The organism is Brakhagea baltica (assembly GCF_052161605.1).
Classification (GTDB): domain Bacteria; phylum Planctomycetota; class Planctomycetia; order Pirellulales; family Pirellulaceae; genus JBKCUI01.
Genome location: NZ_CP197409.1, coordinates 4,902,078 through 4,959,748 on the forward strand (window position 1 = coordinate 4,902,078; position 57,671 = coordinate 4,959,748).

Sequence of the window (57,671 nt, forward strand, 5' to 3'; positions counted from 1 at the left end):
CATGCCAGTCGATGTGTTCCCGGACCTGAATCGACCAACAGTGACGATCATGACCGAGGCGCCCGGGCTCGCTCCTGAGGAAGTCGAGGTGCTCGTTACTCGGCCGATTGAGCTCCTGCTGAATGGTGCGACTGGGGTGAAACGAGTCCGTTCGTCATCCGCTATCGGCCTGTCGATTATTTGGGTCGAGTTCGATTGGGGGACCGACATTTTCATCGACCGACAGATCGTCAATGAAAAGTTGCAACTGGCGCAATCGAAACTTCCACCTGGTACAAATCCTACGTTAGCTCCCATCTCCTCTATCATGGGGGAGATTATGTTGCTCGCACTGCGTAGCGATATCAAGCCGAAGAACCAGGCGGAAGCAGACGCGAAAGCGATGGAGTTGCGAACACTGGGAGAATTTACGGTTCGCAATCGTTTGCTGGCGGTCGAAGGGGTCTCGCAAGTATCCGTGATGGGAGGCATCCTCAAACAGTATCAGGTACTGACCTCCCCTTCTCGATTGGCGGCTCGCAATATTACCTTGGCGGAACTGACTGAGGCCACTACAAAAGCCAATGTGCTAGCCGGTGGCGGGGTAATGAATCGCGGAGCCCGAGAGTCCCTTTTGCGAATCCAAGGTCAATCGCTAACGCTCGATGAGGTCGCTGCGACCCCAATCGTTTGGCGAGATTCCGTACCGATTCGGATCCGAGACGTGGCGGATGTAAAGTTGGGAGGACCCGTGAAACGAGGGGACGCCTCTGCGATCGTCAAAGTGGAACCCGATGTGAATTTCGCTGTACGAAACGCAGAGGAATACCATCACATGAACGACGGGTCTCACTATTCAAGAGATGGGACTCGTCGCATGGCTCATGCTAACGCGCAGCCTTATCGCGAGCTGCGAGGTGGTGGAGCTGTCATGCTGACGATCCAGAAACAACCAGATGCGGATACGATTAAGCTAGATAGCAAAATCAACGAAGTACTAAAGTCCCTGCAATACGAGTTGCCCGAAGACGTAAAGATCGAATCCGAGATCTTTCGCCAGAGCCATTTTATCGAAGCTGCCGTCGACAACGTCAGCGAAGCCGTGCGGGATGGTGCCGTGTGGGTCATTATCATACTATTTCTTTTGATGGGGAACTTTCGGACCAGCATCAGTTCGTTGTCCTCGATGCCTCTGTCGATTCTTTTGACGGTCATCGTTTTTTACATGTTCGGCATCACAATCAATACCATGACGCTCGGTGGGATTGCGGTAGCGATTGGCGATTTGGTTGACGATTCCATTGTCGATGTTGAGAACATTTACCGGCGACTGCGCGAGAACAAACAGTTACCGAGTGCAGACCAAAAGCCAGCTCTCGATGTCATCTTTTCCGCATCCAGCGAGATTCGAAACTCGATCGTCTATGCTACATTGATCGTCGTGCTGGTTGTTTTGCCCCTCTTTATGATGTCGGGAATCGAGGGGCGTTTATTTGCACCTCTCGGAGTCGCCTATATCGTGGCGTTACTCTGTTCACTCGTCGTGGCGTTGACTTTTACCCCGGTGCTGGCCAGTTTTCTGCTGCCGCGAGCTCCCTTTTTGGCAAACAAACGAGAACCGCTCATCATGCGGTGGCTCAAATACGGGGACGAGCGATTGCTGCGTTGGACGTTGGAACGGCCGAAAATGGTATTAGCTGGTGTAAGCGTCTTGGTTATACTGAGTTGTTCTACGTTGCCTTGGATGGGCGGCGAGTTCCTGCCCCCGTTTAATGAGGGGACGGCAACGATCAATCTGCGACTTGAGCCGGGAACTTCGCTGGCAGAGAGTCAGCGTGTTGCGAGTCGCGTCGAGGAGATACTGCTCGAGGTGCCCGAGGTCCTCTCGGTGGCACGCAGAACGGGGCGTGCGGAATTGGATGAGCATGCAGAAGGGGTCAATAACACCGAGTTCGAAACACGATTCGCCAGTTACAAAACCGAGAGACAGGGTTGGTACCACAAAGTTTTACGAGCGATTCCGATCGTGCATCTATCGACGTTCGAGTACCAAGGGCGTCCGCAAGAAGAGATTATTGCCGACTTGCGAGATCGCATATCGAGCATCCCAGGAGCGGCAGTCAACATCGGCCAGCCCATCTCGCATCGGTTGGATCACATGATGTCGGGCATACGTGCTCAGATTGCGGTCAAGGTATTCGGTACGGATCTGCGAGAGTTGCGGACCGCGGCTTACGACGTTCAAGAGCGAATGCAACAGATCGAGGGAATCGTCGACTTGCAGATCGAGCCCCAGATTGAAATTTCTCAGTTGCAGATGCGAGTCAAGCGTGAGGAGGCATCTCGGTATGGTTTAGCGCCGGGCGATGTCGCAGAAATTTTGGAAACGGCATTCAAGGGTAGGGTCGTTTCGCAAGTTATCGAGGAAGACAAGTACTTTGATCTGGTGGTTTGGTATGACGAAGAGGCGCGGCGTGATCCGAGCATGGTGGAAGAGACGATTCTCGAGACACCTTCCGGTGCCAAGGTCGCTCTCTCCCAGGTCGCGGAGATATTAGATACCACTGGTCCCAACCAATTGAATCGTGAGCATGTGCAACGACGTGTCGCGGTTTTTTGCAATGTACAAGGTCGCGATCTTGCGAGTGTTGTCAGGGAAATTAAACAATCGCTCAAACCCATAGAAGAATCGTTGCGTCAATTACCTGGAGAGTACTATCTCGATTACAGTGGCCAGTTCGAAGCCCAGCAGGAGGCGACGTGGCGTTTATGGGGCTTTGCTCTATTGAGTATGGTCGGAGTGTATTTACTGCTAATCAAGGCATTGGGATCGCAGCGATATGCATTGCAAGTGATCGCTAATGTTCCTTTGGCTGCGCTCGGGGCGATTGTCGCTTTATTAATTTTGAATCGTCCGGAGGCTGCTGCATTTGCTGGTCAACCATGGTTTCGTTGGCCGTTGGTATGGATACAAGAGACCCATTTATCGTTAGCACATTGGGTCGGCTTTATTACGTTGACCGGTATCGTAAGTCGTAACGGTATTATGATGATCTCCCACTATCATCATTTGATGCACGTAGAGGGAATGCCGTTTGGCAAAGAGATGATCATACGAGGAAGTCTCGAGCGGCTCGCTCCGGTCTTGATGACCGCCATGACCAGCTTTGTCGGGCTCATCCCGCTGTTGTTCGGTTACGGTGAGCCGGGCAAGGAGATACTTTATCCGTTGTCGGTCGTGTTATTTGGAGGAATGATCGCCTCAACCGCCCTGGACCAGATCGTAACTCCCGCGTTGTTTTACTGGATTGGTGTGGTTGATCCAACCATTGACTCTTCCGCAAGTCTATCCGCGTCCGAATAGATATGATTTTCATTCGAACCATCGGCCAAAAGCTTCTCTCCTTTCTCAGGAACTGGGGCACCCATCGGCACTTTTGCGTTGTTGGGAATAGCGATCGAATTACAATCAGGAAACACAAGAGTCCCCACACGAATTGATTTACCCGAATTTCAGGCGAATATGCTTTCCAAGCTATCGAGTCTTTTTCAAGCGTCTCGCCTTAAAGATGATCCATCCAGGGCTAATGTCACTTTTGGGCAAACGAGTTTTTCGAATACGTTCAAAACGACCGGAATGTTTCTCAAACGCCAGATCTGGATCTGGCCGATCGTGGTGTTTGTCGTCCTGGCGACCATGGGTTACTTTTTAAATCGCTCCATTAAGCATTCCATTGAAGCAGGCTTAAGTGCAGAGCTAACCACATTGCTCCAGATTGAACGTTCGATGCTGGAAAAATGGTTTCATGGCCAAGAGGCTAATGCGACAGCGATGGCCAACTCGTCAGAGTTCAGGTCGCATGTTGCCCGACTTGTGGAATTGCAACAAGCCTTAGATACCGGCAAGGGGGCGACCGACGCGGAGAAGTCTCTTCCAGAGGAAATGGATGAACTCGGAAGAAAGATTGGCCAGTTACTACTGCCTGGAATGGCGGCTCATAACTTTGCTGGCTTCATTGTGGTCGACCGCGAACAGCGTATTATCGCTTCACATACACGGGAAATTGTTGGCCAGGCGGTGACGCAATACACGAGTGTCGCCAGCAAGATTTTCAGCGCAGGCAAACCAACAGTTACACCACCCTTTCCAAGTGCAGTTTTACTCCGCGACCAAGAAGGGAGAATGCGAGCTGAGGTACCAACGATGTTTGCGTTGGCCCCTATTCGCAACTCGGACTTCCAGCCGATCGCTGTGCTTGGGATGCGGATTCGGCCAGAGCGAGAGTTCACGGAGATTCTTCAGCTCGGTCAGAGGGGAGAATCCGGCGAGACCTATGCCATCAACAAATACGGATTGCTGGTTTCGAATAGTCGATTCGATGAGCAATTGATGATGGCCGGATTGATTCCTGACCGGGATGGAGAGGCTTCAATTTTGAAGGTCGAAATCCGTGATCCTGGCGGCAATCTCTCCAAAGGATTTCGCCCCAAAGTTCGAAGAGGAAATCTGCCGTTCACATTTCCTTGCAAACAAGCCCTGGCAGGCACCACCGGAGTCAGTTTAGATGGGCACCGCAATTATCGAGGTGAACCAGCTGTGTCAGCTTGGACGTGGCTGCCTGAGTATGAGATCGGCATTATCACTGAGATTGATTCCGCTGAAGCATTTCAGCCGTTGACGATATTGCGATGGGTCTTCTTCTCCCTGTTTGCACTGCTTATCATCACCGCGATCGCCATTTTCATTTTCACGATCATCTTGGCGAAAACGCAAAGGGAGGCTCGGGAGGCCGCGATTGAAGCGAAGGAGCTCGGGCAGTACCGATTGGAAACACTGCTGGGTACTGGCGCAATGGGAGTGGTTTATAAAGGTCACCATTCTATGATGCGTCGACCGACGGCAATCAAGCTCCTGAAATCCGAAAATGTTACCCCCGCTGCGGTCGAGCGATTCGAGCACGAGGTGCAGATAACCTGTCAATTGAACAATCCGCACACGATTGCAATTTACGACTATGGCCGCACTCCCGAAGGAGTCTTTTTCTATGCCATGGAATATTTGGATGGCATCAATTTGCAAACCTTAGTGGATCGATACGGACCTCAACCAGCAGGTCGAGTTATTTCGATTCTGAAGCAGATTTGCAGTTCGTTATACGAAGCCCATTCGCTCGGACTCGTTCACCGCGATATCAAGCCTGCTAACATCATGCTCAATAGACGGGGTGGAGAGTGCGATGTCGTTAAGGTACTCGATTTTGGTTTGGTCCGATCTCTCGAAGAGGATCCGGGAACCGAAGCTAATAAGGGGATGACTGGAACCCCTATGTATATGTCTCCCGAAGCGATTCAAAATCCCAAATCGGTGGATGTACGTAGCGACATATACTCTCTCGGCGCAGTCGGTTACTTTCTGCTGACAGGACAGTCACTGTTTCAGGCGACTTCCTTGGGAGAGTTGTTCCAGCAACATATTGACTCAACCCCTGTACCCCCTTCACGCCGTATCAAGGCTGACATAAATCCGCAGCTTGAAGCGGCTATTATGGCTTGCCTGGAAAAAAGCAGAGCGAATCGTCCCCAGACTGCCAAAGACCTCACGATTAAACTCGAGCGTGTACCTGTCACGGACGACTGGTGTCGTGAAAAAGCGGAAGCTTGGTGGCTCTACCACGAGCGAGAGTTCAGAACTGATAAAGAGCTGTTCTCGCCTCAATTTGCTCAAGGCTCTGGTGACGCAGGCAGTCCCACTTCCTCGCAGACGCTGCCGATTGGCTACAAAACCTCAGCAGGTTTCGATGCAACGATGCATCATCCGGATGAATAGCCGGTCGGTTGTGTACATTCTCGCTCAATGCGATATGTCGGCTTAGAAATACATACCTTGAAAGGCAAAGTATCCCAGAGCAGCAACTGTCATTGGAATCCCGTACGGAAGCAAAAACATTCGCGGTTTGCGCTCTGCTGCTCGTTGAAAGAGAGCCTCTGGGTCGCGGACTTCAACAAACTCACTGATCAGCATGCGGAATTGAGCATAGTGCTTTCTCCAAGCACCCGTGTAGGCAACCATGCACAGAGCCATGATTCCACCGACGATAGCTGTAGCTGCAAAAATATTCCACGTATGTTCGGCATGGACCCAAGCGCCGATCCCTGCGAGCAGTTTCACGTCGCCAGCTCCCATGCCACCGATCATATAGATTCCGTACAGGAGCGCCAGTCCGAAGAAGGTAGCGAGAAAGCTCCATCCTAAACCTGACCAACCTCCAGATGCAAAGCTGTAAAGCCAGCCGGTGACGATCATTGGGAATGTGATCCAATTTGGGACCTTTAACTTCCAGCCGTCGATCACCGCAGCGACGACGAGGATGATAGAGACCGTCCAAATATGCCAGTTTGCAATTAGTCCATTAATCATGGTATTCAACTTCCCAAAAAATCGCTAAAGCGGTTCACACCAAAGATCCGAAAACGAAGCACTTGTCATCTAGGAGACATGAGCCAAACAGTAAACACGGTAAACAGGGTTCCTGCGCAGCAAACCAACATCCACAATGATGAAATAGCTTCAACTGGAAAAAATGCTTGATGCATGATCTACTCCTGCCTCTCATGGAATGCACCAAACCGGTGAATTGCACGGACTTACGTCCAGTGCAACTCCCGGAGTTGGTGTGCATTTAGTACCGAGAAAAATCTCGGACGCGATTCGCCAGCAGAACTGGAGAATCAAAGGCTCGCAATTACGAACCCAGTTGGTTCGAAACGTTCGTGAACGTCGTACTTGCTCGCTTACCGATGTTGGTAACAGCAGTCAAGCAAACAACGATAATGAGCGACAACATAACAGCGTACTCAACAGCTGTTGGTCCGTCTTCGCTCTTCAAGAAACGCTTCAACTTCATGGCGAAATTCTTCATCTAGATACCCTCCGACAGGTAGTCTCGGCCAAACCGAGTAAATAAAATGTAGACCCTCAATCTTCGTCCAGCTTCTACGCCAAGAAACCGGCCAATTTGGGGCGAGTCGACCACGACTAGTGCGGTCAGCGTCTCAACTCGAAAACGCCACACGAAACTTAGGACAGAATCCCGGCTAGTCAAATTCTGAGCTCTGCGGAGAATGAGTTATCTTGAGCGATTTTCCCGTTTGCAAAAAAATCCTCGCTCTAGAATGGCGATTATGATGGTCGAACCGATTGGTGAGGCATGAAAACCCCACTACATTGAGCGTATCCATTGCAATCGCAACAAACCTACCCCCAGAAATTTTCTCAAGAAAAATGCAAACAACCAAAGAACGATATCGCGAAGCCGAACAACTCAAGGACAAAGGTGACCTTGAGGCTGCAAAACAGCTACTCGAGGCCTTGATCCAAGATGTCCCGGATCATGCCCTGTCGCATCTAACTCTCGCCAGAATCCACACACAACTGGGAACTCATGAAAAGGCCTGCGAACACGCCGTCAAGGCATGCGAGCTTGAGCCTAACGAGGGGTTTAACTACACGGTGCTGAGTGTTACCTATCAAAAGGCTTGGGCGGGCACCCAGGATCAACGCTACATCCAGCTTGCAGAGGATGCTCTCGCTCGTGCGAGAATGCTGGAAGGCTAAGAAAACGCTACAATACTGCCAATTGTTCGCGATCACATTTCCCAAGCATGCTGACTGCTGCTTGGGAATGTGCTGTTCGCACGAGAATTCCCTCCTTCTTTACGCTAAACCAAACGTGAGTCTTTCATGTCTTTGCCTCCATGGTCTTTAGGGGTTTTCACCAGCATCGATGCCGGATTGGGTGTCCGTCTCGAAGTCGCCAAGGAACTCCAGGTTCCATCTATTCAGCTTCATACACCTCATGCCGAAGGCAGGAATCCTCAAGCTGCCGAGAGCTTCCAACAAAAACTGAAAGAATACGGAATCGAACTGACTTGCGTCTTTGGTGGCTTCGATGGCGAAAGCTATGCGGATATTCCGACGGTAGAGCGAACGATCGGTCTGGTTCCGGCGGAAACGCGCGCGGCACGTCTGGCTGAAATGCTAGAGATATCGGATTTTACCAAGCTTCTTGGTTGCTCCGTGATCGGCTTGCACGTTGGCGTCGTTCCTCACGATCGCAATTCCAAAGAATATGCCGATGTGCTCGAAGTAACACGACAACTCTGCAACCATGCTGCCCGCAATGAACAAAACGTTCACCTCGAGACAGGACAGGAGACCGCTGAAGCTCTATTGCACTACATCGAAGACACTGGGTGCAACAATTTGTTCATCAACTTCGATCCTGCCAACATGATTCTGTACGGGACCGGAGAACCGATTCCCGCGCTAAAGCACGTCGGCAAATACGTCAGAAGCGTACACTGCAAGGATGCGACCTGGAGTGACAAGCCTGGTGTCACATGGGGGTGCGAAGTTCCACTTGGGGCAGGGCAAGTTGACATGGCTCTGTACTTGAAGACCCTAAAGGAGATCGGTTACCGTGGCCCCCTGACAATTGAACGCGAGATTCCACAAGAGCCAGAGAGACAAAAGGCCGAAATCCTGCACGCAACCACGTTGCTAACCAAGCTTACTCGTGAAATCCTTCCCTCCTAGTTACTTGCAAAGTGTGAAATCGTGAATGCAAAATCCTCTCTTGCGTTATTGCTTTGTCTTGCCATGACCTCAAGCAGTCCGCTGTTCGCCCAACCCAAAAAGGCAAACTATGACGAAGCGCTCGTCAATATGGGTGAATTGCCTCCTCTTCTGTTGAAGACCGACGGAAGGGCAGTCACAGCAAGCGAATGGGAGTCGCACCGCAGTGACTTGGTAAAGGTTCTTTCGGAGCACCAATTCGGATTTCTCCCAACGGACTCGTGTACGATCACATTTGAGAAGGTTGAGTCAGGGTTGATGTATGACGGGAATACATTGCGAGAGCAATACGTGGTTCACCTCGCAACCGAACATGCTTCCCTTGATGTGGAACTGGCCTTGTTCTTGCCGACTAAGCAGACTCGATCTGGAGGTTTCTTAGGGCTCAATTTCCAAGGAAACCATGCGTCGGTCACGGATCCAGCCATGAGAATCCCGACCAGCTGGATGCGAGAGAATCCGAACGCTGGGGTCGTGGACCATCGAGCTACAGAAAAGGGACGAGGAGCCGAGAAAGATAGATGGCCCATTCGGGAAATCAACGAACGAGGATTCTTTGTCGCCACGGCTTACTACGGAGACATCGACCCTGACTTTGATGATGGTTTTCAGAACGGGGTCCATTCGCTGTTCCCCGAGTTTCGATCGACCGATGAGCATACCAATCGCTGGGGCTCTATCGGTGGATGGGCCTGGGGATTGTCACGACTGCTCGATGTCCTAACGCAACATGACGCTGTTGATGCATCACGCGTCGCTGTTATCGGCCACTCGAGACTTGGCAAGACGGCACTATGGGCTGGAGCGACTGACCCACGATTCGCACTCGTCATTTCTAACAATTCGGGTTGTGGAGGTGCAGCGATCGAGCGTCGTTACTTTGGGGAGACGGTCGCAATCATCAACAAGGCATTCCCGCACTGGTTCTGCGGCAATTTCCGGCGGTTCGACGATAACGAATCCGAGATGCCACACGATGCGCATACGCTCGTCGCGTCGATTGCTCCCAGACCTGTTTACATCGCGAGTGCAACCAAAGACGAATGGGCAGACCCGAAAGGGGAATACTTAAGCGGTTATTATGCCTCTGCTGTTTATGAATTGCTCGGTTACAAAGGTCTCGAATCAGAAACCAAACCTGCTCCTGGTATAAGTGTAGGAGATCGAGTTGGCTATCATGTACGCGAGGGTGCACATGACATTTTGCCCGAAGATTGGACTCACTTCATGAACTTCGCCGATCGTCATTGGAAGTAATTGGGCAATGGCATGACCACCACGAATATTGACAGCGCGGCAGAATTGTTGAGCCAAGCAAAAGCCGGCGATTTTGCAGCGTTCCAAACGTTGATTGGGACTTTGCAACCGCGGGTGTTTGGCCTGGCGATGCGAATTGTTAGAAGTACGCATGATGCGGAGGATGTCACACAGCAGACTTTTGTCGCATTGATTGAGCACATCGATTCGTTTCGCGAGGAATCCTCGCTCTCAACCTGGGTGCTCAAGATCGCGACCAACTTTGCCTTGAAAATTCTGCGCAAGCGAAAAACTGTCTCCATGTCGAGCTTCTCCGAGATTACCAAGGAAGACAGCTACGGCGATCTGCCACACCCTGAGTTTATTGCTCCTTGGACGGAAACCGCTCAGCAGATTGCCGAGCGGCATGAGTTTCAGGACGAGCTAGAGCGAGCTCTGGACGGCTTGGACGAAAAATATCGTTCGGTTTTTTTACTGCGGGACGTCGAACAACTTTCAGTTCGCGAAACGTCCGAAGCCCTCGGGCTCACCGAATCGACCGTAAAGGTGCGACTGCTACGAGCTCGGCTCATGCTCCGCGAGGAAATGACCAGGCGTTTTGGGGATCCGAATCAAGCGTTACAACCCGACCACAAACACGAATAACCTTTTGCAAGATTTGTAACTTAATCGAGAGCCGTGCATCTAAGCTATTGTAAGAGGACCAATCCATGACCTGTGAAGAACTACTAAAAGCCTTAAACGACTATGTCGACGGTGCGGAATTAACCGAGATTTGCGAGGAATTTGCAGAGCATTTGGCGGGCTGCAACCCTTGTCAGGTAGTGGTGGACAATATCCGCCAAACGATCGCTTTGTATCACAACGGAAAACCGTATGAGATGCCGAGCGCATTTCATTCTGCCCTTCAAGAAACGCTCAAGGCGAAGTGGCTGGAGAAGTTCGGCGAGAAATCTGTCCACGCGTAGGGCGTCTCCTGGCTTGCTTCGCATTGCTAGTCACTGTACGGCTAACGCCGTTACGCTCCTATCTCTAGTTGTTGCTCACCTTATTGCCCTATTTTTCCAGTCCTCCCTGATCGTTCCATTTTCTCTAGTTGCCATAGGTGGCATAGGCTGACGGCCGCCGGGAAGATGTCCAGCCAATCGGGCCGAATCAAGCTTGAGCCACGGCAGCGTTCGGCCGAAGAAGAGATGGAGGATTTTGAACTCAGATCAATGGATTGATGGCATTACCAAGCTTCATGCACTATTGGTGATGGCAGCAGACGCAAACAGGGATGAAACGGATGTCAAACGGTGCGCAGCGAGGATCGCGTGGTTGGTTCTACGCCATGTTGGTCGCGGGTAGCATGTTTGCCGTGTTCTACTTTGGGAACACCTACAACAACTTTGGGAGGCCCACATACCGGGACCCGAGGACCTCGTTTCTGACGGTCTCAACAAACGTCAATCCCAAGCAAAAGATTGCCGCCCCAGCTTATCCATCAGTTGTTGCATCGGAACCGCTCGAGAATTTGGTAAATGACGCGTCTTGGCTCGACTATAACAGATCGAGTACTCATTCGGTCTCGTTGTTTGCCCCTCCTGCCTCTGCGACACTGTTCGCACCCTCGACGACAGGGCTAGACAGCGTCGAAGAGACGATTTCTTACGGCCGAGCGCCGGAGATGCTAGCGGCAACACAAGCAACCCAGCCGCAGCCTCCTATGGAGTTGGTTTCCAAAATCAAGGAAGTCAAAGAGGTTCAGCCGAAAACCTCGTGGACGGCACGAGGCTCCATTTCCAACATGGCACCTTCTCAGAATTGGCCAGAACCCAAGCAGTTGAAGGAGCAGATCGAATCCGTAAAGATTCTTCTCGATGCAGAGTCTGATCAGAACCTGCTCGCATGGTTGGTCGATTTGTCAACATCGCTAGATGTTTTGGCACAAAGCAGGTTGAACGAGGTAGCCATATCAGAGATCTTGACCCACATTAGAAACATTGGGATGGAATTTGCCGAGTACGCCAGTTTTATTGCCTCGGACCGGCAAGAGATTTCCGCCTCGCTGGCCCGGTTGGCCTATTCTATCGAACGTCGCGTATCGGTCTGGACTGCGATTCATACTTGCATTAGCAAACCTGCAGCCCCCATATCCCTCCGATTCACCGATTCCAGCGAGGTGATATTCTCTCAAGTGATGGACGAGACGTCCTACTCAAACACTAATGAGTTTCCAGGCCGTCCGAATCATTCGTTAGAGTATTCGGTCGACGCGGTGAGAGCGTTGATTGCTCGGACCGGACAGCCGGAGTCTTGGAAGTCATACCTGATGCTCGATGAGATCGCTGCACTCAATGCTCCTCACGTGGATCGGGAATCTAAAGCTAAACTGGCTCGACGATTCCTGAATCACGTATTGGCAACGCATGTGACGAACGAGCAATCAAACTTCTTGCGGTCCGACGAAATCAGGGAGTTGGCCTCATTGGTCCACCCTTGGACAGTAAGCCCCGTCGATTATCGACAGCTCCTTGAGGATATCGAGATGCTCGAATCCAATCCGACGCACCGATGCAGCGTTACGCTTTCGGACGCGATCCAATCCTTGCGTTTTTCGGCAAATACAGAACAGGCTGCCATAAGCCAGGCGATTGCATCGCACTATAAGAACGCAAACGTGCGGGTCGCTATCTCGGAGACCTTTGTTAACCGGATGCTCCCACAATCCAACACAGTAGAGAAGCCTGTTCGCCAAAACATTCTAGGTGCTGATACACGTGGGGCAAGCGTTGTCACCACTCACCTCCAAGCGGACTTTAAGCCGGATGACTACGGCTGGACGATAGCTCTTAACTTAGATGGTGATGTTAGCAGCCAAACCAGATCAAGCCGAAACGGGGCAACGTTTTACAGCCACTCTCTCGCCAATGTGAACGCGGCGCGATCGATTCGCATTCACCCGCAGGGCTTTGAAGTTAACGGAAGGCCCGCCACTGTACAGTCCAGCGATTCGCTCAAAAAGCTGTCGACCGAGTGGGATAACTTGCCCATATTCGGCGATGTTGTTCGAAGCATCGCAAAGAATGAGTTCATGGAAAAGCGACCGGTTGCTCGACGCATTGCTCAAACGACCATCGCTCGAGAAACGGACCGAGAATTCGACACGCAGTTGAATTCCAAGATACGCAATTCACAAACCCAATTCGAATCCCGCTTGCTAAGCCCGCTTCAGGGACTCAGCTTAGAGCCAACAATCGTTTCGATGAATTCCACTGAAGAGCGGCTCATTGTGCGTTATCGAGTGGCTAGTGATTCACAGATGGGAGCTAACACGGCCCGCCCGATCGCTCCAGCGGACAGTTTGATGTCGGTGCAAATACACCAATCCGCATTCAACAACGTAGCAAGCCAAATCGTGACTGGCGGCAAAGATTGGTCAGCGCAAGAGCTCGCGGATCATATCTCCGATCTTCTCAAGCAACCGCGCAAGACCCTAGAGTTAGAGCAAGGTGAGGATGTCCGAGTCAGGTTTCAGCCTAACAACCCGATCACGTTAGATTTTCAAGACGGTAAGTTATGGCTTACGCTCCGCATCGAATCGATTGAGCAACCAGGTCGCCTGCTGATAAAGAACTTTAACATTCACGTGGCTTACCAACCGACGGTTAACGGCTTGTGGGCAGGGCTCCAACGCGATGGAACAGTCAGTGTCGAAGGCCCCAAGATCAGTGCCCGTGATCGCCTGCCATTGAGAACGATCTTTACGAAGGTTCTGGCAAATCAAGATGCGATCCCGGTCGTGGCCGATTGGATTCTCGAGGACGAACGGGCACAGGGGCTCGCGGTATCGCAACTTGTTTTGCGGGATGGATGGATTGGAGTCGCCATCAGCGAAGCGAACTCACCGCATGTTGCTATTCTAGAGAAATCCATGCAACGCTAGTCGATGAATTTCCAACCTCCTTCGGGAGGTGGGAAGCCCATGATGGCGTGATAGTGGCGCTGTTGTTCTTCGAGCCACTTATCCGTCTTGTAGGTCGAACGACCGCGGGCAATATTGTCAGCGTGTCGAAGTCTCGAACGAGCTAAGGCAAAGTCCTCCTTAGCGACCGCAGAGATCGCTAGGTTGTGCCACGCAGCGGCATTGGTCGGATGCTGGTCTGCGGCCGTTTGCCATTCTCTTTCCGCAAGATCCCAACGCCCTTGTCGAGCGTATCCATTACCTTTACGAACTTGAGACGCCCCTAACCAGAACCATGGTAGATCGAGGATTACGTCGTCCGGCTTTAGCTGCGGCGATACTAACTGCCATCCCCGGTATGCAGCTAGAGAGACCAGACTGGATTGCTCCATTTGTAACTGATTGCCGGCGGCTTTGATCGCTTTCTTGACATCTGACTCTGTCGTGTCAATCGTCTTTTCAAGAACTCTTGCTCCCGTGTGCACATCTACAACAGTCCAGTGCACCGTTAGATGCATTTCATCATCCTGCATGCCGAACAGTTTGTCGAAGAAGGATCGCCGCTCTTGTTCGGGTGGAGTGAGTTGGGCGAAAACGACGTTGGCTTGGAGCATAAAATCAGCGTTGGTGTTGCGAGCAGCGCCGACCGCTGCCGTTTCGTTGGGCTGATCGTCGAACGACACCAACTGAATCTGACTAGCGGTCGCCAGTTGGTCCGGCGTGACCGCGAGTAACATCGGGTTGGGTCGAGGAATGGTTGCAACGATCGAAGTCTCAAGCGATTTCGCCGCGCTTCGCAATTCCTCGACGGAAACGAATTGACTCGTCGACATTGCTCTACTGGCAACACCCACAGGAGAGATGGCCACCCGAACAATCCCTGGTTTGGAGATCTCTCCCGCTTTCCAAGTACTAATCGGAGCCGTCATCTGGCAACCCAGTAGGCTCGCAAGGAGCGAAAGCTGGATGGATCTCACCAATCGCTTACGAACAGATTTGTGCGCCGATGTTGTTTTAGTATCGTCCACGTGACAAGCTCCCGTTGTTGGAGGTCATGGGAAGCGAGGGAGAAGATTGCCCTGGCATATTGGTCATCTGGGACGCGGTAGCCTGCGATGCTCCAGCATGATGAATCTGAGTAGATAAAGGCCCTCGGTATTCAATCCAGAGCAAAGCATCCATGCGTTGCCCCACCGCTGGGATGATACGATTAAGTCCAAACAGAGAGGGGGGATTAGCCAATAGTGTGTTATCCTGGGGGGCATTGGGGGCGGCTACAATTCCACACGACAGTAATAGAATTTGGTCGGTGGGCCAATCGATTCGCTCCTGCAAACGCCAGGAAACGATCTGCGGGACCTCGATAAAAGCAGCTTGGGTTTGATTTCCGCCCATGGGTAGATCGATACGCACCTGATTGAGTCGCTCGACTTGATCGATCTCACACTTAATCATAAGCTCTGCTTGACGTCCATCCAAACTCATGAGCGGGCTGAACTGTAACCGAAAGCCTTCCTTAATTTCCTCGGACACAGAAATCATCGGTGGGTAAGGGGCAGCGGTGTTGCGAACATATTCCTTCAGATAATTTCGGGAACGAAGTTGTTCGAGCGCCTGGAGTTGTCCGTTGTACAATGGAATCTCAACGGCTTGCAGTTCCTTTGCATCCGAACGTTCTCTGAGTTGCGATATGAGAATGGCACCATTTTCCTTAGGCATTAGCCACGCTTGCACGCCACTTGAAGCAGCAGGTATGGATCGCATCAACCCCATCGACCGGGCTCGCCACTGAGGGTTCGCCACCTGGATCATGCGCAGCCCAAAGACCTGTGGCTCAGATGCACCATTGACGAATCGTTCGTAAAGCGCAGCGATCTTGTTGTGCATCGAGTTCGTGTGAAAAACTCGTAGGGTTGATTTATCAGCCGTTATGACGCCGGTTACTTCGCCAAACCAGGAATCAGTTCCCGTTTCTCGCAGAATCCAGTCGATTAAGACCTGCTGAGGCCGCTCCATATTCTTGACATTCTCAGTGTAGGCACGAATGTCGTATTCCACCCAGTACTGGCCGGCGTTATTGGGGAGCTTGACGTCTGGGACCAATTTAGGTGCCAATACCGACGGTCCCTTTGGTTGACGATTCTCCGGAGGGGATTGCGTTTGAGTAGGCTCCTGAGCAGACGACGGTGTAGTAGGCGCTGTAGCAGGCGACTGCATAGGCTGCTGTGGACCGAGGGGTGCAGCAGTTTCTTGCGCGAGCGCTATGGTCGCTGGGCTAAGAAGCAACGTCGTTAAAGCCAATAGTTGCTGCAAATAGAGTTTTTGTATACGAATCATTATTCTGCCACATCGGTTGAGCTAACCAAATCCTGGCAGAGGGATATCAAATTGGGCAACTTGGGCCAATGCTGATTTCGCTATAAAGAAACGCTAGCCAATCGCTTGCTTCGCCGCCTCAAGCGTGTTGCGAAGAAGCATTGCAATCGTGAGGGGGCCAATCCCCCCTGGAACCGGCGTGATAGCGCTCGCGACCTCTTTTACTTGGTTGTAATCCACATCCCCCACAATGCTGTCCCCCAATCTGTTGATGCCCACATCAATCACGACAGCACCCGGTTTAATCATTTCCGCCGTGATAAAGTTCGCCTTGCCAATCGCGGCAATAACGATGTCCGCTCGCTTCAGGATAGACGGCAGATCCTTGGACTGGCTGTGAGCGCACGTGACCGTCGCGTTAGCATTGGTGGAACCACACGGCCCAGTTCGCTGCAATAGCATGCTTACTAACGGCTTGCCGACGATGTCGCTGCGGCCGATGACGACGACCTCCTTGCCCGTGGTTTCGATTTGGCATCGGTGTAGTAACTGCATGACCCCATGCGGTGTACATGGCAAAAACCGTGGCCGACCCTGAGACATGAGCCCGACGTTCTCGGGCGAAAACGCATCAACGTCTTTGCTCGGCAAGACCCGGTCCAAAACCAGACGTTCGTCGATCTGCTTCGGCAGCGGCAACTGAACCAAAATACCGTGAACCGACGCATCGCGATTAAGTTCATCTAATACGGCGAGGAGTTGTTCCGTCGTCGTGTCGGACGGCAATCGCAAAAGCTGGCTTTTCATTCCAGCTTTTTCGCATGCGATCTCCTTGTTCCGAACGTACACCTGGCTCGCAGGATCCTCCCCCACCAAAATAGCTGCTAAGCAAGGAATGGTTCCCGATTTTGCAATAAACTCGCCGACCTCGACTTGGATTTCTCGACGAATCTCGAGAGCGATGGTTTTCCCGTCCAGTACTTGTGCGGTCATTTTGTTGATAGGGTTCGTGGGTTAAGGTCTTCGTTTCGGGATATCGGCAAAGCGTCTATTTGTTATATTCTTGTTGTAGTCATTGCGTAGAGGATCCATTGCTCCTTCGCAAAATTAGTTTGAATTCTCCTCTCGTTTTCATTTCAAAGTAGATCATCGATGTCAGATACCGGCGCACCAGAAAAGCTCAGCCCTGTCGAAGGGATCAAGGCTGAGAGTCGTTTTTTGCGTGGAACAATTGGATCGGAATTAAAAACCGACAGCGACCATTTCGGCAAGGATGACTTGCAACTGCTCAAGTTTCACGGAACGTATCAGCAAGACGATCGAGAAGCTCGCAGCAAAACCGCAGAGGGCAAGAGCGAGAAAGCCTACAGCTTTATGGTTCGCAGTCGGATTCCCGCCGGAATCATGACCAGCGATCAGCTCATTGCGCACTTGGATCTGTGCGACACGATCGGTAATACCACTCTCAAGGTGACCACTAGGCAGGGGCTCCAGCTCCACGGAATTCTCAAGTCTGACTTGAGAGAATGCATCCGTCGCATTAACGAGGTGCAACTGAGCACCCTATCGGCGTGTGGTGACGTCAATCGAAACGTTATGGCTTGTCCCGCTCCCTACTCAGATGGCATTCGGCCACAATTGCAGCAGCTGGCCTATGATCTCGCGATGCATCTGGCACCGCGTACCAAGGCCTACTACGAACTATGGATTCAAGATCCCGAGACGGGCTCTGAGTCTCTAGAGGGTGGTAGTGACGAAGAGTACGAACCAATTTACGGCAAGGTCTACTTGCCGAGAAAATTTAAAACAGCCATCGCCTTGGCAGACGACAATTGCACCGACGTTTACACCAATTGCCTCGGCTACATCGGCGTTGTCCGCGATGGAGAATTGATCGGCTACAACGTCGCGGTCGGAGGCGGGCTAGGTGTCACCCCTAGCGCCAAGAAAACTTTCCCCAGGCTTGCGACTCGCATGGCATTCGTCACCAAAGAGCAAGCGGTCGATGTGGCTGAAGCGGTGGTCAAGGTTCAGCGAGACTTTGGTTATCGCGATGATCGCAAACGGGCTCGTCTCAAGTATCTGATTCATGATCGGGGCATCGAATGGTTCCGAGACCGTGTTGAGGAATACTATGGCTCCAAGCTGACCGACTGCACGCCGGATGATGTTCACGAACACAATGATCATATTGGCTGGGATCAGCAAGGAGACGGTCGTTGGTTCTACGGTTTCAATGTCGAGAATGGTCGACTCTATGACAACGAAAATCGTGCTTGGAAAAAAGCCCTGCGTGATATCTGCTCCGAAATCAATCCCGAGATTCGACTCACAGCCCATCAGAGCATCCTATTCTGCAACATTGAAGACAAGGATCGCGAAAAGCTATCCATGCTGATCAAACGCAGAGGATTGCCACTGTCGGAGGAGATTTCCAACGTGCGGCGTTGGTCGATGGCGTGTGTCGCCTTGCCAACGTGCGGATTGTCTATCACCGAATCAGAGCGTGTGCTACCGGCGGTTATGGATGAGTTCGAAAAAGTGCTTGCCGATCTGGAACTGGACAAGGAGTTGTTCACCGTACGCATGACCGGCTGCCCGAACGGTTGTGCCAGACCCTATAACGCGGATATCGGATTCGTCGGCAAAGCTAAGGGCAAGTACACAATTTACGTGGGTGGCACTCGCCTGGGCACGCGACTCGGGTTTATCTTCAAGGACCTGATCCCGCTGGAGGAGCTAATCAGCACCTTGAAGCCGCTCTTTGTCAGTTTCAAACAGGACCGTGAAGCCGACGAGTCGTTCGGTGATTATTGCACGCGTCTAGGTCTGGAACAGCTACTCGCGTTGTCAGTGGAAACCTAACGATCTGCCGATCGAGGGGTATGATGGGTGATCGTTTTTTTAGCGAGAAACGTGAGGCTCCGCAGGACAAGCCTGCGGCATCTTTCCACCGTCTATAAGCAAAGCCCCAACCACCCAACCAAGTGCTTAGACCTTAATCAAAGAGGGCACGAGCAAAAGACTCGGGGTTGAATTCAGAAAGATCCTCGAGTTTCTCGCCAAGCCCTACGAACTTGACCGGCAGCGCGAATTGCTCCGAGATCGGAACCACGACACCTCCCTTGGCGCTGCCATCAAGCTTGGCCAACACGATTCCCGTGCAACCTGCAGCTTGAGAAAAACCCTTGGCCTGGCTAATCGCGTTCTGTCCTGCGGTAGCATCCAGAACGAGCAAAACCTCGTGCGGCCCATCGGCGACTTGCTTCGCAACGACTCGCTTAATCTTTTCGAGCTCCTGCATCAAATTCGATTGCGTCTGCAATCTCCCTGCGGTGTCGAGAATGCAGACATCGTACGACTCTTCTACCGCTTTTTTTGTGGCACGAAAAACCACCGTCCCAGGATCGGAGCCTTGTTCGCCCAAGACAATATCGCAACCGATTCGCTCCGACCAAATCCGCAATTGCTCAACCGCTGCCGCGCGAAACGTGTCGCCAGCCCCCAGGAGCACCCGCTTGTTATTTTGGACCAAGCGATGTGCCAGCTTAGCGATCGAAGTCGTCTTGCCGGAGCCATTGACTCCGACAACCAAAATGATGGTGGGCCCCGAAGAGGCGAATTGGAGCTGTCCGCTCGCGTTGCTGAGCGACTTGGCAATGTTGTCTCGAATGATCGTCAAACATTCTTCGAGCTTAATCCGTCTGCCTCGAAACTCGCCATGAATCGATTCGCGGATCTTGGTCGCCATGGAGTTACCCATATCGGTTCGGATCAAAATGGCGTAGAGGTTCTTTAAGAAGTCGTCATCTACCAGTTCCCCCTCACTTTTCCAAAGGTCGCGAATGTCTGTTCGCAGCAGTTCATTCGTCTTGGAGAGTACGCGGCTCCACCAACTGGACTCCTTTTTCGCCGGGGAATCAGATTGTGCAGCCAAAGGAACTTGTGTATCAAGTTCAACGGAGTTCCCTAATTTGGTTGTCGCTTCCCCCGTTTGAAGCTGATCGGGGGGGGGAGTTATCGGCTCGGCTGTGGTTTGCTTTTCAGTGGTGGTTTGCTTACGTTTCCAGAAAACCATCGGGGATTTCTACTTTCATACTGGGCCATTTCGGGCCATGCAGGGCGACCAAAAACTGTTGTGGGCCTATTGTCGCGTTACTTGTCTGGCTGTGTACTGCAAAATTCGCTTGACTTGGGGGAGTAGGGTTGAATAGTTTAGATAGAGGGTAAAGGGTTCCGCATATCAGAATTGAGGAGCTTCTTCATGAATGCGAAAAACGATTCATCCGATTCCAACAATCGGCTACTAGAACGGTTCTTTACCGGGCTCTCCGAGTACGCTTTCTACTCGCAGTTGGGGGTTACGGATACGGAACTGGTTAATTACGTGAGCAATTTACTGATTCGCTTCACGAAAACCGATGCTCTGCACCGAATCCGGCAGCTGAATGGGCGGCGTGCGACCGAGGTGGTGACGCTCATGGCGGAGTCTCAGCATCGAATCGGCTTGGCGAAGCGCGAGATTCATCGGCATATCGGTGACTTTACGCTCTTCTGGACCGGCTTGTACCCCGAGTCGCTGCGGGGGCTCCAAGCGATCGAAAAGTCCGACCAATTCGTGAGCTACTGCTACGAAGGGAAGAAGGCTTATGAAATTGCCAGCGAGATCGAGGCCGACGAGCCAGAGAAAGTTCCCAACTCGTTACTGCATCGCCTGAGTGAGCAGTTCGAGATGTGTGCTTACGGACTGCGGGAAATCAGACGGCAATGGGAAGAAGGTGCTGGCCCCCAAGGTGCCATTATCTCCTAGCACGCATGCGTCCAACATGCGAGTGCGTCTTAAATGTGGTGGGATTCTGAAGCTTCTCGATGATCGCCACCGTGAACGGGACCTCACCTCCCCAGCCACGCTTTCGCGGTCTGACCCTCTCCAAACGGCGTTTGGGGAGGGTGAAGTCGGTAGCCATCACCAAGAATTATCGCAATTCTGGCGAATCCCACTACGGTAGAACTGTTACTGCCGGTCGCCTCATACCTACTGGCCGGGGATCCAGAGTTTGCTTTCCCCTTTTTCCTCAGGAGCAGCGGCTGGTTGACCGGGTGTCCAAATTCCTGAAGCAGGTGCGCTGCTTGGCGATACGGCTGCGCCGGCTTGGCCGGGCATAGCCCCTCCGCGAGCTCGCATCTGTTGTTCTCGCATCATGGCCATCTGGACGAACTGCAACAGCGCCGGGTCCTCTGGGTTGTCTCGGAGCGATTGCTCAAGATACATGCGAGCCTCAGTTCCTCGCCCCATGCTCGAAAGAATTTCGACCCGTTCCAAAACCGCATTGCCCATAGGCACTCCGACCTTCTTCGAAGCCTCCGCGATCTTGAGCAGCAGCTTCTCAGCCACGTTCGGATCGTTAGTCAATTGAGCTTTGAGGTTTAAAACGGTGTACTCGGCGGAATCCTTGACCTCATCTGGCCATTGCATCTGCTCGCTTCGTTCGACTAGAGCTTCTGACAAGCTGGCCACACCATGCGAAAGGGCGGACTGCATCAACTGGACCAACGGTACCGGCTGGATGGTGCTGAGGTCGGTCCAGAAATAGGCTGCTCCACCGACCGTGTCGAACACATCTGTTGACGAATCAAGGCTGGGTTGCTTGAGGTTTAGTTGTTGATGTAGCTCTTTGTATTTGGAGTCGGACAAGCCACTGGTTCCAGTTCCTTGCCAGTGCAGAAGCAAGCCAGCCAACGCGACGCTCTTTGAGCCGTCAGTCGACGCTTCTCTCGGAGCGACTCCCCCCAAGCAATCCAATGGATAGTCTAGGAAACTATCGACAACATGCTGCCTAGTCAGATTGCGGAACTCAACCGATCGCTCGGCTGGAATCTCTTTCTTGACCAAAACGGAGCCGCTCACCTGGGAAGCATAAGTCGTTGGGAGGGATTCCAATAGCTCTCGCTTGAGTCCGGTAACGCCGATCATTCCCTTGACTTTTTCAAGCAAATCGCGACGCGGGCCACGGGGGGGCTCGAGCGCGATCAAGCGAGCAGGCTTGTCGGTTTGGCGTCCGTAAAAAGCCAGCCAAGATCCCGTTCGGCTAGCATCCACATCGGCAAATTGCTCTTGGAACAACGGTTCGACGCAGACGTAGCAAGCCTTTGGCGGAACCTCTTCATTGAGGATCGCCGTCAACAAGCCTTTGAATTGCTCGACGGGAACCGGAACCAAATTTTCGCAGGTCGAGAGCTTCTCATCAAAGCCGGTATCTTCAATCTCGTACTGGCATAGCTCTTCGAGAACGGCAGCTCCGTTCGATCGCGGGCCTAGCTCATAAGCCATCGCTTGGTAGTAAATGCGTTGCGGCTCAGCCAAATCGGCTACGTTCGCAAGCTTCTTGCAGGTCCCGGCTGCGGTGTCGGTATCGGCCAGCATCAATTGGCAGTACAGCAACCGCTGTAGAATCGGAGCTTGTGGACCGAATTCGCGTTGGATTGATTCCAATTTTGTCTTGGCCGCCACGATGCGATAGCCACCGAGCAACGCGTCGGCTTCGGCGAGTCGCTCGGCGTACTGCGTCCCATCCCCTTCGCTTGGCGAAGGGAGGGATTCGCGGCTAAGGATGTTCGCATTCGTCTGCGAGGCAAGTTGCGAATGGGCTTGGAATCCGAATTTGGCGATCTCATCATCCATGTCCATCAGCATTTCCGCATGAAGCAGAGCCGACAGAATTTGGCCACGCTGGGCCATGGTCTCGAGCAGATTCAACGCGACTGTAGGCGTCAGAGCCGGCAGCGTTTCCGTGGAGTCTCCGATGGCCTGCAACAGCAACGAAGCCCCTTCCTCGGTGTTTCCTCGAATGACGGCTAGCAAGGATCGATACAGCTTGGCGAGGGGGTTATCTGGCTGCAAGCGGATGAACTTGGCCGAAGTTTCCTCTAGAGGCTCGATTTCCCGGAGTTGCAGTAGCAACTGGCACTTCATAGCCAAAAGCCAGGGAGCTGATGGAGACGTTTGCAGGTTCTGATTGATTCGGTCGAGTGCAGCAACGTTCTGCTCGCCAGCAATCATGCGATGGATTTTTTCCATCTCAGCAAAATTTTTGGTGGGGCATTCGCAGAATTTAATCTTGGATCCGTTGCCGCAAGGGCAGTAGCTATATTGGTCTAGGCTACTCATTCGCGATTCGCTCGTCTGTTTGGCACTGTGAAACGGTCGAACTCGGGGCTCGACTTTTGGAATTTCTGGAGGGGTTACCCCTGTTTTGATAACCGTCAGTGTATCATTTTTTCGATGGGTGCCCATGAGCGATTCGAGGTTCCTCACCGACAAACTTGGGAACCTAGCCTTCTACTCCCCGGACCTAGGACAACATCTGTGACCGATATACCGTCCCAAAACGAACGGACTATTTGCTTGAGAAGCTTGGAAGAATGCGAGGATTTCGCCAGAAAGCTAGCATCTCACCTAAAAACACCGTGCTGCCTAGCCTTGGAGGGAACCTTAGGGGCTGGAAAAACGCAGCTCACACGGTTTTTGGCATTGGCTCTGGGGGCGGATAGTTCCAGCATTTCCAGCCCCACGTTTGTGTTGCTACAAACTTACGCCACGACTCCGGCGATGGTCCATGTCGATGCCTATCGCATTGCCGACGAGGATGAGTTCCTGGAAATCGGTATCGAGGAGTATCTCGAGAGTGATTGCGTTACCGTTATCGAGTGGGCCGATCGATTTCCCGATATCCTGCCTCGAGATCACCTTAGCATCCGGTTGGAGTTGAGTGCCAACGACGCTTCTAGAGTTGCCATGCTACGAGCAACAGGCGATCGATCGAACCAGCTTCTAGAAGACATTTTGCCTACACTGAACAGATAGACGCTTCGCGTTGTCCCCTCACTCCCGTAGCAGTGCCAACAACTCGGAAACAGACCCTGGCCTGGATTGAACTGCTTTCTTGAGTGCAAGCCTAGCGACGCTTGCCAGCTTATGCTGAAGTTTGTGCTGATCTGCTGTGCAATGGGTGTCAGGAATGACAACATCCGAATCCGCCAGCGTTTCCCAAATACCTGCTCCATCGTGTGGGGCGCGGCCAGTCAGGAGATAAAACGCCAAACCTCCGATCGCATAAATGTCGGTCGCAATGCCAACCTCACCATAGGCCGGCGAGATTTGCTCAGGGGCGGCGAATCCAAGCGTCCCTCCCAACGCGGCAATCGAATCCGTTTCGGCAGCCTCCTGGTTGCGTTGAGTCGCATGCCTTGCGAACCCGAAATCGATCAACACGACTCTCCCCGCCGTATCCACCAAGATGTTATTCGGAGTCAGATCGCCGTGAATAACCCCGGCGATATGTGTCGCCGATATCGCTTCGCAAATTTGCACAAGCCAACCTACGCATAACGAAGCATCATTCGGCCTGAGCTTAGCCAAGGGCTGACCATCAACATAGTCACTGACGAGATACGGACCACCGTGCGGCGATTGCCCCCATCCGTGATACTTGATCACTGAAGGGTGGTTGACCTTGGACGCTTGATCGATCTCTCGTAAAAACGAGTCTCCACTCTCCCGACTCGACCACAAGTGCCTGTGCATAAACTTGACCGCAACGACCTGCCCATCTGCTTGCATGCGAGCCAGATAGACCTTTCCTAGGGCACCACTACCAATCAGCTTTCCCAAAACGAATTGTCGGTAACTTATGTTGGGGAGACTGATACTCCCGCGAGCATCGCTGGACGGAATGTGCGGAATGTATAAGTGTTCGCTCGAAAAGGCACGGCCTGCAAGAATTTCTTTTATGGCAGCGATACGCCTGCGAATGGTTCGTTCGTCGACTCCCAGTAGATCGGCGATCTCTCGTTGTGTTCTATTTTCCAGTAGCTGTTCGAGCAACTGCGATTGTTCTGCGTTGAGCAACTCTTGGACTCCTTCCAGAATCTCATCTGCAGCAGCCGTTGTAGGTTCTGATAGCAAATCGGGCATTACCTGCTCGAGCGATAGCCGCGTCTGTCTACCACCTCGCTTTAAGGCCGATTCGCGTTCCAAATTCCTGGCTAGTTTTCTTCTGGTAAAGGTCGCCAGAAGATTCCATGCGGATGCTGTGCTTTCTAACTTGATGGACGGTTTAGCTCCTGCTCCTGTAACACGGAAGAAGCTCCCCATGGCTGACTGAACGACATCTTCGGGATCGATGGAGTCGCGAAACTTTTTACTGAGTCTAGCTGCAACCAACGCAACGAGACGGACCTGGTAACGTGCTAGGAGGACTCGTGCTGCTTCGTGCGAGCCGCGATGCCAGAGCTCGACCAGTTCCTGGCTGGATCGATTGGCCAGAATCGAATCCGAATTATTTTTCGATTTGCTGTCCGGTTTCACGCTCAGATTCGCATCTCCTTGTACGCCCAGCTCGTTTTCCCGATTTTAGCATAAGGAGCTCCATGATGACGATGGTCGTTACAGAACCATGCCAAGGTTGCAAAGATAGAGGTTGCTTGCCCGTTTGTCCCTGCGATTGTTTTTACGAGGATGCTGACATGGTTTACATCCACCCCGAAGAATGCATAGATTGCGAAGCCTGCATTTACGAATGTCCGGTGCAAGCCATTTTCTATCATGAGAACGTGCCGTCTCCTTGGCTTCACTTTATCGAGCTAAATGCCAAGCGGTCCCAAGAATGCCCCCCGGCAAAACCGAAATAGTCCGCTCGATAGAAAACACGTAGTTTTATATCGGTCAACTGACGCTACCGCAAGCTTGAGGCAGAACCATTTGCAACGCATTTTTTTAACGATAAGCTCACATATCTTCGCTACTTTCTGAGGTACTTTCGAGTAAAACGTGATGAACAAACGTCCGTGGGTATCACGTTAAGATTTAGATTGAAGTAGGATTCTCAAGCATGAAATCTCCGGTTGTACAACGAATCATCCACGTCTTTCGCGAAAGAGGCTCCGAGAGCTATGGATCAGAAGCGGTTACGCAGTTGGAGCATGCGATCCAAGCGGCATTGCTTGCAGAACAAAATGATGCACCGTCAAAATTGATCGTGGCGGCGCTGCTGCATGACATCGGGCACATCCTCGGAGATATGCCGCTGCCTGCTTCAGAAGAAGAAAACTATGACGATCAACACGAGAGGCGTGCGTACGGTTGGCTCAAGGAACACTTCGGTGCAGCAGTTGCCGATCCCGTGCGATTGCATGTTGACGCCAAAAGGTACTTGTGCACCGTCGACCCTAGCTACGCGGACAGTTTATCTCCCACCTCGCTCAAAAGCTTTCACGATCAAGGCGGCATAATGAGCCCCGAAGAACGAAAGCAGTTTGAGAGCGAAGCATTCTTCGAAGATGCCGTACGATTGAGGAGATGGGATGACGAGGCGAAGCGTGCTGATATGCAGATGCCCGAGATTGAATCCTTTGAATACCTACTAGAATCCTCGCTCCAAGTGACTTAATCAGCATGCTGCGACTCATTCGCCAAGGACTAGCGGACAGCCCTTTGTTTCTCAATGTCTGGGCATTGGCCGCCGCGTTTTCGACTTACTTTTTCATGTATATGTTTCGCAAGCCATTCACAGCAGCTTCGTTTGCTGTGGATGCGGAAACGGCTTGGGACGGCAAGTCGGTGATCGTGGCCTCGCAGATCATAGGCTACTTTTGCTCAAAATTGATTGGCATTCGGGTCATCTCCCAAATGCCCGCTTCGCGCCGCGCGAGCGCACTCTTCTCGCTCATACTGGTTTCGCATCTTGCGCTGCTTCTCTTTGCAGTATTACCAGCCCCCTGGCATATCGTGGCGATTTTTTTTAACGGTTTGCCGCTGGGGATGGTGTTTGGGCTTGTCTTGGGATTTCTCGAGGGGAGGCGGTTGACTGAAGCGCTCGTCGCCGGACTTTGCGGTAGCTTTATCATTGCAGGAGGCTACTCGAAAACGATCGGGCAATGGACGTTAAACGTTCTGACAGAATCGCTCTCGTTTTCATTGGCGAGTGCAGAACGTTGGATGCCCTTTATGGCCGCGAGCTTCTTTCTCGTTCCGATTGGTGTATCGGTTTGGATGCTAGCCCAAATCCCTCCCCCCACGGAATTAGATGAGCAGTTGCGAAGCGAACGGCGTCCCATGAACAGCTCAGATAGATGGCGAATGCTCCAACGTTACGGTGTTGGCATGATGGGGGTCGCAGTGTTTTATCTCGTGACCACGATCCTTCGCAGTCTTCGAGACGACTTTGCACCACAGATCCTAAGCGGTATGGGGGCAACGATTAAGGCCTCGGACTACGCGTGGATCGATACTCAAGTCGCTGTTTTCGTGCTGGCTATCTCTGGTGGTACCGCATTCCTCCGAAGCAATCGGTTGGCGCTTCAAGCATCCCTCGCTATCTCCTTGCTCGGGTTTACATTGCTCGCAGTCGCGTTGGTTGCCAGCGATTGGTTATCGCCCGTTCAGTTCATGGTGGTGATTGGAGCGGGATTGTACCTACCATACTTGGCAGTCCACACAACGGTCTTTGAGAGATTGATTGCACTGACCCGGGATCGAGGAAACATCGGCTACTTGATGTACGTCGTCGATTCCATTGGCTATATGGGCTACGTCGTGATTCTTTTTCTTCCGAAGGATGTGCTGCTGGGGGACCTCAGCGCCGACGCCCAGTTTTACTCAAGTTTTCGAGGCTACTGCTGGTATGGGCTGATGTTCGGATGCTTAGCGACTCTGGTGGCACTCGTCCATTTTTCCGTGTTGCGTTCGGATCGACTCGAGCAGGCTAATTAAGTCGTGTGCGTCCCGAAAAAGTCGGCGTTCAGCGAATTTTACGAATGTGTTTGATAAAGTCCCGCTCGAGTTTCTCCAGATCTTCTCCGAAGCAAGCTTGAAACAGAGCCAGCCTTTCTTTGGAGCTCGATGGAGAACCGACGGGTAGTTGGCGAATGATCCCCAAGTACTTCACCATTCCTTTTGGGTTCGAATTGACCAAAAAGTGGAACAGCCCCCATGCTTCGGCATAGCCCATGGTAGTCGTCTCGGCACTGCGGAGTCGACCGTCGTCGGTGAGCAAAACAGCGAGGGAGTCCGGAGTACGACTCGGAAGAATTTGGATCAGGTTGCTGTAATTAAAGGTGTTGAGCTTTCCAATGCCATTGGGAGTTTCGAAAAAAGTAGCGATCCCTTCGCTAAGCCAAAGAGGATTGTCGCCGAGCCTAGTTTGCAAGCCACAGTTGAAGGCCATTTGATGGGACGCCTCATGAATAACCGTGGAGACCGTCCGCTCCGCCTCTGGGCGAGCCAAGATCGTGTTAAGCAAGGCTTCGCGATTGACCTTCACGCCCGGAGGCAAAACACCTTCGATACCAGTTAGGTCATAAGAAGCGAGTCGATTTTTTGTTTGATGGTAGTACCCAAACGTTCCCTCAGAGCCTTCAAAATCTTGCTTAGCATAGGCAACATAATCCTGCTTCGTCGCGAAGATTAGAGCGACTAGGGGAAAACGAGGCTTTTGAAGCTTTAGCCCTTTCGATTGCCAAAATTTCAGGAATCCTGCCAATCGCGTTTCGTAGAGCTTTGCGTTCCACCGCGCGTAGGTTTCCGTGGTGTTGTAACAAACGACATAATGCTCGGTCACGAAAAAACTACTGCCGGACGGCATCTCAGCGAGAATTTTCTCTCCCAGTTCTTTGGCCGGGGTGATAGCGAGCGGCCCGGTTTGCACCTCAATCGACTGCAATTGATCTGGACTCACAACCACCAGAGTCCCGTCACCGTCCAGAATCAGATGTCCCAAGTCGGGTCGTTCTGCGACAAGCTCCCCGGTTGTCTGGCGTACGCCAGTAGAGGTTTGGTAGGTGATACGGACCACTTGGGGCGAGGTAGACTCCGATCCCTCTGCCTCAATTTGGGCTGGGGCATCGGTGGACGCGAACAGCCCGCAAAGCAACACAAAAACGATCGATACTAATCTCCAGGAGCTTGTACGACAGTGATTCAGCATAAAAGCTCCTAATGGTGCATAAACACAAGCCCGTGTGATGGGTTGCGGTTGAAGGCTAATCGTCTTTGGAGCCGGTTGGCGGAATCCCCCGCCGGAAGACGGCGACGATGTCGTCGACTGGAACTACGTACAACTGGTTGTCCGCCTCAAAGTCGACAGGAATCGCACTTTTTGGGTGAAACAAAACCTTATCGTACTGTTTTAGCGGCACATCTTCGTCGTGTTCAACCTGTCGGCTTATGGTGACGATTCTGCCGGTAATAGTAGGAATTTCAGCAGCATCGGGCAATGCGATTCCTCCCTTGGTTTCGCGTTTAGGCTCGTCCTTTCTAACAAGAACACGGGCCCCGATGGGTTCAATAACATCCAATTCTATTTGTTTTTTTGCCATGACGACAGCATAAGGGAGTGCTCGAAATCGACAAGTACTTTTGGCCTTGCATCAATCTTAGTTTTCGTCATACTCCTGGGCTTCCCAAAAACGGAAAGTCTTGTAAAAGGCTGAAAACAGGGGTACGTCGGATGGCACAAGGTCGATTCGATTCCCAGAAAACTGATTTAGAAACATTTTAGGCAATGATCGAAACAATCGAAGTAGCGAATCGCGAAGCGCGTGGCACGCGGGCGATGATCAAAATTCGTGAAAGTGGCAATATTCCTGCGATTTTGTATGGTCACGGCGAAGAAAACGTTTGCCTGACGGTATCGTTGGACACCATTAACAAGCTGATCAAGCACGGCACAAAGTTGGTAAATTTGACCGGTGCGGTTAGCGACTCTGCTCTGCTCAAGGCAGTTCAGTGGAGCAGCATGGGGGACTACATCATCCATGTGGACTTCACGCGAGTTTCACAGTCCGAGGCAGTGGATGTGACGTTGCCAGTGCAGTTGGCAGGTGAGGCTCCGGGAGCTTTGACAGCAGCGGGACAATTGCGATTTGTGACTCACCAGGTTACGATCCGGTGTCCAGCCTCGAAAATTCCTGAATTTTTGGTATGTGATATCAGCCAGCTCCAAATTGGGGATGCGGTTCACATGAACGAGTTGGTCTTGCCCGAGGGCGCAACGCCTGTGACGGTTGATTCGGTGGTTATTGCTCAGGTTGTGGCAGTAGCTGGCGGTTAATCGTAACCGATGAGAATTTATGGGAATCTTCGATAAGTCTTCTGCCGACATTTACATGGTGGTAGGCCTCGGGAACCCCGGCTCCAAGTACAATTGGACCAGACACAACATTGGATTTGAGTGCTTGAATCTGTTGCTCAACCACACTTCGGGCTTATCGGCCCACGGTGGAGGCGGGGCGGGAATTCAAAGCAAATTTGAGGGACAATTTGTCAAGTGCCAGATTGACGGACGGGATGTTCGGCTCGTTTGGCCCCTGACTTACATGAATCAAAGTGGGCGGTGCGTTAGCCAGTTCATGAGATTCTACCGTATCGAGCCGAAAAACGTTTTGGTGATTTGCGATGACCTGAGTTTACCATTGGGTAAAATTAGGATTCGGAAATCGGGTTCGAGCGGCGGCCAGAAAGGACTGGAAGACATCCTACGCTGTGCTGGAACGCAGGACATTCCCAGGCTGAGGATCGGGATCGACCCGACGCCACCACATTGGGATACGGCTGACTATGTCCTCAGCAAATTTTCGACAGCGGAAACGGAATCGGTTAAGATTAGTCTTGAGCGCGCCGTTCAGGCAGTCCGAAGATGGTTGACGGTTGGGATTGAGCTAGCGATGAGCGACTTCAATGCCGATCCAACCACAAAGCAAAAGAAAATACCGAAGGCCGAAGGCGAATCGAAAGGTTCTCAAGAGCGGTCTTCAGATTTGAAACAACCCTAATTGAAATCATTCACGGCGAGACGAAAAAGCGCAGGAGTTTGAAAGTTGGCTACCGGAAATTACGAATGTTTCTTTTTGTTCGACAGCAATCATTATGCTCGGGATCCGGGTGGCGTCGCTGCGACTGTTCAGTCTCTAGTAACCGATCTCGGTGGCGAGATCTTGGTTAGCCGCTTGTGGGCGGAGCAGAGGCTTGCGTACCCGATCAAGGGGCACCAAAAGGGTACCTATTGGCTTGCCTACATCCGTTTGGATACACTAAAGCTAAAGGAACTGAATCGAGCTTGTCAGTTGACGGAAAGCTTGTTGCGGTTTTTGTTTGTCAAGGTGGACCCACGATTGATCGAAGCGTTGGTTGCCCACGCACAGGAAAAAGTTGTCGTTCCCGTCGACGCAAAGAAACTACAGGCAGTCGGTGTCGGCTCGGATGTCGACGATGAAGAAATCGAAGTCGAGGAAGAGTAAGATACTCCTGCTCGCTAGCGTCCCGATAAGCACTTGCTAACGCAAGTCGCGGAATGAGGAGTCAGCATGGCTAGTTACAACCGAGTTATCCTCCTTGGTAACCTTGTTCGAGATATCGAACTCCGTTACACCAACAGCAGGATGGCGATTTGCGAAAACGCGGTCGCGGTCAACGAAAGAAGAAAGAACGCCGCTGGGGAGTGGATCGATGAGACGAGTTTCATCGATGTCACTTTCTTCGGAAGAACCGCTGAGGTGGTTTCCGAATACCTCAGCAAAGGCTCTCCGATTTTCATCGAGGGCCGAATGAAGCAGGATCGTTGGGAAAAGGATGGGCAAAAGCGTAGCAAGCTCTACGTGATTGTCGATCGGATGCAATTGATTGGTGCCAAGGGGGAAGGGAAAGGCCCGACCCAGAAACCACCAACAGCCCAGCAACGCTTCACCGAATCAGATCCGCAGATAAGCATGCATGTGTCCGAAGTTGGCGACGATCAATTTGTCGCTGACGACATGCCCTTTTAGTCCTACCATTGTCCAGTCACTTTAACTTTTTGACCACCAGTACGATCCAAAATGCCAGCACGAAAAATGCGAGTACCGACGTTTCCGAGGCTCCCAAAGGGACCAAATGGCGGGATTCAGTTGATGCTTATCCAAAATGTCGAGTATCTAGGCAAGTCTGGCGAAGTTGTAGAAGTTAAGCCTGGCTATGCAAACAACTACCTTCTCCCTCAAGGGTTGGCGATCATTTCGACGGAACACCATAAAAGAATGGTGGAGAAGCATAAGGCAAAGCTGGCCGAAATCGAGCAAAAGCGATTGGCTGGTTTGAAGGACCTTGCTGTAGAATTAGCAAAGCAGTCCCTCAACATTGAAGCGAATGCCAACGAAGAAGGGCATTTGTATGGTAGCGTTGGCGCTACAGAAATCGTCGCTGCTTTAAAGGCCAACGGATTCAATGTCACCAGCGAGCAAATCAAGCTCCAGGGCGTGCTGAAGGAACTCGGGCTGTATACCGTCAAAGTACAACTGCACCAGGACATCGCAGCCGAAGTCAAGGTTTGGGTTGTGCCAGCTGCTGCTTAGTTCGAGCGGCAAATGGAAAACTACTTGATAAAATAAGAGGCTTCGCGTACTGATGTTATTCGTGGCGAAGCCAATAGTAGCGGAACGTGTGCAAGCCCTCCGGTAGGGCTCTGGCAAATTCGCCGCCTTGCAACTCATCAGGTAATCGCCTCCCCCCTGCCTTTTTATCTATCGTCGCCGGAAGGCGACTCCCGGGCTCGCTTCGCATTGCCCGTCACCGCACGGCTTGGGCCCTTACGCTCCTATTACGTACGTGTCCATGCATGAAGCAGCCGACGATTCATTCTTTCGCCGCGCTACGGTATGCTTTGCAATCGCTCAAAGGATTCTTTAAGAAGTCGGTCGTAGCCGTAGTGCTCGACATCCTCGCCAACTAGCTCCACCTCGTAGTACCCTTCGTAGCCGCACGATTCCATAGTTTGCACCACGGTCGAAACAGGTAAAGTTCCTTCGCCGAACATGCATCGGTTTTGTTCCCCCATCGGGATGCTTTTGGCATCACCGAGCTGAACCAGTTTGATCATGGGGGCAAGTGCAGGAAGCCAATTCAAGACGCCCTCATCGTGCGCCAGATGATAAGAATCAAAAACGATTCCCAAGTTGGTTTGACCGAGCTTGGCGACAATATCCAGAGTATCTGGGATAGAGGTTAAAAACGTAAAATCCTGAGCACATCCGATATGCATCGGTTCGACCGCCAATTGCACGCCAACAGCCCTAGCAGCTTCGGAAAGCTCCTTGAGAGCTTGCATGAGCAGTCGCTTGGCGTGGTTCCTCGTGTGCCCAGATCGCCCTCCCGAAAGAATCACGAGCGAATCCGCATTGAGCATCGCGGCGCATTCAATCGCGTCAAGTGCATCATGCATCGCATCACGAAACGATCGACCGTCATTGCCCGTAAATCCGCCTGCCCAATTCAACGAAGAAACCTGGATACCTTGTTCCTTAAGAAATTCGGCCGCTTTGGCTTCTCCGTAATCAGCTAGCTTCATCCGCCAGACACCCATTGCCTTGAACCCATGAGATCGATAGCGGAAGACGTCTTCCTCGAAACTCCAGCGAAAGGTCGAGACTTCAGCGACAGAAAGTCGAGATGTCCAGTGTGCGGTCATAAGCGGTCTACTCTCGAACACCAGGAAAAGGATGGGCAGCGGGCTGACAAGTATGCACGGGTTCAGCAGAAAGTAAAGCAGGATCATCCATTTAGTTACCGGTCCAGCTGCTGGTCTAGTTAACGGCCGGCTTTTCGAATTAAACGGAAGAAAAGATAGCGAACTTGAGAAGTCGCGCTGCCCCTTATCAAAAGGGACTTTGACTGCAATAATCTAACGGTTTCCCACCCTCAGGCAATTTCCAAGAGCGAGGAAACACGATGGACGACAAGTTGGCGTACAAAGGTATCACATTCGATGACGTTCTCTTGGAACCGCGGTATTCGGAGGTGCTCCCCTCGACGGTTGACGTCAGTACGCAACTGACAAAGCGGATCCGCCTGCAATGCCCCCTTCTCTCTTCCCCGATGGACACCGTTACCGAAAGCGAGATGGCGATCGCTTTAGGGAAGGTGGGCGGTCTAGGGGTTATTCACAAGAATATGTCGATTGACGCCCAGGCTGAGGAGGTCACCAAAGTAAAGCGATCTGCAAATGGTATCATTCTCGATCCGGTGACCCTACTCCCGAGTGATAGCGTTTCTCAAGCCCAGGAACTGATGAGGAAACAGAACGTTTCAGGCGTTCCGATTGTAGAGAAATCAGGAAGATTGGTCGGGATTCTTACCCGACGCGACTTAAAGTTTCTCGAGTCTTCCGAGCTTCCCATTTCCGATGTCATGACCAAAGAGAATTTGGTTACGGCGCAGGGGAATGTAACGCTTGCGGAAGCTGAGCGAATTTTAACGGATAAAAAGGTGGAGAAACTTTTACTGGTTGACGATGAATACAAACTAACGGGAATGATCACGATCAAAGACATCGACATGATCAAGAGTTACCCAAATGCTTGCAAAGACGAGCTAGGGAGAATTCGAGTCGGTGCTGCGATTGGGGTGTTCGATTTTGAGCGAGCCGAGCAATTAATCCAGCGAGGCGTTGACGTCCTAATCGTCGACAGTGCTCATGGTCACTCCTCCAACGTGATCGAGACCGTTAAACGGCTAAAGCGACAGTGGACGATCGAAGTTATCGCTGGGAACGTGGCAACGTACCAGGGAGCCAAGGACTTAGTCGATGCAGGAGCAGATGCCGTAAAGGTAGGGATCGGCCCAGGATCCATATGTACAACACGCGTGATATCTGGTGTTGGTGTTCCGCAAATCACCGCCATTTACCAAGCAACAAAAGCATGCGAAGCAGCAGGAGTCCCAACCATCGCTGACGGAGGAATCCGCTACAGCGGGGACATCACCAAAGCGATAGCCGCAGGGGCCTCGTGCGTGATGATTGGAAGCCTTTTCGCAGGCTTGGCAGAAAGCCCTGGAAGAACCATTCTTTACCAAGGTAGGACGTTCAAAGCCTATCGAGGGATGGGATCTCTAGGAGCAATGGTCAAAGGATCGAGCGAGCGATACCGCCAAGGCAGTCAGGAGCAGTTGTCCAAACTGGTTCCTGAAGGAGTCGAGGGGCGGGTGCCGTTCAAGGGTCCACTGGCCGATTTTGTTTATCAACTGGTTGGCGGGCTACGAGCAGGAATGGGGTACTGTGGTACTCAAACGATTGCCGAGCTTCGCAGGGATGCACGTTTCATACAGGTTTCGGCCGCAACGGTACGAGAGAATCACCCACATGACATCGCCATTACGCAGGAAGCACCAAACTACAGCTCCGATGTCTCGAGCTCAGGAGACCACTAGAGCTAGAATAGCCAATGTGGACGCAACAGGTGTCTGGGGCTCCCGGTGGTCCACCGCGAGAAATGCATTCGCTTCCTCGATAGCTCTAGGGCTATCGATCGCCTCGACACCACTCTTTGCTCAGCAAGCACCTGCCTGGTCGCCTCAACCCTACGTTAGACCAGCATCCGCACCTGAACACCAAAGCTCAATTCGTGAGTTGCCAGAAGTCCCCAAGAACAGTCTCAGATCCGGAGCTCAGACCGAACCCGCTACCGCACTGCGTTGGGGCAAAGCGGACGGTTCTTCCGCTGCCCGCTCTGCGAACTACTCCGACTCCTTTGGTGCTGAGATTCATCAATCTTCAGCCGGGATCGATGCTCGCGACGGACACTCCAATCAAGATATCGAGCAGCAAACGCCACAGGTAACGCGAACTAAAGTCGTAAGACGCGAGTCCGCTGCAGCCCAAGCCGAAATGACTCTGATGCCTTCCACCGGGTGGTCGAACGGACCGACTCCAAATTCCACGAGCACGGGAGAGATGGCTTCGGTGCAACGGACTGCTCGTTCAGCAGCACCTAACAGCTTGACTGATCTGGCTGTCCAAGACGCCCCGATGGCCGAGCCTCCTCGCATGAAGAATTGGCCAAGTCAAACGAAATCGGCAGATATAGTTCGAGCTGTCTCCTCTAACAACTCGACTCGCAGGGAATGGAAACAGGTCCAGCCAGCATCTTACCAAGACGATTCACCACCATCGAGTTTGCCGTCTCCAACATTCGGCTTGCCAAGGCAGGGCGACCCTTCGTCAGAATCGATGCCACCATCCCTGGTTCTTCCGCCAAGCAATCCAATGCGTGGTGATGATCGTTCACCTTCCGATTCGCTCGGACGAGATGATTGGGCAATCGATCCAGGGACACAGATGACGAATCGTCCTCCCCGGGCACAACGCGTCAGCGTCGACTGCGACACTTTGCAAAAGTCGATTGAAGCAGCCGATATTCGGACCATCAACGTGGATTCCTCGCCAAAGTTCGTAGAGGGGTATCGAGGCAACCGCGGTACCAACTCGAAAGATGAGTTCGCAAGGACAGCTCCCATGCGAGAGTGGTATGGGAACGATGGGGAATTGATCGCGTTTGGTAAGCTCGTCGACTATGTTCGAGGACAAGTTGTCATTGAAACTGCAGATGGGGACCAACTCGCCTATTTGTTCAACCGACTGAGCAATGTCGATTTGGCTTACGTAGCAGATGTCTGGGGACTCCCGGTCGTATGTGCTCTGAACGACGGAACGCTCGAGCCCCGACAGTTTGTACCAACGACCATGACGTTTAAGGCGTCGGGTTCGTGTCACAAGCCGTTGTACTTTGAGGAGCCACAATTGGAGCGATATGGGCACGAGTGGGGGCCTGTTGTTCAGCCCGTAATCTCGACAGCAAACTTCGTGAAGAACGTCGCAATACTACCTTACAAGATGGGTATCCACCCGATGAATGAGTGCCAGTACCCTGTCGGTTACTATCGACCTGGAGAGTGTGCACCGTGGACAGTCGGGCCGGTTCCTATCAGTTTGCGAGGTGCCCTGTTCCAAGCCGGTGCCATCACGGGTGCCTCGGCGATACTGCCTTAATACGCACGAGCGGTGGCACGGCACGCGCCTAGGGCTTTGAAAATGCTCCTGGCTCGCTAACCGGAAACCTAACGATCCGCCGATCAAGTCGGCGGGATTCTGAAACGGGGCGGGAGATGGCTTCTTTAGCGAGAAGCCCAACGATCCGCTGGACAAGCCAAGCGGGATTGATGATGAAAATCCTAAAACAGGAGCTAATCGAACATGGCTTAAGCCGCAAAGCTCTGCGCCGGGTGGGAGTTCACCCACGCGGTTTGACAGACGGCGGATTCAATCTGACCGACCAGATCAGCTACTGACCGATCAGATCAGCCTACCATACCCGTATTCTAGCTACTTCCATGCAGGGATGGGACGGCCCGGGGTCCATGGAGCTCCCAGCTCGTCAAACTTCTTAGAGATCGCAGGCATGTCCTCATCGAGCAGTTTTTGCAGATCGACAAGCACCTCTTCAAACTCTTCGGAAGCAATCTCATACTGTCGACGATGGGTACCGGTCGGCCCCTCGGTGCTTCCCATTGCCCCCATGATGGCGGTGGACAGGCGGCGCTGCAAGCCTGGCATCGCATCTTCGTTGCGTCTGGTTCGAGTTGGATCGCCTGAGAACTTTTCTTGAATATCAAGCAATCGAATTTGCAACGCTCGAATCTCGCTCCAAAGAGCGGGATCGACCTCTGCAGCAGTCGCCGTTAGGGCCTGCATTGCGGCTAACCGATCCGAAGCTTCGCTCGTCAGTTGGTTCGCAGCATTTACTGCATTCGCCAATCGATAAGCTTGCTTGGCGAAATCCAGAATGGCTTGCCGATTGATTTCGGAAGTGTCGCCAAAGGTGATCGGCTCGATTTCAAACTCCGCCTTGGGGACAATTTCCGTAATGACTCCCTCTACCATCTGCGATACTTCGACGGTGTATTTACCTGGGACCGCAATCGGACCTGCCGATCCGCCACCTCGGCGGCGTCCTCCGCCACCAGAACCTGCATGCCGAAAATCCCAATTGACACGCGTCATTCCTTTCGCTGTTGTAGCAGGGATCTTGCGAACGACATTGCCGTCCATGTCCCGAATCGTCAGCCAGCGTGTTGGGGCTTCTTCTCGATCCTCTGCCTTGAGTGCCTCCCAGTTTGGATAAGGCACATCGCGTCCAGCAGTCTTTAGTTCGCGATCTTTTCTTTCCCGCTGTGATTTCTGAGATCGAAGCTCTTCCTTGAAGTGGAACGTAAAAGTAACGCCGTAGTCGGGGTTGGGGGCCGTGTAAAAATTCGATCCTTGAAAGCCCTTTCCGCTAACACCCATCTCACTCACGATTTGGTACATCTCTCCCTTTTTGACTGGGAAGACATGATTCGTCTCCAGAAGTTCTGGCTTGAGATCACGCAATGGGGAGTAATCATCGAGGATAAAGAACCCTCGCCCAAATGAACCGAGGACCAAGTCGTTTTCACGTCGTTGGATCTGCATATCGCGAATCGCGATCGTGGGCAAACCAGAACGCAAAGCAAACCATTTTTCACCGCCATCAACTGTGGCAAAGCACCCGAATTCTGTTCCGCAGAAAAGAAGCTTTGGGTTCACGTGGTCTTGCTTCAAGCAGTAGACGCTGCCTCGTTGAGGCAGATTGCTCGTAATAAGACTCCAGTTCTGGCCACGGTCCGTTGACTTGAGAAGATAAGGTTTGAAGTCCCCTCGCTTGAAGTTCTGGACCGCTACATAAACCGTGTTGTCATCGTGCAAATCGGCCTCGATGTCCGCGATGTAGCCAAACTCAGGAACATCCAGTGAACCGAACTTGTCGATTTTCCGCCAAGTCTCACCGCCATCCTCGGTGACCTGAAACAGGCCGTCGTCGGTACCTGCATAGATCAGTCCCGGTACTCGGGGCGATTCATCGACAGCAACAATGCTGCCGTAAAGCGAAGTCGATGCATTCTTGGCAATCGTGTCGACACCCCAAACCTTGCCCATGACTTTGAGTTGATTGCGGTCAATTTGGCGAGACAGATCACCACTGATCGGTTTCCAGTTGTCCCCTCGATCATCACTTTGAAAGAGAATTTGTGAACCGTAGTAGATCTTCTTAGAGTTGTGTGGCGAGATCAGTAGTGGGGAATCCCAATTCCAACGCAAAGCTGGACCTTCTTTGGATTCTTGTGGCTTGATATCGACCGCTTCACCAGTTTTGCGATTGAACCGAACGAGCCCTCCATACTGCCACTGCGAATAGATCGTATCAGGATCTTCTGGATCGATCGCCGGACCGAAACCATCTCCGAAAACCGTCACAAACCAATCACTGTTTCGAATGCCGTGGTTGTTGTTGGTGCGAGACGGACCACCTTGAGTTGCGTTGTCCTGAGTACCTCCGTAGACAAAGTAGAACGGCTTGTCGTCGGATACGGCGATCTTATAAAACTGTGTGAGGGGTAGGTTTGCTTTATAGTCGTAGGTCTGTCCTCGATCCCAAGTCTCATAGAGACCGCCATCGCAACCAATGATAAGGTGCTTGGGATCCTTGGGATCGATGTACATGGCATGGTTATCAACGTGCTTGTCCGCTTCACCCAGCGGAGCAAATGTTCGACCGCCGTCCTCGGTTACCGTCATGTAGGTATCGAGGGAGTACACACGGTCCACATTATGAGGGCAGCACACGATCTCATTGTAGTACTGAGGGCTGTCGGACACATAGCCGCTCATCCTGGTCCAGGTTTCGCCCCGATTGGTGCTGCGGTAGAACCCACCTCCTTCACCGAGGGCTTCAACGACTGCGTAGATGACTTCTGGATTCACAGGGGAGATTGCCATACCGATCTTGCCCATGTCTCCACCGGGAAGGCCTCGGTTGATCTTGCGCCAAGTCGCACCACCATCCGTAGATTTATAAATGGTCGATTCGGGGCCGCCGTCGATGAGAACCCACTGATGTCGACGACGCTGATAGGAAGAAGCATAAAGGATATCCGGATTGGTCGGATCCATATGGACCTCATTGATTCCGGTCATCGGGCTGATATCGAGCACCTTGGTCCAAGTCTTACCGCCATTGGTGGTCTTATAGAGGCCACGATCTCCACCGTCTTTCCACAACGGGCCTTGGGCGGCGACAAACACAGTTTGTTCATCTGATGGGTGGATGATGATCTTGCCAATGTGTTCACTATTCTCGAGGCCTACGTTAGTGAAGCTTTGGCCGCCATCGGTGGATTTATAAACCCCGTCGCCGTAGCCAACACTTCGTTGTGAGTTGTTCTCTCCCGAGCCGACCCAGATCGTATGTCGGTTGCTCGGTGCGATGGCTAGACATCCGATGGAGTACGATCCGTATCCGTCGAAAACAGGACGAAAGGTTACTCCCGCATTTTCCGTTTTCCACACTCCACCCGATGCGGCAGCGACGTACCAAGTCGACGAGTCGGTCGGATCAACAACGAGGTCCGAGATTCTTCCCGACATGAAAGCGGGACCAATACCTCGGAATCGAAGTGGAGAGACTACCCCGGAATTGATGCCTGGCGTCTCGTCTTTAGGTTGGTCCGAATCTTGAGCGATGGCCGAGGTGGAAAAATGACCTAACGGCAACAGTCCCTGGGTCGACGAAAAACAAAGTGCCGACAGGGCGAGGTACATCCAACGTTTATTTCGCATGCTTTGCACGTACTTGGAGATTAAAGGTGGGGGAAATGACGAGCGAGATTGCCAAACGAAGAGGCCCAGAAAACCTGGATTTGGCACATCCAACGCAGCTTATACTCTAGTTCGATATCCAGTCCTTGGTAGGCAATAACCGAGGAAAACAGGAGGGCCCTCCCCTCGCTGCGCTCGACCCTCCACGCCCTTCGCTCCTCAGAGCGTGACACCCGGAACCGATGCCAACGAAATGAACACCCGTTTTGGCTGAAAAACTCCCCTGCCCACCTAAGCTTTCACCAATCAGCTACAGGATTCGAATAACTTGGTGCTAAAGTACCGCTCCGCTCGATCGCAAAGAATGGTCACCACATTAGCTTCCGGTGATAGACTGCATGCGACCTCTAATGCGGCGGTCACGTTGGCCCCGGACGATGTACCGACCAACAATCCGAACTCGCCGTTTAATCGCTTGGTCATTGCCATAGCCTTTTGACTGGCAACTTTAATCTTGCCATCCAGCTCTATACCCCGAATGAGGGGTGGTACGAAACCTCCCGCGATTCCTTCGATCCAGTGACAGCAGGCCTCTTCGCCCGACAGCATCGCTGCCTCGGCGGGTTCCATGGCGTAGATTTGGGTTTTTGCATTCGCCTTCTTGAGAGCGCGACTACATCCGGCTAATGTGCCTCCTGTCCCGTAGCCCGAGACAAAGGCATCGACACCTTGGGGGCAATCTCGAAGAAACTCGATTCCAGTCTCGTGTTCGTGATCTAGGGCGTTGAGCGGGTTCTCGAATTGCCGGGGCAAAAAGTATCTCGGATCGGATGTCGCCATCTCGCGAGTTCGTTCGATCCCATGCTGATAGCCCGATTGGTCAAAGAGTATTAGCTCAGCACCGAACCCTTTGATAATCATGCGGCGCTCTTGGCTTGCTCGCTCTGACATCACGATCGCGACTTTATAACCTCGAGCTGCACCGAGCATTGCAAACGAGATACCTGTGTTCCCGCTAGTGCACTCCAGAATGATGGAGTGCTCGTTCAATAGACCATTTCGTTCCGCGTCCAGGATGATGGTTCTGGCCAACCGATCCTTGATGCTGCCACTAGGGTTTAAAAACTCGCATTTGCACCAGATACGGCGATTGACTTCGGGGAAGTGCAAAGGGATGAGAGGCGTGTTGCCAATCAAACGAACGAGATGTTCTCCCCGAAGTGTAGTCGCTTGTTCCATATGCAATGCTTAAAGAAGACGATTCCCGACGAGTTAGCTTAGGATCATATCGTCTACGGTCTTGCCAGAAGGAATCATCGGCAACACGTGCTCTTGGTAAGGAACCTCAACATCCAGAACGAAAGCACCTGGATACTCGATCATTTCCTTGAGGGCTGCTTCGAGATCAGATCTCTTCCGGACCGTCGCTGCTCCCAAGCCGTACCCTTTAGCAATTCTTACAAAGTCAGGGTAACGCTCTTGGGCGTAGGAGTGGCATACCGTCGATCCTGGTCCGCTAGCCTCCTCGTGATCGATCGGTCCCAAGTACGTGTGGGCTCGGTTCGAACCGTGGAAGCGATCCTCCCATTGCACCACCATACCGAGGTGTTGATTGTTCAACAGAAGCACTTTCACCGGCAATTTCTCGCAGTGCAGAGTCGCCAGCTCCTGGATATTCATCTGGAAGGAACCGTCTCCATCGATGTCAACGACCAATGCGTCTGGATGGGCCGCTTGAACTCCCATTGCACATGGCAATCCGAATCCCATCGTCCCCAGCCCACTGCTGCTCATCCAGGTACGTGGTTTACGGAACTGAAAGAATTGAGCGGCCCACATTTGGTGTTGGCCAACCCCTACGGTAACGTAAGTCTCTCGATCCTTGGTCATGTTGGACAAGGTCCGAATCGCATGCTGCTGCACAATCCCATCGAATTGTGTATCGTAGGAAAACGGATGTTTGGCCTTGAGATCGGCACAATGCTTAAGCCATGCCGAAATGTCTTCTGGCGGCTCGACGACCTTGTTCAATTCGGCGATGACCTCTTTGATGTTTCCGCGAACAGAGATATGCGCCACTTTGTTCTTGTTGAGCTCGGACGGGTCGACATCCACGTGAACGATTTTCGCATTTTTGGCAAAAGAGGCCAAATGCCCTGTAACTCGGTCGTCGAATCGAACCCCAAACGCCAGCAACAGATCGCAATCTTTAACAGCGTAATTGGCATAAGCACTGCCGTGCATTCCCAGCATGTCCATCGACAATGGATCATCGTTTGGATAAACACCGAGGCCCATGACTGTCATGGTGATCGGCATGCCTGTCTTTTTGACGAGCTCACGCAATTCGTTAGAAGCTTCGCCAGTAACAATACCGCCACCGCAGTAAAGAATAGGTCGCTTGCTATGCTTGATGGCAGCTGCGATCTGACGAATTTGTTCAGGAGCAGGGCTCGGAACGTTCTTAAGCTTGTAGCCAGGGAGATTCATTGGCACATCCCAGTCTACCTCGCAGCTTTGGAGTTGCACGTCTTTGGGGATGTCGATGAGAACAGGACCGGGGCGGCCTGTGGTCGCCACATGGAACGCTTCTTTCATGACCCTAGGCAAGTCCTCTGTCTTGGTAACCAAGTAATGATGCTTGGTGATCCCTCGGCAGATTTCGACCATCGGCGTCTCTTGGAACGCATCAGAACCGATCACCGCTGTTGGAACTTGCCCTGTGATAGCCAACAAGGGGATGGAATCCATTTTGGCATCGGCTATGCTTGTTACTAAATTAGTTGCCCCGGGGCCGCTGGTCGCCATAGCGACACCTATCTTGCCAGTAGAGCGGGCATATCCTTGTGCCGCAAAAGCTCCCCCCTGCTCATGGCGTGGCAGGATGGTCCGAATTTTATCTTGGTACTTGGTCAGAGACTGGTGGAGCGGCATGCTGCAACCACCTGGATAAGCGAAGATGACTTCCACGCCGTGGTCCACCAAAGACTTGACCACGATATCCGATCCAGTCATTACAGTGGTTTTTCGGCTTTCTGAAACAGAAGTCATTGTCATCCTCTTCAAATTAAAACATGTGTGTGCTACGAACATTGAACCATAGCCGAAGAGCTAGGTTCGGGACAAATGAGATAAAACGGTCCGGACTAACAAATCTCTTCGACCATTCCTCCCAGGCCGCTATAAGTATAGCCGCCAGAATTATGTTCGTCGAATCAGCAATCCTAATTCCTGGCCGCCATTGTTCCTAGTTAATGCCCTACGCTGAATTGTTCCCGGTTAAAACACGTTAGTCTCGTGACTGGTCGAAACGTAAAACTAAAAAAAGGAAAAATAATACAGGGGTTTTCCTTGCCCGTAGTGAGCCTCAGGGTTTTGATCTGCACCGCCAATTCTCGTCTCCCAGTTGCCAAAAAAGAAACGGGTCGTTTACGCTTCGCAACAATCCCGGTAAGAAGCCGCTAAGATTCGGTTAATGGTCATCTTGACGCCCTTGAGCGAGCTGTCAATCACTCACCTCAATCTGGACGTTAGCTCACCGACTAATGCGCCGGGTATCTGTCAATAGATTGACCAGCGAACCTTGGGTTAATAAACTTACGGGTACCGCGATTGTCCCACATAGCGCAGGATGTTAGTGCAAACTGTTCATGCGGATTTGCTTCTAACACCCGCCCTCCAGCAACGAATTCTCTCCCAATCCCTCGCTGGCGAAGTGCTTATTGTGGGGGCTAGACGTTATGATAGGCGGTTGTAGTTTTTTGCTTTATTTTTTGGAGAGTCTTGTATGCAGGTTGTATTCAATCGCAAGAGGCGTGGTGCTTTCACGCTAGTTGAGCTGTTGGTGGTGATCGCCATTATCGGAATCCTGGTTGGCTTGCTGTTGCCGGCCGTTCAAGCGGCTCGTGAGGCAGCTCGCAGGATGAGTTGCTCGAACAATCTTAAGCAGCTCGGCTTGGCGATGCATAATTTCGAGAGTGCATTCAAAAAGTTGCCCCCGGGGTATTTGGGACCAACGCGGGCACTCCCGTTTGACGCCCCCGCCGGCAACCATCAGTATTATGGATTGCTGCCGTTCCTAATGCCCTTCATCGAAATGGACAATATCTATAGACAGATGCCTGCACAGTTGATGAGGGTCGAGCGTCTAGCAGAATCGTACGAGGATATCCGCTGGTCAGCCACACTCACCCCTGAACTGCTGGCAGGTGCGACACAACCATGGAACTTGTCGCAATTTCAAATTCCTGCCTTCATGTGTCCTTCAGACGCGAAGATGCCGACCGTTATGTGGACCAGAGCTCACACTCGCGGCAGTAGTTCGGGTGCGGGATCGTTGACGATGACTTTCTGGAGTGGAACTGGCTCGTTTTTGAATGTTGGTCGAACCAATTACGTTGGTGTACACGGACGTCCTGACTTGGACGGTGGATTGCGTCAAGGGATCTTCCGCAATCGCTCCACCACCAAGTTTTCAGGGGTTACGGATGGGTTAAGCAACACCCTCGCGTTGGGCGAAACGCATGGTGGTGTTCAAGCGTCATCGGGCAACGCTCCTGCCAGCTGGTTGTGGATGTCCGCTTCCACGATTCCATCCTCCACTTCTGCTACCTGGATGCCAGGCCAAAACAGCCGAACAGCTTTCAACAGCTTCCACACTGGTTTGGTGCAATTTACTCTTGCAGATGGTTCGGTTCGCCAAATTAGCAACAGCATCGACGCTCCGACTTGGTTGACTATCAACGGAATGAATGATTCCGAGGTCGTTAGCGAGTACTAGGCCGAGCCAATGGGGCTTTGCTCCACAAGGGGTTCCGCTTTTGATAACCCACGTCAACAATGTTTGGGAGCTGCACGAGATCGATTGTGGCTCCCTTTTTTTCCATCTCTTCGCCGACTGGCCTTTGGGTTAATCGGTGAGTTTTCTTTGTATTTTCCCTCGGAGTCTTAGTTTTATGTTGAAAGCCAGTTTTTTCACTTCTGCGTTGTGGACATGTCTTTTGTGCAGCTTCCTCTTCACTGCTGGTTGTTCCAGTGATACCAGCCCCAAAGCACCGGCAGAGTTTGCTCCACCGCCAGGCCCAGAAGACGAAAAGGGTGACAACGAAAAAGGCTAGGAGCTCATCGATCGTTAAACAAAACCTCGATCGATTTAAACGCTTTTTGCATCAGATGGCCGCAGACAAATCCTGTGGCCATTTTCTTTTTAGTCAATCGTAACGACTTCGTTTTACAGCGGTGTAGCTAGGGATACCAAATTCGCTTAATGAAGCTTTCCCAATCTATAAACGTAAAGTCTTTCGAGAGTCCGCGACTCGCTTCCCGTGTCATTCCAAGGAGTTTTTCGTGAACAATCCTAAGCTCGATATAGTAAATTGTATTTTGGCAGTATGCTTTCTTTGCGGTTCGTGTCCCCTCACTTCGTTTTCACAGGAAAGAGACTCCGAAGACAAAGCGGACTTTGCTGAAGCCTTCTTGGAACGATTTGCTGGCAATCTCAGGTGTATCAACACATACGCAGTTACCGTTAACTTTTCGTCACTTAAGTTGGAGAATAGTGAAGGGCCTGTCGTGTTGGATTCAGAAATCCTGATCTGCGTAGATGAACAGAATAAGTACCGACGAGTTACTTATCGATCGAACTCCATCAATTCGGAAACAGGAGATTTGAACCAGGCTGGTTGGCAAACTGAAATTTCTCGAAAGGGAAAGCCTTTTTTGATTGACGCAAATAAGGAAATTGAGGCGCAAAAATTCAGAAGTTTCTTTTCGCATATCGACCCATTTGAAACGGCGGCCTGCTCACATGATTTTTTGCGACAGCGAAACTGCGGAACAGGATTTCTTTTTAGCGTTATTGATACAACTGCCATTGAAAACGTATCGGACGATGGCAAGGGGATAGTGTGTTATACGGTACGCTTGTCTCCCTCAATGATTCTTGATTTATCAACATCTGCGGCCTACGGTGGAATGCCAATACGGGCCGTCTACAAGATCGCATATAATGATAGGGGGACCCGAAACATGAACCCAAATTCGTTAAGCGACTTCAAGTTTGTTACTTGTAGTACTGACTGTAAATGGAAGAAATTCGGAGATGTTTGGTTCCCGATTTGGACACAGATGGATAGGGTCTACGGCGAAGCGAGAAGCAATCCGAAAGAACGTTACAAGCTAACCTTTAACTGGCTAGTCGGAGAAGAATTAAGGAAAAATTGGGAATTACTTGAGTCCGTTGATCAGTCGGCGGAGGCAAATTTATTCTTCGACGTATGGGATCGGGCCGTTTTACGCTCTGACGAATAGGTTTGTATGGGTATTTTGACCCCGCGTGGTTCGTGTAAAATTTACAGTGGTTTAGCAGTTGTTATTTGACGCACGTCTTAAAACGCTCCGGAGAAGCGGCCGCGGTCGCCGGCGGCTTCCTTGAGGCCGGTTGCGGGGTCAATCGTTAGGATGACGGCCGATGCGGCTGGACGCTTGAGCTCAAGCTTGTGCCCCATCGTCTTGAGTCGGTCTAGCTCGGGATTGAGGTTTTCGGGGGCTGTGAGACTGCCTAACTTGGCCGGCTCGTGGCCAAACCAATTGATGTGGTGGTCGGTCCCAAACCGGGGACTGCGAGCGGCTGCTAAAGGATCCATACCAAACACAATCCGATTCAAAAACACTTGAAGCGATGTTTGATCCTGCTGGTCCCCACCCGCCACACTTATCGCCATCACAGGGCGATCCCCCTGCATCACCAACGTCGGAGTGAGGGTGATACGTGGACGCTTGCCTGGGGCCACAACGCTGGGGTGCCCAACCCATGCCGTTAATCCGATCATCCGACTCCCTAGCTCAATGCCCGTATCCCCTGCAATTACTCCCCCCCAACCACTCGGTGTCGCCGATACAACATTCCCCAGGGCATCCGCAACTAAACAACTGGTCGTGTCACTACTGTAACCGCTGTAAGCCTTGTGATCCTGTGGAGGGATACCAAGTAAAGCCTTGCCATTCCAAGGATCTCCAGGGAGCTGCTCTTGGGAAGCCTTTTGCATATCCACCAAGCCTCGGCGCATGGCGATGTAATCATCAGAAAGCAGCGCTTGTATTGGAACCTCTTCAAAATGCGGATCGGCAAAGTACGCATCGCGGTCGGCTAACGCCAATTTCATGTGCTCCACAACCATGTGAACGTAATCCACGGAGTTGTGACCAAGCGTTTGCAGGTCGGTACCCTCGAGCATCCGCAATGTTTGAAGCATGTACGGGCCTTGGGTCCAGACCCCACACTTATAAACCGTGTATCCGTTCCAATTAATCGAAAGAGGCTCGTCAATCCGAGTCACATGCTGTGCGAAATCAACGTATCGCAGCAAACCACCGTTCTCCCGGGACCATTGATCTACCTCGCGTGCAATCGGTCCTCGATAGAAGTAATCTGCGACGCGACGCAACCCCTGCCGCCTGTCTTCGCTGCCTCGCTCGGCTTCCACCAATCGCTCAACCAGTCTGAGAAAGTTTTGGTGATGCTTTACAGTGGACTCTGCTTTTCGCAATGCAGCTTTCGCGTTATTGCGATTCTGTCGGTCTCTTTCAGCAAGCTTCGCGGGATCTTGATTGGCTCGCTCTTTCAGAATGGTAAGCATAGACTGTGCGCATTCCGTAAACGATCGGGAACCGTATCGATCGAGGGCTGTCAAGCAAGCGTCCAGAAAACCAGGCACCACGGCGTTAGCGATATCACCTCGGCCTTGAATCAACCCCTTACGATTTTCATGGAACCACTCTGGGGTCGCAAGCCTGGGTGCTGCACCTTGCCCGACGATGACCTCAACAACCTTGCGCTCGGCGTCGTAGACAATGATCGGAACCTCGCTACCAAAGCAGAACAATTGGTTCTCTACGACCGATTGAACGAGCAGACTCGCGACTGCCGCATCGATGGCATTTCCACCTTGTTGCAGCATAGCTAATCCCGCATCGCGAGACTGCGTGCTGCCAGTGACGATCGCCCCTTGCTTGCCTTGTGCCAAGCCGTTACTTCGAACAACACCATCTGACGCAGGGCTAGCTGGTTCGTCTGCATCCTGGGAGTAAAGCGTGCCCGTTGCGATCGCTACAGAGAGCATCGAACTGAAAAGGATGCGTCTCGGGCGCAACAAGAAGTTCTTAGATCTGCGACCAAAAGAATGGGATAGATTCATTACCATTCGACACAACCTTCTTTCCGGAGCTGTTTTGCTTGACTCGACTATAGTCCTATTTCCCCTCAGAACCAGCGGGAGTGCTCTAGTCTAACATATCGACGGCCATGAACGGATACTAAAAATTTACGGCTCCACTGACCTTGTGTCAGTGGACCGACGACTCGTTGGCTAGCCGGAGAACGCCACAGCCGTGTTTTTCGCCCCCATTGAGCTTGCCTCAATGGAGCGCATGACTCGCTGGCTAGAGAAGGCCGCGACGCCGAGAAATCTTCGTCTTTCAAACTTCACCCTTCCCATTTCAAACTTCCTTCGCTCCCACCGAGTAAACTCAGTGGAGAGCCGGGGGCGGTTGGTGGACGCAGCGTTCTAGCTGGTTAGTCGAGCTTCCACTGACACTAGGTCAGTGGAGAGCATGTGGTGGGGAGTATACTCGTTAGAACGAATCGACACTAATTCCGAAATCCCGATAGTTTTAGTTCGGTCAAGACTACGACCACACTTCCAATAGACTTTCTAACCTTGGGGGGTATACCAGGGGGAGAGGCTAGTATCGTATACTTTTGACCATTCCCTTAGCCGGTTGGCAGGACCTCTTAGTAGGGTTGATTCCTAACATGATTTTTACGTCGCTAAATTTTGAAGCCGATGGCAAGCAACACGGCTATTTGCAGGTTCCCTATTCACATAACCTAGGAGGCTGGGCCAATGTGATGATCCCGATCACTATTATTGCGAACGGTCCGGGCCCTACGGTACTCGTCATGGGTGGAAATCATGGTGATGAGTACCAAGGTCAAATCGCTGCCAGGAAACTGGCTCGCGAATTGACGACCGACATGATTCATGGCCGACTCATCCTGATTACGTCGCTGAACTTGCCAGCAGCCCGCGCGGCGACTCGCCTATCTCCGCTCGATGGTATGAATTTGAATCGAGCATTCCCAGGCCATCCAGAAGGATCGGTCACCAGCCAGATCGCTCACTATTTGACCACAGTTCTGTTTCCTCTTAGCGATGTCGTGATCGATATCCATTCGGGTGGCCGAAGCATGGAGTTCGTGCCATGCTCCCATATGCATCTCGTACCAGATAAAGAGCAGCGAAAAAAAATGCTAGCCGCCATGTTGGCATGGAATACCGATTTTTCATTCCTTTACGCCGATATTGCGGGCTCTGGATTGCTTCCCGTCGAAGCGGAAAATCAAGGCAAATTGGTGGTGACTACCGAGCTGGGAGGTGGCGAAGGGGTTTCAGCACAGGTGCATCGAATTGCTCAATCAGGACTGCGCAACGTACTCGTTCATCTAGGTCTCCTCAAAGGAATCGAACAAACTCGCCAAAGTCTCGGCAAGCCCCCAGCGATTCTCGTGCAAGCTCTCAATCGCGAAGACTATTTGCTTGCCCCGGAATCCGGTATCTTCGAAATTTGTATCGATCTAGGTCAAACGGTCCGCGAGGGAGATGTCGTCGGGGCAATCCATCACCTAGAGCGACCAGATCGATCACCGGAACCGATCGTAGCTCGCAGCTCAGGTTATTTGATCACGGCTCGTGTTCCCTGTTTAACTCAACAAGGTGACTGCGTTGCGGTGATCGCGAAACAGGTTAGCATCGACGAGGTTCTGTCCGTATGACCAGTAGCCCCGCATTACCCTCGCAGGGATTAAATACGAACAATCGATCGGTGTCGACCCAAGCGATCTTATTGTTGGGGTTCATGTGGTTCGCTTACTTCTTAAACTACTGCGATCGACAAGCGGTGTTTGCGATGTTCCCATCTCTCAAATCGGATTTGGGAATGACGGACCAGCAACTGGGTTTAATTGGAGCATGCTTTCTTTGGGTCTATGCTCTCGGTTGCCCCATCGCGGGCATTTTTGGTGATCGTGTGTCGAAACGAATCTTGGTCGTGATGAGCTTGGTGATCTGGAGCCTCGTCACAGCGGCGACGGGTTTGGTACGCACGGGGGTTGAACTGCTTTGGCTGAGAGCCGCGATGGGGATTTCGGAATCGCTCTTCATGCCTACCGCCATCGCGCTGACCGCCAGTGCTTTTGCTCCCGCCTTGAGATCGACGACGATCGCGATTCTGACTACAGCCCAAATCGCCGGCACCGTGGCAGGCAGCTGGTTCGGTGGCTGGATGGCTGACATGGGGGCTTGGAGAACTGCGTTCTATGCTCTCGGTGGGGTTGGATTGATTTACGCAATTCCCTACTTCGCTTTTCTGAGAACCTTAAAATCGGACCAGCCAACGACGCGACTGGATTCCCCCTCTGCGGATTCCTCGAACTCAGCAGCCGGAATGACTGGTATTCGTAGCAGCCTCAGCTCGCTCTTCACCACGCTGACGTTTCTCGTTCTGTGCGTGGTCTTTCCCGTTTTTGTATTTGGATTGTGGTTATTATACGGATGGTTACCCACTTTTTTGGGAGGCAAGTTTCAACTTGACCAAGCCGATGCTGCCTTTAACGCTACTGTTTATCTACAAGGAAGCACACTGATCGGCTTGTTAGGTGGTGGATGGTTGGCCGATCGGATGTTGCGATGGACACGAGCCTCTCGCTACTATCTGATGCTCGCGAGTTTGGTTTTGTGTGCTCCATGCTTGCATGCGATCGGCAATTGCGAAACGTTATGGCAGCTTCGAGTGGCCGCATCCGCCTTTGGTCTTTTCAGCGGATTACTCATGGGCAACATCTTTCCATCGGCATTCGAGGTGGTTTCGACTCGGTTGCGAGCAACCGCAGTAGGCGTATTAAATTTGTGTGGTGGTCTGGTTTCAGGCTTTGCAACATTGTTCGGTGGTATGTGGAAAGAAACGCTTGGGATCGATCGATTGCTGACGCTGACCGGTGCTGCCTATTTTGCGGCTGGACTACTTCTGTTATGTTGCGTATTGATGTGGTTCCCGCGTGATTTGAATGAACACTATGAAAATTGATTCGGTTGACTTTTATTATCTGTCGATGCCCGAGGTTCTGGATATCGGTGATGGCAGCCAAGATGCACTGCTTGTGCGGATTGCAGCCGGTGATTATGTCGGATGGGGAGAATGCGAAGCGTCGCCGCTCGTTTCGATCGCGAGCATGGTCTGCCCGATGTCTCATAGCGCATGCAAACCGGTGATCGCTTCGGTTTTAGGGCAGACGATCGACAATGTCAGTGACATTCGTCGCATCGGAGACTTGGTTCGCGCGAACAGCTTGGATCTACTGCAAGCGGATCATACTCTGTCGGGTATCGATATAGCTCTTTGGGATTTGCTGGGCCGACGACTCTGCGAGCCTGTTTGGCGTTTGCTCGGCTACAAGACCTGTTTTGCCAAAACACCCTATGCATCAGTGCTGTTTGGTGACGATGCAACGCAAACGCTACATAAGGCCAAGAGCATCGCTGCGCAAGGTTTTCGCGCGGCCAAGTTTGGTTGGGGGCCGTTCGGATTAAAAAGCATGGAGGATGATTGCGACCAATTAGCGGCCGCTCGCGAAGGTCTCGGGCCAGATGGTATCTTGCTGGTCGATGCTGGGACCGTTTGGAATGCTGACGTGAATGCGGCTAGAGCTCGATTGAAGATGTTGCAAGAGGTTCGAGCCACATGGCTCGAAGAGCCGTTCGTTTCAGGAGCCCTTTCGGAATACCATGCTTTGTCGCTCGAGAGCGGTCCCGTCGGTATGGCTGGTGGCGAGGGGTGCCACAACTATCATATGGCGAAACATATGATCGATTACGCAGGGCTCAAATATGTGCAAATCGATGCAGGTCGCATTGGTGGAATTACCATTTCGAAAGATGTTGCTGACTATGCCGCTGCCAAGGGGGTGACTTACGTCAATCATACGTTTACTTCGAATCTCGCCTTGTCCGCCTCGCTGCAACCTTTTGCGGGTCTTGAATCGCATGAGATCTGCGAATTTCCCACGGAGCTTAAGTCTTTGGCGAGAGACATGACGGTCAATCATATTGCACCGGATCAAAATGGACTGTTACATGTACCCGATGCACCGGGCTTGGGCATTGAACCAGACTTGGATGGCATAGCACCTTATCTAGTCGACACTGAGATCATCGTGCGTGGACAAACCATCTACAAGACACCCGCTTTAAGATAAAGGCGGAGGATACTCTATGAAACGTATACTCATCGCTGAGTGCAAACAAGAGGTATCGACTTTCAATCCTCATCTCAGTCAATACATCGATTTTAAAGTTCGCAAAGGCCAGGAGCTTCTTCATTACCACAGAACGGTTCGCAACGAGATCGGCGGAGCGATCGACGTACTTGAGGGAATGTCCGACATAGAATTGATCCCGACGTATAGCGCATGCTTTATCACGTCGGGCGGGACTTTGTCTTCTCCTGCATGGCATCGCATTGCGAGCGAGATGATTGATGAAATCCAAGCTGCACCTCCGGTCGATGGTGTTTATCTCTGCATGCATGGTGCGATGGCCGCGGAGGATGAACTAGATCCCGAAGGGTTTCTTATCGAGCGTATACGGCAATCGCTCGGAGACGAGGTACCGATCGTCGTGTCTTTAGACTTGCATGGAATTTTGACCGATCGTATGGTGGAGCATTCGGATGCAATTGTTGCTTACCATACATATCCCCATGTCGATTTCTTTGAGACCGGACAACGAGCGGCTAAAGTGCTGTTGAGGATTTTGGCTGGGGCGCGTCCGACGACGGCCAAAGTTGCCATTCCCGCCTTGGTCCGCGGTGACGAGCTAATCACGGAAACAGGGCTGTTTGGTCATAGCATACGTCTCGCCCAACAGATCGAATCAACCCCGAGCGGACTTTCGGCGGGCATGTTCATTGGTAATCCGTTTACCGATGTTCCCGGTTTGCAGACTTACAGTTTTGTTGTTACCGATAATGATCCCGACCTCGCAGTTCGTGAGGCGATTCGTATTGCGGAAAGCTTTTGGCCGAATAGGCAGCGCATGCAAGTGCCACTCGTGAGCTTGGACGAGATGGTCGTTCGATTGCAACAACGTCAATGTGGAACGATGGCGATCGTTGATGCGGCCGATGCGACCAGTTCGGGGGCTTCAGGTGACAGCAACGCGATCCTCCGAAAACTGATCGAATGCGGTTACACGGGTCGTGTCCTATTACCGATCGTCGATGCGCATGCTGTGCGGATAGCCATGGCGGCCGGTATAGGCAAAACGATTCGAACCCACGTGGGCGGGACGCTGGATCTCTTTCGATTTCAACCGATCGAGATCGAGGGGGTGGTACGGCATTTGTCTGATGGTTTGTTTCGAAGCGAATCCTTTGGCGAGGTTTGGGACGCTGGTCCGTCTGCGGTGATCGAGAGTCATAACTTCACGTTGGCCATTAGCAGCCGAGCGGTAAGCTTATACGACCGTTCCTTTTTTTATTCGTTAGGCCAGAATCCACGCAGCTTTGATGCGGTGGTCGTCAAGTCCCCCCATTGCCAACCTCACATGTATGCCGATTGGTGCGAAGCGATGATCCATGTCGATGCGCCGGGTTCGTCGAGTGCGAATTTGCAATACCTAGGTCACACCCGTTGTGTTCGACCTATTTTTCCGCTCGATGCGGATGTAACCTTTGCCCCCATCGCTAAATCCTTTCGCCGTGGTAGTTCTTAATCATGAAGATAGTCGACATTCGATGTGCTGGATTACGAGGAGCAACACCTGAGGGGGGCTGGAGCAACGAACTGCGCCCCGAAGATTGCGTTCATACCTTGATCGCAGTCCATACTGACGGCGGACTAGTCGGTTTGGGGAGTGTGTTCACCAATGATGCGTTAGTTCGAGCCTCCTTGGATTTGCTTAAGCCACTGTATATGGGCGAGAATGCACTGGAGCCAGAGCGAGTTTCCGAGAAGCTACATCAGCACATGTTCTGGTTGGGGCGAGGTGGATCCATAACACACACCATCAGCGGCATTGACATTGCATTGTGGGATTTATTGGGCAAGGCGACTGGCCAATCGGTGGGGCGATTGCTCGGTGGTCGGTATCGCGAACGAATTCAGCCGTATGCATCGTTGCTGATGCAGGAGCCAGCCATGATGCAGGACAGTTTACTAGCGGTCAAATCGCAAGGGTTTCGAGCCTTTAAAATTGGCTGGGGGCCGTTCGGTAGGAAGAGTTCCGCTGTGGACGAAGCGATCGTCAAGGCAGCGCGTGAGGCGATTGGTCCAGAATGCCGTCTGATGGTCGACGCTGGTGGCAGCGACGCTTATTGGAGCAATGGTTACAAGTGGGCATTGCGGGCAGCGCAGATGTTGGCGAACTATGATGTTCACTGGTTTGAAGAGCCATTACAACCCGATGCACTAGAAGAGTTCGTGTTATTGCGGGAGCATTCACCGATCAACATCGCTGGTGGCGAGGTTTTGACGCGTAGGCAATCGTTTCAGCCATGGCTCGCAGCGCGTGCCTTTGATATTGTTCAGCCCGATGTGACCAAGGTCGGAGGTATTAGCGAGGAGCGTCGAATAGCATGGATGGCGCAGGAACATGGTGTTCAATTTATCCCTCATGGTTGGAACACCGCAGTCGGTTTGGCAGCCGATTTACAATTAGCTACGGCATTCTCGGGGACAGATTTTGTCGAGTATTTAACCGGCTCACCGTTTATTGATGAGATAACCATCGGTGGCTGGCAGCTAGATGCAGAGGGCATGTTAACCATCCCATCCAAGCCGGGTTTGGGGCTCGAGCTGGACCCTGACGCGATCGACAAATATTCCGGTATCACCAATCTGCTGTGATCCCTGCCCCTCTTCTTCCCCTACTTTAGTTTGCATTCCTGTGGAGTTGGGATGCTGGTCGTTGCATTCTTTGAAGGAAACACTTGTATCGTGCTGCCCGAACTTAGTAGGGCTGCTCCGCCTAATTGGAATCCATCTCCTTGGAGCGTGCCGACTTTGTTTCCCTTCAATATGGCGGCTTGAAAACCTTTGACCCAAACCTCTGGGCCGAAAAGCTGAGAGAAACGACCTCTAGGCAATCCGAATCGGCGGTAGAGCTCGCAGGCTGGATCGGAAATGTGATCGACGTCGGTCAAGCCGGCTCGATCTAACAATGACTTGCCATCTGCCAGCGGGCTCATATGGACCACGACCGGCTCGATACCCTTCGCTCGCAATTCCTCTATTCGGTTTGCCAATTCCGTCATGGTTTCGCCGCAGAAAGTGCAGCCAGCATGTCGCACGAAGACTAGAAGTTTATTTCCTTGGCCGAGAAAGGCCTGGGTTTCCTGGCCACTGGAAACGATCGGCTTTGGATGCTGCTCCTGAGGCAGGGCAGCATAACGAGCTTCTGGTGAGGAGTGATATTTGAAGGCGAGATAGAGCATCGAAGCGAAAGGGATCCACCAGATGAGATCATTTGTCAGAATCGTCATCCCCCACGCCAGCGGCAGCTCTCCCGAACGGACTGCTCCTACAAATCCGATCGGTCCGAATATCTTGCCGAGAAAACCCACTAGCACGATTGGCCAATGAACCCGGAAGTCTCGAGCGGCAAACCAGTAGCCGATGCCGTACACCCCGACAATCATGCCGACGCATTGCCAGATGCCGGGATAGTTTGGGCGTTCGATACCCGTGAGATCAAAGATTTGGTTGGGAAGCAGAATCGTCCAGGCGCCCCAAACCAAGTTATAGACAGCGGCCAGCTTCAGTACGACAGCTGGCCATTTGGGTGCGGAGTCCATAAGCATTCGACTAAACTAGTTGTCACTAAAAGGAGGTGGAAACTGACCCGTACGGTTGGGTTCGGTATGCGTTGGGGTGTCATCTGTTTCAGACATGCTATCGTCCATAACTTCCGTAAGGTTCTGCATGAGCAGTTCATAACGAGCGATTACGTTGGGCTCGCCGAGCAACTTATGCTTGACGTCTATGGGTATGTTAACTGCGTAGGCGATAATATCGGTGAGGATCCCCAGTGGCAGTTGCTGTGTCAGGAGATCGCCGAATGTTTTGGAGTTAGCAGCATCCTGCGGGATCATGGTCCGAAAAACAGCCAATAGATGGTCTCGATACTCATCAAGATGATGAACCGAATCGGCTGGCACAACATCATCGATTAACTCAACGATTGCTTGTCGGAAAGGGGTGTCCATGTCGAGTTCTTCGACTAACTTAGCGCGCGAAATGCCTGCCAGAAGAATATTGTGCCTTCCGTCGTCTGTCGGGCTGTGGGAGATGATACGTCCAATGCAAACATGCTGACCAATCTTAGGTTTTCTGTCGATATGGCTCTCCCATCCTGGGATTAGCAGTGCCATGGTGATAAAATGATCCGATTCTAGTGAATCGCTCAGCATTTCGCAGTAGCGTGGCTCGAAGATGTGAAGGGCCTGAATCACGTGAGGGAAGAGGACCAGATTCGGCAACGGGAATAATCGTACCACTCCATCAAAGTCGTCTGGTATTCTCGCGCTTTCCCAATGTCCCATCTCGAATTCCGATTGATTGTGATGCGTTACCGCATGTGTAGCATTAAGAACCATCCGTTAAAAATCACAGGTTGGACACTCCGATCCCACGCCTGTCCTTTTCGCAAACACGTGCGGTTTGCCTAAATCCCTTAAGTAGCCGGCCCTTATCGACGTTGACTTCATCTGAAAACGGCGTTTCGTCCATTATTGTAGCTATGCGACTAGATCGTCTGAATTGCTAGCCATCAACTGAGTATCGTTGCAAGTCTTCCAGATCCACAAATTCCAGCGTAGAGATGTGTGTCGATTCCAGGACAATCTTCGGAGCGACCCCTGCTTCAAAGGCTTCTTTCCAGCGTAGAACGCAGAGACACCATCGATCCCCAGCTTTTAGTCCGGGGAAATGGAACTGTGGGAGCGGGGTCGT

Annotated in this window: 48 protein-coding genes (2 of these 48 cut by a window edge); 30 read left to right on the top strand and 18 right to left on the bottom strand. The window is 52.0% G+C overall.

All coding sequences use genetic code 11. The features are described from left to right. Together SH449x_RS18840 and SH449x_RS18845 are read left to right on the top strand one after the other, a co-directional pair. On the top strand, positions 1-3,343 hold the 3' portion of the coding sequence (locus SH449x_RS18840) for an efflux RND transporter permease subunit (RefSeq protein WP_482377622.1). The gene continues 98 nt to the left of window position 1, outside the view; the window shows 3,343 of its 3,441 coding nt (coding positions 99-3,441); its start codon lies beyond the left edge, outside the window; it ends in the stop codon at positions 3,341-3,343. Between the two features lie 159 nt (positions 3,344-3,502). Further along, positions 3,503-5,806 (top strand): protein kinase domain-containing protein, encoded by a 2,304-nt coding sequence (locus SH449x_RS18845; protein ID WP_482377623.1) that lies wholly within the window; start codon positions 3,503-3,505, stop codon positions 5,804-5,806. 42 nt (positions 5,807-5,848) lie between these two features. Here SH449x_RS18845 and SH449x_RS18850 read toward each other — a convergent pair whose 3' ends face one another. Both SH449x_RS18850 and SH449x_RS18855 read right to left on the bottom strand, forming a co-directional pair. Further along, on the bottom strand, positions 5,849-6,397 hold the full coding sequence (locus tag SH449x_RS18850) for an A24 family peptidase (RefSeq protein WP_482377624.1): 549 nt from the start codon (positions 6,395-6,397) through the stop codon (positions 5,849-5,851). 325 nt (positions 6,398-6,722) lie between these two features. Next, positions 6,723-6,899, bottom strand: coding sequence for a Flp family type IVb pilin (locus SH449x_RS18855; protein ID WP_482377625.1), 177 nt, complete (start codon positions 6,897-6,899; stop codon positions 6,723-6,725). A gap of 362 nt (positions 6,900-7,261) precedes the next feature. Here SH449x_RS18855 and SH449x_RS18860 point away from each other — a divergent pair, with 362 nt between their 5' ends. From SH449x_RS18860 to SH449x_RS18885, 6 genes are all read left to right on the top strand, one after another. Then, a complete protein-coding gene (locus tag SH449x_RS18860) occupies positions 7,262-7,594 on the top strand; it encodes a tetratricopeptide repeat protein (RefSeq protein WP_482377626.1) in 333 nt (110 codons plus the stop codon). 132 nt (positions 7,595-7,726) lie between these two features. Beyond that, positions 7,727-8,575 (top strand): sugar phosphate isomerase/epimerase family protein, encoded by an 849-nt coding sequence (locus SH449x_RS18865; protein WP_482381839.1) that lies wholly within the window; start codon positions 7,727-7,729, stop codon positions 8,573-8,575. A 21-nt stretch (positions 8,576-8,596) separates the two neighbouring features. Further along, positions 8,597-9,871, top strand: coding sequence for an alpha/beta hydrolase family protein (locus tag SH449x_RS18870; protein ID WP_482377627.1), 1,275 nt, complete (start codon positions 8,597-8,599; stop codon positions 9,869-9,871). A gap of 12 nt (positions 9,872-9,883) precedes the next feature. Further along, positions 9,884-10,516 carry an RNA polymerase sigma factor gene (locus SH449x_RS18875; protein ID WP_482377628.1) on the top strand — a complete coding sequence of 211 codons (633 nt, stop codon included), beginning with the start codon at positions 9,884-9,886 and terminating at the stop codon, positions 10,514-10,516. Positions 10,517-10,581: 65 nt separating this feature from the next. Next, positions 10,582-10,839, top strand: a complete 258-nt coding sequence (locus SH449x_RS18880) for an anti-sigma factor family protein (RefSeq protein WP_482377629.1) — start codon at positions 10,582-10,584, stop codon at positions 10,837-10,839. A 320-nt stretch (positions 10,840-11,159) separates the two neighbouring features. Continuing rightward, positions 11,160-13,799 carry a hypothetical protein gene (locus SH449x_RS18885; RefSeq protein ID WP_482377630.1) on the top strand — a complete coding sequence of 880 codons (2,640 nt, stop codon included), beginning with the start codon at positions 11,160-11,162 and terminating at the stop codon, positions 13,797-13,799. On the opposite strand, the gene SH449x_RS18890 is transcribed toward SH449x_RS18885, so the two are convergent. From SH449x_RS18890 to SH449x_RS18900, 3 genes are all read right to left on the bottom strand, one after another. Further along, entirely contained in the window at positions 13,796-14,746 is a 951-nt protein-coding gene (locus tag SH449x_RS18890) for a tetratricopeptide repeat protein (protein WP_482377631.1), read from the bottom strand. The two genes, SH449x_RS18885 and SH449x_RS18890, sit on opposite strands and share 4 nt — an antisense overlap. An 85-nt stretch (positions 14,747-14,831) precedes the next feature. After that, the gene (locus SH449x_RS18895) at positions 14,832-16,154 is read right to left on the bottom strand and encodes a hypothetical protein (protein ID WP_482377632.1); all 1,323 of its coding nucleotides are present in this window, start codon (positions 16,152-16,154) and stop codon (positions 14,832-14,834) included. Between the two features lie 93 nt (positions 16,155-16,247). Beyond that, on the bottom strand, positions 16,248-17,126 hold the full coding sequence (locus SH449x_RS18900) for a bifunctional 5,10-methylenetetrahydrofolate dehydrogenase/5,10-methenyltetrahydrofolate cyclohydrolase (RefSeq protein ID WP_482377633.1): 879 nt from the start codon (positions 17,124-17,126) through the stop codon (positions 16,248-16,250). A gap of 159 nt (positions 17,127-17,285) precedes the next feature. On the opposite strand from SH449x_RS18900, the gene SH449x_RS18905 reads away from it, so the two are divergent. Continuing rightward, positions 17,286-18,998: an NADPH-dependent assimilatory sulfite reductase hemoprotein subunit gene (locus SH449x_RS18905; protein WP_482377634.1), complete on the top strand. Its 1,713-nt coding sequence runs from the start codon at positions 17,286-17,288 to the stop codon at positions 18,996-18,998. Positions 18,999-19,131: 133 nt separating this feature from the next. Here the strand turns inward: SH449x_RS18905 and ftsY are convergent, their stop codons facing one another. Beyond that, positions 19,132-20,211: a signal recognition particle-docking protein FtsY gene (gene ftsY / locus SH449x_RS18910; protein ID WP_482377635.1), complete on the bottom strand. Its 1,080-nt coding sequence runs from the start codon at positions 20,209-20,211 to the stop codon at positions 19,132-19,134. Positions 20,212-20,397: 186 nt separating this feature from the next. Here ftsY and SH449x_RS18915 point away from each other — a divergent pair, with 186 nt between their 5' ends. Beyond that, the gene (locus SH449x_RS18915; protein WP_482377636.1) at positions 20,398-20,943 is read left to right on the top strand and encodes a hypothetical protein; all 546 of its coding nucleotides are present in this window, start codon (positions 20,398-20,400) and stop codon (positions 20,941-20,943) included. Positions 20,944-21,168: 225 nt separating this feature from the next. Here SH449x_RS18915 and SH449x_RS18920 read toward each other — a convergent pair whose 3' ends face one another. Further along, complete coding sequence (locus SH449x_RS18920; RefSeq protein WP_482377637.1) at positions 21,169-23,211, bottom strand: tetratricopeptide repeat protein; 2,043 nt, start codon at positions 23,209-23,211, stop codon at positions 21,169-21,171. Between the two features lie 288 nt (positions 23,212-23,499). On the opposite strand from SH449x_RS18920, the gene tsaE reads away from it, so the two are divergent. Next, positions 23,500-23,997, top strand: coding sequence for a tRNA (adenosine(37)-N6)-threonylcarbamoyltransferase complex ATPase subunit type 1 TsaE (gene tsaE, locus SH449x_RS18925; RefSeq protein ID WP_482377638.1), 498 nt, complete (start codon positions 23,500-23,502; stop codon positions 23,995-23,997). Between the two features lie 18 nt (positions 23,998-24,015). Here the strand turns inward: tsaE and SH449x_RS18930 are convergent, their stop codons facing one another. After that, the gene (locus SH449x_RS18930) at positions 24,016-25,500 is read right to left on the bottom strand and encodes a protein kinase domain-containing protein (RefSeq protein WP_482377639.1); all 1,485 of its coding nucleotides are present in this window, start codon (positions 25,498-25,500) and stop codon (positions 24,016-24,018) included. Positions 25,501-25,565: 65 nt separating this feature from the next. Between SH449x_RS18930 and SH449x_RS18935 the strand changes: the two genes are divergently transcribed. The 3 genes from SH449x_RS18935 (at position 25,566) to SH449x_RS18945 (ending at position 27,903) form a co-directional block, all read left to right on the top strand. Then, the gene (locus tag SH449x_RS18935) at positions 25,566-25,823 is read left to right on the top strand and encodes an indolepyruvate ferredoxin oxidoreductase subunit alpha (RefSeq protein WP_482381840.1); all 258 of its coding nucleotides are present in this window, start codon (positions 25,566-25,568) and stop codon (positions 25,821-25,823) included. A 200-nt stretch (positions 25,824-26,023) separates the two neighbouring features. Continuing rightward, entirely contained in the window at positions 26,024-26,581 is a 558-nt protein-coding gene (locus SH449x_RS18940; protein WP_482377640.1) for an HD domain-containing protein, read from the top strand. A 5-nt stretch (positions 26,582-26,586) separates the two neighbouring features. Further along, the gene (locus SH449x_RS18945) at positions 26,587-27,903 is read left to right on the top strand and encodes a DUF5690 family protein (protein WP_482377641.1); all 1,317 of its coding nucleotides are present in this window, start codon (positions 26,587-26,589) and stop codon (positions 27,901-27,903) included. 28 nt (positions 27,904-27,931) lie between these two features. Here SH449x_RS18945 and SH449x_RS18950 read toward each other — a convergent pair whose 3' ends face one another. Both SH449x_RS18950 and SH449x_RS18955 read right to left on the bottom strand, forming a co-directional pair. After that, positions 27,932-29,116, bottom strand: coding sequence for a DUF1570 domain-containing protein (locus tag SH449x_RS18950; RefSeq protein ID WP_482377642.1), 1,185 nt, complete (start codon positions 29,114-29,116; stop codon positions 27,932-27,934). Positions 29,117-29,171: 55 nt separating this feature from the next. Then, positions 29,172-29,507: a co-chaperone GroES gene (locus SH449x_RS18955; RefSeq protein ID WP_482377643.1), complete on the bottom strand. Its 336-nt coding sequence runs from the start codon at positions 29,505-29,507 to the stop codon at positions 29,172-29,174. A 185-nt stretch (positions 29,508-29,692) separates the two neighbouring features. On the opposite strand from SH449x_RS18955, the gene SH449x_RS18960 reads away from it, so the two are divergent. From SH449x_RS18960 to rplI, 5 genes are all read left to right on the top strand, one after another. Then, positions 29,693-30,241, top strand: a complete 549-nt coding sequence (locus SH449x_RS18960) for a 50S ribosomal protein L25 (protein WP_482377644.1) — start codon at positions 29,693-29,695, stop codon at positions 30,239-30,241. A gap of 19 nt (positions 30,242-30,260) precedes the next feature. Continuing rightward, a complete protein-coding gene (gene pth / locus SH449x_RS18965; protein ID WP_482377645.1) occupies positions 30,261-30,962 on the top strand; it encodes an aminoacyl-tRNA hydrolase in 702 nt (233 codons plus the stop codon). Positions 30,963-31,007: 45 nt separating this feature from the next. Beyond that, a complete protein-coding gene (gene rpsF / locus SH449x_RS18970) occupies positions 31,008-31,427 on the top strand; it encodes a 30S ribosomal protein S6 (protein ID WP_482377646.1) in 420 nt (139 codons plus the stop codon). Positions 31,428-31,493: 66 nt separating this feature from the next. Continuing rightward, positions 31,494-31,952: a single-stranded DNA-binding protein gene (locus tag SH449x_RS18975; protein ID WP_482377647.1), complete on the top strand. Its 459-nt coding sequence runs from the start codon at positions 31,494-31,496 to the stop codon at positions 31,950-31,952. 51 nt (positions 31,953-32,003) lie between these two features. After that, complete coding sequence (rplI, locus tag SH449x_RS18980; RefSeq protein WP_482377648.1) at positions 32,004-32,516, top strand: 50S ribosomal protein L9; 513 nt, start codon at positions 32,004-32,006, stop codon at positions 32,514-32,516. Positions 32,517-32,812: 296 nt separating this feature from the next. On the opposite strand, the gene SH449x_RS18985 is transcribed toward rplI, so the two are convergent. Next, positions 32,813-33,628, bottom strand: coding sequence for a sugar phosphate isomerase/epimerase family protein (locus SH449x_RS18985; RefSeq protein WP_482377649.1), 816 nt, complete (start codon positions 33,626-33,628; stop codon positions 32,813-32,815). 260 nt (positions 33,629-33,888) lie between these two features. Between SH449x_RS18985 and guaB the strand changes: the two genes are divergently transcribed. The 3 genes from guaB (at position 33,889) to SH449x_RS19000 (ending at position 37,284) form a co-directional block, all read left to right on the top strand. Beyond that, a complete protein-coding gene (gene guaB, locus SH449x_RS18990; RefSeq protein ID WP_482377650.1) occupies positions 33,889-35,367 on the top strand; it encodes an IMP dehydrogenase in 1,479 nt (492 codons plus the stop codon). Further along, on the top strand, positions 35,342-36,985 hold the full coding sequence (locus SH449x_RS18995; protein WP_482377651.1) for a hypothetical protein: 1,644 nt from the start codon (positions 35,342-35,344) through the stop codon (positions 36,983-36,985). The genes guaB and SH449x_RS18995 overlap by 26 nt, the downstream gene beginning before the upstream one ends. A gap of 116 nt (positions 36,986-37,101) precedes the next feature. Beyond that, positions 37,102-37,284 (top strand): hypothetical protein, encoded by a 183-nt coding sequence (locus SH449x_RS19000; protein WP_482377652.1) that lies wholly within the window; start codon positions 37,102-37,104, stop codon positions 37,282-37,284. A gap of 34 nt (positions 37,285-37,318) precedes the next feature. Here SH449x_RS19000 and SH449x_RS19005 read toward each other — a convergent pair whose 3' ends face one another. From SH449x_RS19005 to ilvB, 3 genes are all read right to left on the bottom strand, one after another. Continuing rightward, positions 37,319-40,630 carry a WD40/YVTN/BNR-like repeat-containing protein gene (locus SH449x_RS19005; protein WP_482377653.1) on the bottom strand — a complete coding sequence of 1,104 codons (3,312 nt, stop codon included), beginning with the start codon at positions 40,628-40,630 and terminating at the stop codon, positions 37,319-37,321. 285 nt (positions 40,631-40,915) lie between these two features. Beyond that, on the bottom strand, positions 40,916-41,848 hold the full coding sequence (locus SH449x_RS19010) for a PLP-dependent cysteine synthase family protein (RefSeq protein WP_482377654.1): 933 nt from the start codon (positions 41,846-41,848) through the stop codon (positions 40,916-40,918). 33 nt (positions 41,849-41,881) lie between these two features. After that, positions 41,882-43,666 carry a biosynthetic-type acetolactate synthase large subunit gene (gene ilvB / locus SH449x_RS19015; protein WP_482377655.1) on the bottom strand — a complete coding sequence of 595 codons (1,785 nt, stop codon included), beginning with the start codon at positions 43,664-43,666 and terminating at the stop codon, positions 41,882-41,884. Between the two features lie 730 nt (positions 43,667-44,396). Between ilvB and SH449x_RS19020 the strand changes: the two genes are divergently transcribed. The 3 genes from SH449x_RS19020 to SH449x_RS19030 all read left to right on the top strand — a co-directional run bounded on the left by SH449x_RS19020 (position 44,397) and on the right by SH449x_RS19030 (position 46,918). After that, the gene (locus SH449x_RS19020) at positions 44,397-45,389 is read left to right on the top strand and encodes a DUF1559 family PulG-like putative transporter (protein WP_482377656.1); all 993 of its coding nucleotides are present in this window, start codon (positions 44,397-44,399) and stop codon (positions 45,387-45,389) included. A 175-nt stretch (positions 45,390-45,564) separates the two neighbouring features. After that, entirely contained in the window at positions 45,565-45,726 is a 162-nt protein-coding gene (locus tag SH449x_RS19025; RefSeq protein WP_482377657.1) for a hypothetical protein, read from the top strand. Between the two features lie 454 nt (positions 45,727-46,180). Then, entirely contained in the window at positions 46,181-46,918 is a 738-nt protein-coding gene (locus tag SH449x_RS19030) for a hypothetical protein (RefSeq protein WP_482377658.1), read from the top strand. 77 nt (positions 46,919-46,995) lie between these two features. Here SH449x_RS19030 and SH449x_RS19035 read toward each other — a convergent pair whose 3' ends face one another. Next, positions 46,996-48,810 (bottom strand): gamma-glutamyltransferase family protein, encoded by a 1,815-nt coding sequence (locus SH449x_RS19035; RefSeq protein ID WP_482377659.1) that lies wholly within the window; start codon positions 48,808-48,810, stop codon positions 46,996-46,998. A gap of 611 nt (positions 48,811-49,421) precedes the next feature. Here SH449x_RS19035 and SH449x_RS19040 point away from each other — a divergent pair. The 5 genes from SH449x_RS19040 to SH449x_RS19060 are packed head-to-tail and all read left to right on the top strand — an operon-like array spanning position 49,422 to position 55,568. Continuing rightward, on the top strand, positions 49,422-50,441 hold the full coding sequence (locus tag SH449x_RS19040) for a succinylglutamate desuccinylase/aspartoacylase family protein (protein WP_482377660.1): 1,020 nt from the start codon (positions 49,422-49,424) through the stop codon (positions 50,439-50,441). Further along, a complete protein-coding gene (locus SH449x_RS19045; protein WP_482377661.1) occupies positions 50,438-51,751 on the top strand; it encodes an MFS transporter in 1,314 nt (437 codons plus the stop codon). The genes SH449x_RS19040 and SH449x_RS19045 overlap by 4 nt, the downstream gene beginning before the upstream one ends. Then, on the top strand, positions 51,741-52,919 hold the full coding sequence (locus tag SH449x_RS19050) for a mandelate racemase/muconate lactonizing enzyme family protein (RefSeq protein WP_482377662.1): 1,179 nt from the start codon (positions 51,741-51,743) through the stop codon (positions 52,917-52,919). Before SH449x_RS19045 ends, SH449x_RS19050 begins: the two co-directional genes overlap by 11 nt. 16 nt (positions 52,920-52,935) lie before the next feature. Beyond that, positions 52,936-54,435: a M81 family metallopeptidase gene (locus SH449x_RS19055; protein ID WP_482377663.1), complete on the top strand. Its 1,500-nt coding sequence runs from the start codon at positions 52,936-52,938 to the stop codon at positions 54,433-54,435. A 2-nt stretch (positions 54,436-54,437) separates the two neighbouring features. Beyond that, on the top strand, positions 54,438-55,568 hold the full coding sequence (locus tag SH449x_RS19060) for a mandelate racemase/muconate lactonizing enzyme family protein (protein ID WP_482377664.1): 1,131 nt from the start codon (positions 54,438-54,440) through the stop codon (positions 55,566-55,568). A gap of 20 nt (positions 55,569-55,588) precedes the next feature. On the opposite strand, the gene SH449x_RS19065 is transcribed toward SH449x_RS19060, so the two are convergent. The 3 genes from SH449x_RS19065 to SH449x_RS19075 form a co-directional block, all read right to left on the bottom strand. Further along, positions 55,589-56,521, bottom strand: coding sequence for an AhpC/TSA family protein (locus tag SH449x_RS19065; protein ID WP_482377665.1), 933 nt, complete (start codon positions 56,519-56,521; stop codon positions 55,589-55,591). A gap of 9 nt (positions 56,522-56,530) precedes the next feature. Next, complete coding sequence (locus SH449x_RS19070; RefSeq protein WP_482377666.1) at positions 56,531-57,316, bottom strand: LON peptidase substrate-binding domain-containing protein; 786 nt, start codon at positions 57,314-57,316, stop codon at positions 56,531-56,533. A 166-nt stretch (positions 57,317-57,482) separates the two neighbouring features. Continuing rightward, positions 57,483-57,671, bottom strand: the 3' portion of a protein-coding gene (locus SH449x_RS19075; protein ID WP_482377667.1) for a DUF2237 family protein. Its footprint extends 180 nt past the window's final position; 189 of the gene's 369 nt are visible here — the last part of the coding sequence; the start codon falls outside the window, past its right edge; its stop codon occupies positions 57,483-57,485.

Excerpts from the sequence above, each read along its gene's own strand:
- SH449x_RS19040 (WP_482377660.1), top strand. The coding sequence starts at position 49,422 with ATGATTTTTACGTCGCTAAATTTTGAAGCCGATGGCAAGCAACACGGC.
- SH449x_RS18955 (WP_482377643.1), bottom strand. The coding sequence starts at position 29,507 with ATGGCAAAAAAACAAATAGAATTGGATGTTATTGAACCCATCGGGGCC.
- SH449x_RS18985 (WP_482377649.1), bottom strand. The coding sequence starts at position 33,628 with ATGACCGCACACTGGACATCTCGACTTTCTGTCGCTGAAGTCTCGACC.
- SH449x_RS18885 (WP_482377630.1), top strand. The coding sequence starts at position 11,160 with ATGTCAAACGGTGCGCAGCGAGGATCGCGTGGTTGGTTCTACGCCATG.
- SH449x_RS19020 (WP_482377656.1), top strand. The coding sequence starts at position 44,397 with ATGCAGGTTGTATTCAATCGCAAGAGGCGTGGTGCTTTCACGCTAGTT.
- SH449x_RS19050 (WP_482377662.1), top strand. The coding sequence starts at position 51,741 with ATGAAAATTGATTCGGTTGACTTTTATTATCTGTCGATGCCCGAGGTT.
- SH449x_RS19025 (WP_482377657.1), top strand. The coding sequence starts at position 45,565 with ATGTTGAAAGCCAGTTTTTTCACTTCTGCGTTGTGGACATGTCTTTTG.
- SH449x_RS18940 (WP_482377640.1), top strand. The coding sequence starts at position 26,024 with ATGAAATCTCCGGTTGTACAACGAATCATCCACGTCTTTCGCGAAAGA.
- SH449x_RS18890 (WP_482377631.1), bottom strand. The coding sequence starts at position 14,746 with ATGACGGCTCCGATTAGTACTTGGAAAGCGGGAGAGATCTCCAAACCA.
- SH449x_RS18880 (WP_482377629.1), top strand. The coding sequence starts at position 10,582 with ATGACCTGTGAAGAACTACTAAAAGCCTTAAACGACTATGTCGACGGT.
- SH449x_RS18900 (WP_482377633.1), bottom strand. The coding sequence starts at position 17,126 with ATGACCGCACAAGTACTGGACGGGAAAACCATCGCTCTCGAGATTCGT.
- SH449x_RS18915 (WP_482377636.1), top strand. The coding sequence starts at position 20,398 with ATGAATGCGAAAAACGATTCATCCGATTCCAACAATCGGCTACTAGAA.
- SH449x_RS18920 (WP_482377637.1), bottom strand. The coding sequence starts at position 23,211 with ATGGAAAAAATCCATCGCATGATTGCTGGCGAGCAGAACGTTGCTGCA.
- SH449x_RS18875 (WP_482377628.1), top strand. The coding sequence starts at position 9,884 with ATGACCACCACGAATATTGACAGCGCGGCAGAATTGTTGAGCCAAGCA.
- SH449x_RS18845 (WP_482377623.1), top strand. The coding sequence starts at position 3,503 with ATGCTTTCCAAGCTATCGAGTCTTTTTCAAGCGTCTCGCCTTAAAGAT.
- SH449x_RS18945 (WP_482377641.1), top strand. The coding sequence starts at position 26,587 with ATGCTGCGACTCATTCGCCAAGGACTAGCGGACAGCCCTTTGTTTCTC.
- SH449x_RS18995 (WP_482377651.1), top strand. The coding sequence starts at position 35,342 with ATGTCTCGAGCTCAGGAGACCACTAGAGCTAGAATAGCCAATGTGGAC.
- SH449x_RS18855 (WP_482377625.1), bottom strand. The coding sequence starts at position 6,899 with ATGAAGAATTTCGCCATGAAGTTGAAGCGTTTCTTGAAGAGCGAAGAC.
- SH449x_RS19000 (WP_482377652.1), top strand. The coding sequence starts at position 37,102 with ATGGCTTCTTTAGCGAGAAGCCCAACGATCCGCTGGACAAGCCAAGCG.
- ftsY (WP_482377635.1), bottom strand. The coding sequence starts at position 20,211 with ATGGTTTTCTGGAAACGTAAGCAAACCACCACTGAAAAGCAAACCACA.
- SH449x_RS19070 (WP_482377666.1), bottom strand. The coding sequence starts at position 57,316 with ATGGTTCTTAATGCTACACATGCGGTAACGCATCACAATCAATCGGAA.
- SH449x_RS19060 (WP_482377664.1), top strand. The coding sequence starts at position 54,438 with ATGAAGATAGTCGACATTCGATGTGCTGGATTACGAGGAGCAACACCT.
- SH449x_RS18960 (WP_482377644.1), top strand. The coding sequence starts at position 29,693 with ATGATCGAAACAATCGAAGTAGCGAATCGCGAAGCGCGTGGCACGCGG.
- SH449x_RS19045 (WP_482377661.1), top strand. The coding sequence starts at position 50,438 with ATGACCAGTAGCCCCGCATTACCCTCGCAGGGATTAAATACGAACAAT.
- SH449x_RS18935 (WP_482381840.1), top strand. The coding sequence starts at position 25,566 with ATGACGATGGTCGTTACAGAACCATGCCAAGGTTGCAAAGATAGAGGT.
- SH449x_RS18975 (WP_482377647.1), top strand. The coding sequence starts at position 31,494 with ATGGCTAGTTACAACCGAGTTATCCTCCTTGGTAACCTTGTTCGAGAT.
- SH449x_RS19035 (WP_482377659.1), bottom strand. The coding sequence starts at position 48,810 with ATGGTAATGAATCTATCCCATTCTTTTGGTCGCAGATCTAAGAACTTC.
- SH449x_RS18895 (WP_482377632.1), bottom strand. The coding sequence starts at position 16,154 with ATGATTCGTATACAAAAACTCTATTTGCAGCAACTATTGGCTTTAACG.
- SH449x_RS19055 (WP_482377663.1), top strand. The coding sequence starts at position 52,936 with ATGAAACGTATACTCATCGCTGAGTGCAAACAAGAGGTATCGACTTTC.
- SH449x_RS19005 (WP_482377653.1), bottom strand. The coding sequence starts at position 40,630 with ATGCGAAATAAACGTTGGATGTACCTCGCCCTGTCGGCACTTTGTTTT.
- rplI (WP_482377648.1), top strand. The coding sequence starts at position 32,004 with ATGCCAGCACGAAAAATGCGAGTACCGACGTTTCCGAGGCTCCCAAAG.
- SH449x_RS19010 (WP_482377654.1), bottom strand. The coding sequence starts at position 41,848 with ATGGAACAAGCGACTACACTTCGGGGAGAACATCTCGTTCGTTTGATT.
- SH449x_RS18905 (WP_482377634.1), top strand. The coding sequence starts at position 17,286 with ATGTCAGATACCGGCGCACCAGAAAAGCTCAGCCCTGTCGAAGGGATC.
- SH449x_RS18860 (WP_482377626.1), top strand. The coding sequence starts at position 7,262 with ATGCAAACAACCAAAGAACGATATCGCGAAGCCGAACAACTCAAGGAC.
- SH449x_RS18850 (WP_482377624.1), bottom strand. The coding sequence starts at position 6,397 with ATGATTAATGGACTAATTGCAAACTGGCATATTTGGACGGTCTCTATC.
- SH449x_RS19065 (WP_482377665.1), bottom strand. The coding sequence starts at position 56,521 with ATGCTTATGGACTCCGCACCCAAATGGCCAGCTGTCGTACTGAAGCTG.
- guaB (WP_482377650.1), top strand. The coding sequence starts at position 33,889 with ATGGACGACAAGTTGGCGTACAAAGGTATCACATTCGATGACGTTCTC.
- pth (WP_482377645.1), top strand. The coding sequence starts at position 30,261 with ATGGGAATCTTCGATAAGTCTTCTGCCGACATTTACATGGTGGTAGGC.
- ilvB (WP_482377655.1), bottom strand. The coding sequence starts at position 43,666 with ATGACAATGACTTCTGTTTCAGAAAGCCGAAAAACCACTGTAATGACT.
- SH449x_RS18950 (WP_482377642.1), bottom strand. The coding sequence starts at position 29,116 with ATGCTGAATCACTGTCGTACAAGCTCCTGGAGATTAGTATCGATCGTT.